This is a genomic window from Pseudomonas sp. S34, assembly GCF_009866745.1.
Lineage (GTDB): Bacteria > Pseudomonadota > Gammaproteobacteria > Pseudomonadales > Pseudomonadaceae > Aquipseudomonas > Aquipseudomonas jessenii.
The window spans coordinates 4,846,197-4,902,929 of the sequence record NZ_CP019398.1 but is presented as its reverse complement, the minus strand read 5'-3'; the positions used below and the strand labels follow the sequence as shown (position 1 = coordinate 4,902,929).

Annotated in this window: 51 protein-coding genes; 30 read left to right on the top strand and 21 right to left on the bottom strand. The window is 59.3% G+C overall.

The features are described 5' to 3' along the window. Nucleotides 1-38: 38 nt before the first annotated feature. Nucleotides 39-1,739, top strand: a complete 1,701-nt coding sequence (fadD1, locus tag PspS34_RS21850; protein WP_090457395.1) for a long-chain-fatty-acid--CoA ligase FadD1 — start codon at nucleotides 39-41, stop codon at nucleotides 1,737-1,739. A 227-nt stretch (nucleotides 1,740-1,966) separates the two neighbouring features. Here fadD1 and PspS34_RS21845 read toward each other — a convergent pair whose 3' ends face one another. Then, a complete protein-coding gene (locus PspS34_RS21845) occupies nucleotides 1,967-2,344 on the bottom strand; it encodes a hypothetical protein (RefSeq protein WP_057713562.1) in 378 nt (125 codons plus the stop codon). A 355-nt stretch (nucleotides 2,345-2,699) separates the two neighbouring features. On the opposite strand from PspS34_RS21845, the gene PspS34_RS21840 reads away from it, so the two are divergent. Next, a complete protein-coding gene (locus tag PspS34_RS21840; protein WP_057713563.1) occupies nucleotides 2,700-3,659 on the top strand; it encodes a YihY/virulence factor BrkB family protein in 960 nt (319 codons plus the stop codon). 2 nt (nucleotides 3,660-3,661) lie between these two features. Then, nucleotides 3,662-4,201, top strand: a complete 540-nt coding sequence (gene def, locus PspS34_RS21835) for a peptide deformylase (protein ID WP_150813272.1) — start codon at nucleotides 3,662-3,664, stop codon at nucleotides 4,199-4,201. A 123-nt stretch (nucleotides 4,202-4,324) separates the two neighbouring features. Here def and PspS34_RS21830 read toward each other — a convergent pair whose 3' ends face one another. Continuing rightward, nucleotides 4,325-4,744, bottom strand: a complete 420-nt coding sequence (locus tag PspS34_RS21830) for a GNAT family N-acetyltransferase (RefSeq protein ID WP_150813271.1) — start codon at nucleotides 4,742-4,744, stop codon at nucleotides 4,325-4,327. A gap of 328 nt (nucleotides 4,745-5,072) precedes the next feature. On the opposite strand from PspS34_RS21830, the gene PspS34_RS21825 reads away from it, so the two are divergent. The 5 genes from PspS34_RS21825 to PspS34_RS21805 all read left to right on the top strand — a co-directional run bounded on the left by PspS34_RS21825 (nucleotide 5,073) and on the right by PspS34_RS21805 (nucleotide 10,593). Next, nucleotides 5,073-6,014, top strand: a complete 942-nt coding sequence (locus tag PspS34_RS21825; protein WP_154860408.1) for a fatty acid desaturase — start codon at nucleotides 5,073-5,075, stop codon at nucleotides 6,012-6,014. 140 nt (nucleotides 6,015-6,154) lie between these two features. After that, nucleotides 6,155-6,946: a PhnD/SsuA/transferrin family substrate-binding protein gene (locus PspS34_RS21820; protein WP_154860407.1), complete on the top strand. Its 792-nt coding sequence runs from the start codon at nucleotides 6,155-6,157 to the stop codon at nucleotides 6,944-6,946. A 139-nt stretch (nucleotides 6,947-7,085) separates the two neighbouring features. Continuing rightward, on the top strand, nucleotides 7,086-7,634 hold the full coding sequence (locus PspS34_RS21815) for a sigma-70 family RNA polymerase sigma factor (RefSeq protein WP_154860406.1): 549 nt from the start codon (nucleotides 7,086-7,088) through the stop codon (nucleotides 7,632-7,634). Further along, nucleotides 7,631-8,644, top strand: a complete 1,014-nt coding sequence (locus PspS34_RS21810; RefSeq protein WP_154860405.1) for an ABC transporter substrate-binding protein — start codon at nucleotides 7,631-7,633, stop codon at nucleotides 8,642-8,644. The genes PspS34_RS21815 and PspS34_RS21810 overlap by 4 nt, the downstream gene beginning before the upstream one ends. A 629-nt stretch (nucleotides 8,645-9,273) precedes the next feature. After that, a complete protein-coding gene (locus PspS34_RS21805) occupies nucleotides 9,274-10,593 on the top strand; it encodes a PAS domain-containing methyl-accepting chemotaxis protein (protein WP_154860404.1) in 1,320 nt (439 codons plus the stop codon). Nucleotides 10,594-10,822: 229 nt separating this feature from the next. On the opposite strand, the gene PspS34_RS21800 is transcribed toward PspS34_RS21805, so the two are convergent. After that, nucleotides 10,823-11,461, bottom strand: coding sequence for a glutathione S-transferase (locus PspS34_RS21800; protein ID WP_154860402.1), 639 nt, complete (start codon nucleotides 11,459-11,461; stop codon nucleotides 10,823-10,825). 440 nt (nucleotides 11,462-11,901) lie between these two features. On the opposite strand from PspS34_RS21800, the gene PspS34_RS21795 reads away from it, so the two are divergent. Continuing rightward, entirely contained in the window at nucleotides 11,902-12,150 is a 249-nt protein-coding gene (locus PspS34_RS21795; protein ID WP_057713571.1) for a DUF6124 family protein, read from the top strand. Nucleotides 12,151-12,340: 190 nt separating this feature from the next. Here PspS34_RS21795 and PspS34_RS21790 read toward each other — a convergent pair whose 3' ends face one another. Continuing rightward, on the bottom strand, nucleotides 12,341-13,372 hold the full coding sequence (locus tag PspS34_RS21790) for a LacI family DNA-binding transcriptional regulator (RefSeq protein ID WP_154860401.1): 1,032 nt from the start codon (nucleotides 13,370-13,372) through the stop codon (nucleotides 12,341-12,343). 215 nt (nucleotides 13,373-13,587) lie between these two features. Between PspS34_RS21790 and PspS34_RS21785 the strand changes: the two genes are divergently transcribed. Together PspS34_RS21785 and PspS34_RS21780 are read left to right on the top strand one after the other, a co-directional pair. After that, the gene (locus PspS34_RS21785; RefSeq protein ID WP_090457379.1) at nucleotides 13,588-14,121 is read left to right on the top strand and encodes a gluconokinase; all 534 of its coding nucleotides are present in this window, start codon (nucleotides 13,588-13,590) and stop codon (nucleotides 14,119-14,121) included. 81 nt (nucleotides 14,122-14,202) lie between these two features. After that, the gene (locus PspS34_RS21780) at nucleotides 14,203-15,555 is read left to right on the top strand and encodes a GntP family permease (RefSeq protein WP_015096544.1); all 1,353 of its coding nucleotides are present in this window, start codon (nucleotides 14,203-14,205) and stop codon (nucleotides 15,553-15,555) included. Between the two features lie 180 nt (nucleotides 15,556-15,735). Here the strand turns inward: PspS34_RS21780 and alaC are convergent, their stop codons facing one another. Beyond that, a complete protein-coding gene (gene alaC / locus PspS34_RS21775) occupies nucleotides 15,736-16,953 on the bottom strand; it encodes an alanine transaminase (protein ID WP_057713575.1) in 1,218 nt (405 codons plus the stop codon). A gap of 139 nt (nucleotides 16,954-17,092) precedes the next feature. On the opposite strand from alaC, the gene PspS34_RS21770 reads away from it, so the two are divergent. The 3 genes from PspS34_RS21770 (at nucleotide 17,093) to PspS34_RS21760 (ending at nucleotide 18,893) form a co-directional block, all read left to right on the top strand. Then, on the top strand, nucleotides 17,093-17,755 hold the full coding sequence (locus PspS34_RS21770) for a LysE family transporter (protein WP_057713576.1): 663 nt from the start codon (nucleotides 17,093-17,095) through the stop codon (nucleotides 17,753-17,755). A gap of 66 nt (nucleotides 17,756-17,821) precedes the next feature. Further along, nucleotides 17,822-18,307 carry a GyrI-like domain-containing protein gene (locus PspS34_RS21765; RefSeq protein ID WP_090457378.1) on the top strand — a complete coding sequence of 162 codons (486 nt, stop codon included), beginning with the start codon at nucleotides 17,822-17,824 and terminating at the stop codon, nucleotides 18,305-18,307. Between the two features lie 97 nt (nucleotides 18,308-18,404). Further along, the gene (locus PspS34_RS21760; RefSeq protein ID WP_154860400.1) at nucleotides 18,405-18,893 is read left to right on the top strand and encodes an N-acetyltransferase; all 489 of its coding nucleotides are present in this window, start codon (nucleotides 18,405-18,407) and stop codon (nucleotides 18,891-18,893) included. A 153-nt stretch (nucleotides 18,894-19,046) separates the two neighbouring features. Here PspS34_RS21760 and PspS34_RS21755 read toward each other — a convergent pair whose 3' ends face one another. Then, the gene (locus tag PspS34_RS21755) at nucleotides 19,047-19,532 is read right to left on the bottom strand and encodes a GNAT family N-acetyltransferase (protein ID WP_090457375.1); all 486 of its coding nucleotides are present in this window, start codon (nucleotides 19,530-19,532) and stop codon (nucleotides 19,047-19,049) included. 141 nt (nucleotides 19,533-19,673) lie between these two features. On the opposite strand from PspS34_RS21755, the gene PspS34_RS21750 reads away from it, so the two are divergent. From PspS34_RS21750 to PspS34_RS21740, 3 genes are all read left to right on the top strand, one after another. Continuing rightward, a complete protein-coding gene (locus PspS34_RS21750; protein WP_154860398.1) occupies nucleotides 19,674-20,099 on the top strand; it encodes a nuclear transport factor 2 family protein in 426 nt (141 codons plus the stop codon). A gap of 66 nt (nucleotides 20,100-20,165) precedes the next feature. Continuing rightward, complete coding sequence (locus PspS34_RS21745; RefSeq protein ID WP_057713581.1) at nucleotides 20,166-20,510, top strand: YciI family protein; 345 nt, start codon at nucleotides 20,166-20,168, stop codon at nucleotides 20,508-20,510. Nucleotide 20,511: 1 nt separating this feature from the next. Beyond that, on the top strand, nucleotides 20,512-21,747 hold the full coding sequence (locus tag PspS34_RS21740) for an RNA polymerase sigma factor (protein ID WP_154860397.1): 1,236 nt from the start codon (nucleotides 20,512-20,514) through the stop codon (nucleotides 21,745-21,747). A gap of 204 nt (nucleotides 21,748-21,951) precedes the next feature. On the opposite strand, the gene PspS34_RS21735 is transcribed toward PspS34_RS21740, so the two are convergent. After that, nucleotides 21,952-22,806, bottom strand: a complete 855-nt coding sequence (locus tag PspS34_RS21735) for a LysR family transcriptional regulator (RefSeq protein ID WP_154860396.1) — start codon at nucleotides 22,804-22,806, stop codon at nucleotides 21,952-21,954. A 90-nt stretch (nucleotides 22,807-22,896) separates the two neighbouring features. Between PspS34_RS21735 and PspS34_RS21730 the strand changes: the two genes are divergently transcribed. Beyond that, nucleotides 22,897-23,331: a multidrug/biocide efflux PACE transporter gene (locus PspS34_RS21730; protein ID WP_154860395.1), complete on the top strand. Its 435-nt coding sequence runs from the start codon at nucleotides 22,897-22,899 to the stop codon at nucleotides 23,329-23,331. Nucleotides 23,332-23,402: 71 nt separating this feature from the next. Here the strand turns inward: PspS34_RS21730 and PspS34_RS21725 are convergent, their stop codons facing one another. Then, nucleotides 23,403-24,425, bottom strand: coding sequence for a transporter (locus PspS34_RS21725; RefSeq protein ID WP_154860394.1), 1,023 nt, complete (start codon nucleotides 24,423-24,425; stop codon nucleotides 23,403-23,405). A 271-nt stretch (nucleotides 24,426-24,696) separates the two neighbouring features. Between PspS34_RS21725 and PspS34_RS21720 the strand changes: the two genes are divergently transcribed. Beyond that, nucleotides 24,697-26,322 (top strand): methyl-accepting chemotaxis protein, encoded by a 1,626-nt coding sequence (locus PspS34_RS21720; protein ID WP_154860393.1) that lies wholly within the window; start codon nucleotides 24,697-24,699, stop codon nucleotides 26,320-26,322. 60 nt (nucleotides 26,323-26,382) lie between these two features. On the opposite strand, the gene PspS34_RS21715 is transcribed toward PspS34_RS21720, so the two are convergent. Both PspS34_RS21715 and PspS34_RS21710 read right to left on the bottom strand, forming a co-directional pair. Then, nucleotides 26,383-26,688 (bottom strand): PepSY domain-containing protein, encoded by a 306-nt coding sequence (locus PspS34_RS21715; RefSeq protein WP_154860392.1) that lies wholly within the window; start codon nucleotides 26,686-26,688, stop codon nucleotides 26,383-26,385. A 253-nt stretch (nucleotides 26,689-26,941) separates the two neighbouring features. Continuing rightward, a complete protein-coding gene (locus PspS34_RS21710) occupies nucleotides 26,942-28,066 on the bottom strand; it encodes a glycerophosphodiester phosphodiesterase (RefSeq protein ID WP_154860391.1) in 1,125 nt (374 codons plus the stop codon). A 211-nt stretch (nucleotides 28,067-28,277) separates the two neighbouring features. Here PspS34_RS21710 and PspS34_RS21705 point away from each other — a divergent pair, with 211 nt between their 5' ends. Further along, entirely contained in the window at nucleotides 28,278-28,604 is a 327-nt protein-coding gene (locus tag PspS34_RS21705) for a DUF2025 family protein (RefSeq protein ID WP_154860390.1), read from the top strand. Nucleotides 28,605-28,746: 142 nt separating this feature from the next. Here PspS34_RS21705 and PspS34_RS21700 read toward each other — a convergent pair whose 3' ends face one another. Further along, complete coding sequence (locus PspS34_RS21700) at nucleotides 28,747-29,070, bottom strand: antibiotic biosynthesis monooxygenase (RefSeq protein WP_154860389.1); 324 nt, start codon at nucleotides 29,068-29,070, stop codon at nucleotides 28,747-28,749. Continuing rightward, nucleotides 29,070-29,774 carry a CTP synthase gene (locus tag PspS34_RS21695; RefSeq protein WP_154860388.1) on the bottom strand — a complete coding sequence of 235 codons (705 nt, stop codon included), beginning with the start codon at nucleotides 29,772-29,774 and terminating at the stop codon, nucleotides 29,070-29,072. The genes PspS34_RS21700 and PspS34_RS21695 overlap by 1 nt, the downstream gene beginning before the upstream one ends. Before the next feature lie 15 nt (nucleotides 29,775-29,789). Between PspS34_RS21695 and PspS34_RS21690 the strand changes: the two genes are divergently transcribed. Beyond that, entirely contained in the window at nucleotides 29,790-30,731 is a 942-nt protein-coding gene (locus PspS34_RS21690; RefSeq protein WP_057716571.1) for a LysR family transcriptional regulator, read from the top strand. 119 nt (nucleotides 30,732-30,850) lie between these two features. On the opposite strand, the gene PspS34_RS21685 is transcribed toward PspS34_RS21690, so the two are convergent. Continuing rightward, a complete protein-coding gene (locus tag PspS34_RS21685) occupies nucleotides 30,851-31,462 on the bottom strand; it encodes a TetR/AcrR family transcriptional regulator (protein ID WP_154860387.1) in 612 nt (203 codons plus the stop codon). Nucleotides 31,463-31,677: 215 nt separating this feature from the next. Between PspS34_RS21685 and PspS34_RS21680 the strand changes: the two genes are divergently transcribed. After that, nucleotides 31,678-32,736 (top strand): MBL fold metallo-hydrolase, encoded by a 1,059-nt coding sequence (locus tag PspS34_RS21680; RefSeq protein ID WP_154860386.1) that lies wholly within the window; start codon nucleotides 31,678-31,680, stop codon nucleotides 32,734-32,736. A gap of 144 nt (nucleotides 32,737-32,880) precedes the next feature. On the opposite strand, the gene PspS34_RS21675 is transcribed toward PspS34_RS21680, so the two are convergent. Together PspS34_RS21675 and PspS34_RS21670 are read right to left on the bottom strand one after the other, a co-directional pair. Continuing rightward, on the bottom strand, nucleotides 32,881-33,198 hold the full coding sequence (locus PspS34_RS21675) for a helix-turn-helix transcriptional regulator (protein ID WP_007998876.1): 318 nt from the start codon (nucleotides 33,196-33,198) through the stop codon (nucleotides 32,881-32,883). Between the two features lie 120 nt (nucleotides 33,199-33,318). Then, entirely contained in the window at nucleotides 33,319-34,284 is a 966-nt protein-coding gene (locus PspS34_RS21670; RefSeq protein WP_154860385.1) for a hypothetical protein, read from the bottom strand. A gap of 119 nt (nucleotides 34,285-34,403) precedes the next feature. On the opposite strand from PspS34_RS21670, the gene PspS34_RS21665 reads away from it, so the two are divergent. Both PspS34_RS21665 and PspS34_RS21660 read left to right on the top strand, forming a co-directional pair. Continuing rightward, a complete protein-coding gene (locus PspS34_RS21665; RefSeq protein WP_154860384.1) occupies nucleotides 34,404-36,194 on the top strand; it encodes a SulP family inorganic anion transporter in 1,791 nt (596 codons plus the stop codon). 44 nt (nucleotides 36,195-36,238) lie between these two features. Next, complete coding sequence (locus PspS34_RS21660; RefSeq protein ID WP_154860383.1) at nucleotides 36,239-39,742, top strand: alkaline phosphatase family protein; 3,504 nt, start codon at nucleotides 36,239-36,241, stop codon at nucleotides 39,740-39,742. A 174-nt stretch (nucleotides 39,743-39,916) separates the two neighbouring features. Here PspS34_RS21660 and PspS34_RS21655 read toward each other — a convergent pair whose 3' ends face one another. From PspS34_RS21655 to PspS34_RS21635, 5 genes are all read right to left on the bottom strand, one after another. Further along, the gene (locus PspS34_RS21655; protein ID WP_154860382.1) at nucleotides 39,917-40,615 is read right to left on the bottom strand and encodes an HNH endonuclease; all 699 of its coding nucleotides are present in this window, start codon (nucleotides 40,613-40,615) and stop codon (nucleotides 39,917-39,919) included. A gap of 116 nt (nucleotides 40,616-40,731) precedes the next feature. Beyond that, the gene (locus PspS34_RS21650; protein ID WP_154860542.1) at nucleotides 40,732-41,265 is read right to left on the bottom strand and encodes a Bro-N domain-containing protein; all 534 of its coding nucleotides are present in this window, start codon (nucleotides 41,263-41,265) and stop codon (nucleotides 40,732-40,734) included. Between the two features lie 407 nt (nucleotides 41,266-41,672). Further along, the gene (locus tag PspS34_RS21645; protein ID WP_007978181.1) at nucleotides 41,673-42,920 is read right to left on the bottom strand and encodes a ribonucleotide-diphosphate reductase subunit beta; all 1,248 of its coding nucleotides are present in this window, start codon (nucleotides 42,918-42,920) and stop codon (nucleotides 41,673-41,675) included. A gap of 527 nt (nucleotides 42,921-43,447) precedes the next feature. Then, nucleotides 43,448-43,801 (bottom strand): hypothetical protein, encoded by a 354-nt coding sequence (locus tag PspS34_RS21640; protein ID WP_154860381.1) that lies wholly within the window; start codon nucleotides 43,799-43,801, stop codon nucleotides 43,448-43,450. A gap of 189 nt (nucleotides 43,802-43,990) precedes the next feature. After that, complete coding sequence (locus PspS34_RS21635) at nucleotides 43,991-44,254, bottom strand: DUF2790 domain-containing protein (protein WP_057713604.1); 264 nt, start codon at nucleotides 44,252-44,254, stop codon at nucleotides 43,991-43,993. 468 nt (nucleotides 44,255-44,722) lie between these two features. Between PspS34_RS21635 and acs the strand changes: the two genes are divergently transcribed. From acs to argR, 6 genes are all read left to right on the top strand, one after another. Then, nucleotides 44,723-46,678: an acetate--CoA ligase gene (gene acs, locus PspS34_RS21630; protein WP_154860380.1), complete on the top strand. Its 1,956-nt coding sequence runs from the start codon at nucleotides 44,723-44,725 to the stop codon at nucleotides 46,676-46,678. A gap of 702 nt (nucleotides 46,679-47,380) precedes the next feature. Next, nucleotides 47,381-48,157, top strand: a complete 777-nt coding sequence (locus PspS34_RS21625) for an ABC transporter substrate-binding protein (protein ID WP_056724133.1) — start codon at nucleotides 47,381-47,383, stop codon at nucleotides 48,155-48,157. 91 nt (nucleotides 48,158-48,248) lie between these two features. Continuing rightward, entirely contained in the window at nucleotides 48,249-48,938 is a 690-nt protein-coding gene (locus tag PspS34_RS21620; protein WP_015096506.1) for an ABC transporter permease, read from the top strand. After that, nucleotides 48,935-49,633: an ABC transporter permease gene (locus PspS34_RS21615; protein ID WP_056724135.1), complete on the top strand. Its 699-nt coding sequence runs from the start codon at nucleotides 48,935-48,937 to the stop codon at nucleotides 49,631-49,633. Before PspS34_RS21620 ends, PspS34_RS21615 begins: the two co-directional genes overlap by 4 nt. Nucleotides 49,634-49,669: 36 nt before the next feature. Next, nucleotides 49,670-50,434, top strand: a complete 765-nt coding sequence (locus PspS34_RS21610) for an ATP-binding cassette domain-containing protein (protein ID WP_057713607.1) — start codon at nucleotides 49,670-49,672, stop codon at nucleotides 50,432-50,434. Nucleotides 50,435-50,682: 248 nt separating this feature from the next. Then, nucleotides 50,683-51,663, top strand: a complete 981-nt coding sequence (gene argR, locus PspS34_RS21605; protein WP_150812124.1) for a transcriptional regulator ArgR — start codon at nucleotides 50,683-50,685, stop codon at nucleotides 51,661-51,663. Nucleotides 51,664-51,680: 17 nt separating this feature from the next. On the opposite strand, the gene PspS34_RS21600 is transcribed toward argR, so the two are convergent. Continuing rightward, nucleotides 51,681-56,708, bottom strand: a complete 5,028-nt coding sequence (locus PspS34_RS21600) for a DUF6543 domain-containing protein (protein ID WP_154860379.1) — start codon at nucleotides 56,706-56,708, stop codon at nucleotides 51,681-51,683. Between the last annotated feature and the right edge of the window lie 25 nt (nucleotides 56,709-56,733).

The following is a 56,733-nucleotide window of genomic DNA, read 5'->3' as shown; positions in this document are numbered from 1 at the left end:
TGCGGTGCTGAATTCGCGTTGCTGAGGAGTGGGCTTCCATGATCGAAGACTTTTGGAAGGATAAGTACCCAGCTGGGATTGCTGCCGACATCAATCCCGACGAGTATCCGAATATTCAGGCAGTGTTGAAGCAATCCTGCCAACGCTTCGCCAACAAGCCGGCATTCAGCAACCTGGGCAAGACACTCACCTACGGTGAGCTGTACGAATTGTCCGGTGCGTTTGCCGCTTACCTGCAACAGCATACCGATTTGCAACCCGGCGATCGAATCGCCGTGCAACTGCCCAACGTGTTGCAGTACCCGGTAGCCGTCTTCGGTGCAATCCGCGCCGGGCTGATCGTGGTCAACACCAACCCGCTCTACACTGCGCGGGAAATGGAACACCAATTCAACGACTCCGGTGCCAAGGCCCTGGTCTGCCTGGCCAATATGGCGCACCTGGCGGAAACCGTGGTGCCGAAAACCGGCGTCAAGCACGTGATCGTCACCGAAGTCGCCGACCTGCTGCCGCCACTCAAGCGTCTGCTGATCAACAGCGTCATCAAGTACGTGAAGAAGATGGTGCCGGCCTATCACTTGCCCAAGGCCGTCAAGTTCAACGACGTGCTGAGCAAAGGCCTGGGCCAGCCAGTGGCGGAAGCCAACCCGGCCAGTGGTGACGTCGCGGTACTGCAATACACCGGCGGCACCACCGGCGTGGCCAAGGGCGCGATGCTGACCCACCGCAACCTGGTGGCGAACATGCTGCAGTGCAAGGCGCTGATGGGCTCCAACCTCAATGAAGGTTGCGAGATCCTGATCACGCCGCTGCCGCTGTACCACATCTATGCGTTCACCTTTCACTGCATGGCAATGATGCTGGCGGGCAACCACAACATCCTGATCAGCAACCCGCGCGATCTGCCGGCGATGGTCAAGGAACTGTCGAAGTGGAAGTTCAGCGGCTTCGTTGGCCTGAACACGCTGTTCGTGGCCCTGTGCAACAACGAAGGCTTCCGCAAGCTGGACTTCTCCGCGCTGAAAGTCACCTTGTCGGGGGGCATGGCCCTGCAACTGGCCGCGGCCGAACGCTGGAAAGCGGTGACCGGTTGCGCCATCTGCGAAGGCTACGGCATGACCGAAACCAGCCCGGTGGCGACGGTGAACCCGATCCAGCACATCCAGGTCGGCACCATTGGCATTCCGGTACCGTCGACCCTGTGCAAAATCATCAATGATGCCGGTGTCGAGCAGCCGCTGGGCGAAATCGGCGAGCTGTGCGTGAAGGGGCCGCAGGTCATGAAAGGCTACTGGCAGCGCCAGGAAGCCACGGATGAAATCCTCGACAGCGAAGGCTGGTTGAAGACCGGCGACATCGCACTGATCCAGCCCGATGGCTTCATGCGCATTGTCGATCGCAAGAAAGACATGATCCTGGTGTCCGGTTTCAACGTGTACCCGAACGAGCTCGAAGACGTGCTGGCCACTCTGCCGGGCGTGCTGCAATGCGCGGCCATCGGTGTGCCGGACGAAAAGTCGGGCGAGGCGATCAAGATTTTCATCGTTGCCAAGCCGGGCGTGACCCTGACCAAGGAACAGGTGATGGAGCACATGCGCGCCAACGTCACCGGCTACAAGGTCCCGCGCTCCGTGGAGTTTCGCGATGCACTGCCGACCACCAACGTCGGCAAGATCCTGCGTCGTGAATTGCGCGATGAAGAGCTGAAGAAGATCAACGCGAAGAAAGCCACCGCGTAATCAACAAAAAGCCCCGCAAATGCGGGGCTTTTTTGTTATTGACAGGTAAATCTTCTTTGGCTGTCAGGGCGTCTTCGCGAGCAAGCCCGCTCCCACATTTGATCCGGTTCTTCCAGGAGGAATGCGGTCAAATGTGGGAGCGGGCTTGCTCGCGAAAAAGGTACAGACAACGCGGGCATCCAGGCACCCCGCGTTATCGTTTACGTCCATCGCGAGCAGGCTCGCTCCTACAAGCGAAACGGCGCGAAGTTGACGTTGGTGCCTGCCGGGCGCATGTCCTGCAGGAAGGAGTCCTTGTCGGCGCTCAGTTCCAGGCTCAATGCCGCCTTGCGCTTGCCTTCATTGCGCACCACCAGGCCTTCGAGCTTCTCACGCAGGAACACGGTCGGCACTTTCAGGTGCAGCAGTTCGTCGGTGTCCGGTGTGTGCATCAGCAGGTGAATCCACTCGTACTGACCCACGGCCAGGCGCGATACCGGGATGTCGAACCACCAGATATTGCGGTTGCGGTTCAATTCGGTGAAGTGGCAGTTGTTGACGCCAAGCACAGCACCGCCGAGTTCCTGGTTTCTGCGGGCAATGGCCTGCTTTTTATCGAGTTTCATAACGTTCCTACGGGATTGGATCTTCAGCGCCAAGGCCTGAATGTGTTGCGCATTCTCAAGGGTTGGCCCGCAAACATAAAGCGCAACCTGCACTGAACGATGAAATGTCGTGGTGAAAATAAATGAAACTCCCTGCAAAAGCCCCCGGTCAACCTTGTGTAACGACTTTCCTGCATTGAAATGTCTTTAATGAAAAGAAGACGCGGCCATCTTCAGATGGCCGTTTTTGTGTCAGCCTGAACTTGCACGCCGAATTTGTTTCAAAGTCGCCAACTGGGCTACCTTGATGAAAGAAAACAGCCCCTGAGTCGCCACGACTTCACCCCAAATCCGTATGCGGCGAATGGAGACGCTAATGATTTTCCCGGACATGAGAGGCTTGCCCCTGCACCGTGTGATGATGCGCACGGTCACCGAGTTCATCGCCGACGAGATGTCGACCTATGCCTCGGCGTTGGCCTATCAAATGCTCTTTTCGCTGTTTCCGTTCATTCTGTTTCTGATCGCCCTGATCGGCTTCCTGCATCTGCCCGACTTTTTCTCCTGGCTGCGCCTGCAATCGGAACTCGTATTGCCGCCACAGGCGCTGGAGCAGGTCAACCCGGTGATCGACCAGCTTCAGCAGTCCAAGGGGGGGCTGCTGTCAGTGGGTATCGTGATTGCGCTGTATACCGCCTCCGCCGGTGTGCGGCTGATGATGAGCGCGATGAACGCAGCTTACGACGTGGTTGAAGGGCGCCCGCTGTGGAAACGCTTTCCGTTGTCGATCATCTACACCGTCGGCATTGCCGGCATGCTGCTGATCGCCGCAGCGCTGATGGTGCTCGGACCGCAGGTGATGAGCTGGATCGCTGCGCAAGTCGGCCTTGAGTACTTCATCGTCACCCTCTGGACCATCGCGCGCTGGCCGGTGATCGTGATTCTGCTGATGGTCGCGGTGGCGTTGATCTACTACGTCATGCCCGACGTCAAACAGGAATTCCGCTTCATCACCCCAGGCTCGGTGCTGGCGGTGGTGGTATGGATCATCGCGTCCCTGGGATTCGGTTTGTACGTCAAGGAGTTCGCCAACTACAACGCCATGTATGGCAGTATCGGTGCGATTATCGTGCTGTTGCTGTACTTCTACATTTCCGCCGCGGTGCTGCTGCTGGGCGCGGAGATGAATGCCGTGATCGAGCACATGTCACGAGAGGGCAAGGACCCTGGCGAAAAAGTGGCTGGCGAGCATGGTCCCGTCCATGAGGAAAAGCACCACGTGTCGGGGCTGGGCCGCGATCACTCACAACCGAAACCGACCATTGACGAAACCTGATCATGATTCGTGAAATTCTGAAAATGGGCGATGAGCGCCTGCTGCGCATTGCCCCGCCAGTGCCGGCCGAAATGTTTGACAGCCCCGAGCTGTGGCAGCTGATCGATGACATGTTCCAGACCATGGAAAGCGTGGGGGGCGTTGGCCTGGCTGCTCCGCAGATCGGCGTCGACCTGCAACTGGTGATCTTCGGTTTCGAGCACAGCGAGCGTTATCCGGATGCCGAGGCCGTGCCGCAGACGATCCTGATCAACCCGTTGATCACACCGCTGAGCCCGATCCTGGAAGAGGGCTTCGAAGGCTGTTTGTCCGTGCCTGGCCTGCGTGGCGCGGTGCAGCGTTACCAACAGATTCGCTACGAAGGCGTAGACCCCAAGGGGGAGCCCATCGTGCGTTTTGCCTCGGGCTTCCACGCACGGGTGGTACAGCATGAATGCGATCACCTGATCGGCCGCCTATACCCGTCGCGCATCACCGACTTCAGCAAGTTTGGCTTCACCGAGGTGATGTTCCCGGACCTGGACCCCAACGCGGACGACTGACCCAAATCCACCACAAAACCAATGTGGGAGCGGGCTTGCTCGCGAAGACGGCTTGATATTCAACACCTGAATTGACTGACCCACCGCCTTCGCGAGCAAGCCCGCTCCCACATTTGACCTTCATCAGGCTTGAGCAGGCGCCAAACCCATCGCAATCATCGGCTTGCTACGCGCGTATCGGCTCAACCGTTCAACCATCGCGTAAGGCATCGGCGGATCGAAAGTAAACCCGCGCCGCTCATAAAACCCCCGCAAATCCGGATGACAGAACAACCACACCGGCTGTTCGCAATCCTTCACCGCTGCCGCAATCAACCCGGCGGCAAGTCCTTGTTCGCGACAGGCCGGATCGACAAACAACCCGGTCAGCCAATGCCCGCCGGACACCGGACGCAAACACAGCGCGGCAACTATCTGGTCACGTCGGGCCACCCACAACTGCGCGTCGCGCACGGCTTTCATCGACGATTGGTGAGCGCGGTAGAACTTGTTCATCAATGGCCATAAAGGCTCGTCGAGCAGGGTGTATCGGGTCTCGGGCATGGTTTTGGACTGTCGGTAGGCAAAGCGGGCGATTATAAAAGAACGCGCGCGCCGGGATAGGTGTATACCTGATCTCACATCCCCATGAGTGGAGTACGCATCATGTCCAAAGGTATGGATTCAAAGAAATCGACGAAAAAGAAACCGGTGAAAACCGCCATTGAAAAGCGCGCGGACAAGAAGGCCAAAAAAGTTGGCGTATTCGGTCACTGATCCGCGTTGATTGATCGCTCCCATGCAACATGGGAGCGATCCTCCTGAAAATAATCTGCAAGATTTCCCAAGGCCATTGCACAGAAGGGGACTGGTCCCCGATCTGAGCAACGCCATGCCCCATTACTTTGATAGCGCCCACCAAGAAGAAATCGAAACCCTGCGCCGACGTTTCACCGCGCGCAGCGAATGGCCGACCTGGTTGCTGTTGATCGGTGTGTATGGCGGCTGGTTTGGCATCGCGTTGAACAGCCATCGATTGGGTTTATGGTGGAGCACGCTGTTGCTGACTCCATTGCTGGTGCTGTGGTTATCCGTGCAACACGAACTGCTGCACGGTCATCCCACGCGCTGGCCAACCCTGAACAAAATCCTTGGCTACGCGCCGTTTGCCGTCTGGTATCCGTACACCCTGTATCGCGACAGCCATTTGCAGCATCACCGCGACGAGGACCTGACGATCCCCGGTCGCGATCCGGAAAGCCGTTACTTGAGCGCCGGGCAGTGGCAGGGCAGTTCACCGCTGGTGCGCAGCCTGCACTGGCTGAACAAAACCGTGCTCGGTCGTTTTTCCCTGGGGGCACCGCTGGCCTTGCTGGCATTGGCCCGTGAAGAGCTGCAACGCCTCAGGGCAGGCGAGCGCCAGGCTTGGCTGATGTGGTTGAGTCACGGCTTGCTGACCGGGTTGATGCTGCTGTTCATCGCGAACTTCAGCCTGTTGCCGGTTTGGCATTACCTGTTTTTGATCAGTGTGCCGGCGCTGTCGATCGCCATGATTCGCTCCTACTATGAACATCGACCTCATGCCGCGCCGGAGCAGCGCACGGTGCTCAATGAAGCGGCGTGGCCGTGGCGCTGGCTGTTCCTGAACCTCAATTTTCATCTGGTGCACCACGAGTTGCCGGGGTTGCCCTGGTACGACTTGCCCCGCGCCTACAGGGCCCGCCGCGAGCAATGGCTGGCGCGTAGCGGCGGGTTTCTGGTGCGGGGTTATGGGCAGTTGTGGCGTGAACATGGAGTCAAAGCCATCGACAGCCCGAGGCATCCGTTTTACTGATTTGCTAACAACACCATCCCCTGTGGGAGCGGGCTTGCTCGCGAATGCGATTGGACATCCGACATCTGAGTCGACTGACACGCCGCATTCGCGAGCAAGCCCGCTCCCACATTGGAAATTTGCCGCATGGGACTGTTTCGATGACCCAACACTTCGCCGAACTGCTGATGTACACCGCCCCCGAACCCATCCACCAGGCCAACGAACGCTGGCTGGCGCGAATCCTCGAGCACCTGGGCGACACCCGCCGGGATGCCGAAGGCCTGTCACTGCTGGACTTGTGGTTGTCGCCGCAATTGTTGCTCACCCAAACCTGCGGCTATCCGCTGATGACAGCATTGCGCGGCAAGGTCCGGGTGCTGGGGCGGCCTCGTTATGAACTGCCGGACAGCAGTGGCGGCAATCATTGCAGCCTGATTCTGGGACGCATCGAAGATGCACGGCGAACCCTGCCGGAGTTTCGCGACAGCCGAGGCGTGATCAATGGCCAGGACTCCAACAGCGGCATGAATCTGCTGCGCCACCAGTTGGCGTCGTTGCAACGTGACGGGCGGTTTTTCTCTCAGGTCGGGATCAGCGGTAGCCATCGCGAAAGCCTGCGCTGGTTACGCGAAAACCTTGCCGATCTGGCGGCCATCGACAGCGTGACCTTTGCCTATCTGGCACGCCACGCCGCAGAAGAAGTGGCCGGTTTGCGCGTTATTGCCCGCAGCGCGCTCAGTCCTGCCTTACCGTTCATTACTGCCGCGACGGTCACGGATGAGCGGGCTGAGGAGCTCCTGCAGGTGATGAACCTGGCGTTGCGCGAGCTGCCGGAGGTTGCCCAAACCCTCGGTTTGCCAGAGGTACTGCCCACCAACGAAAGCGACTATCAGATTGTGCTCGACTACCAGCGTGAGGCCGAGGTGCTGGGGTATGGGGATTTGCGATAGCGGCCTGTCAGGTGTTCCTTTTAATTCCATTAGAGAATATAAAAATAAGCTTTAAATATTATTAATGAATAAGGCTCCTTGCTAGGATTCGCCTCACCGGACCACCGGACATTCAGCGACCCCTAACCCAGGAGCCCCTATGTCCGGCGCCGATATTCTTCATCGCAAACAGGTGGACGGATTGTTCCGCGCCCACTACCTCTGGCTCTGCACACGCCTGCGTCAGTCCCTGAACGATGCCGCCGCTGTCGAAGACATTGCCTGCGAAACCTTCGTGCAACTGCTGCAGGCCCCTGGCCTGACGGCAATCCGTGAACCCCGTGCGTTGCTCACCACCATCGCCCAGCGCCTGCTCTATCAGCGTTGGCGTCGAGGTGACCTGGAGCGCCAGTACCTTCAACAACTGCAACAGACCGAGTCGATCCACGCCCAATCGCCGGAAGAACTGGCCCAGGTGTCCCAGACCCTGACCCGTGTGGATCGCACTCTTCAGCGGCTACCCGGCAAAGTCCGCTCGACCTTCCTGTTGTCACGGATCGACGGCCTGACCTATCCGCAAATTGCCGCTGCGCTGGGCATCTCCCTGCGTTCCGTCAGCGACTACATGACCCGCTCCCAGGCCCTGTGCGACCGGCACAGCGCCAACCAATCCCTGAACCGTCCCCTCCAGAACAAGAGGTCCGCATGAGATCGATCAAAACCCTGCTCGGCAGTTCGTTGCTGGTCCTGAGCCTGTTGTCCCACCCGGCATCGGCCACGGAAAAAGCGGCACCTATTCACTTTGGTGACATCACTTGGGAAAGTGGCAGCCTTATCACCGAAATCCTGCGCCTGATCGTTGAAAAAGGTTACGGCTATCCGACCGACACGCTGCCGGGCAGCACCGTCAGCCTTGAAGCAGCGCTGGCCAAAAACGACATCCAGGTCATCGGTGAAGAGTGGGCCGGACGCAGCCCTGCCTGGGTCAAGGCGGCGGCGGAGGGCAAGGTGTTCGGCCTTGGCGATACGGTCAAAGGCGCCACCGAAGGCTGGTGGGTGCCGGAGTACGTGATCAAGGGTGATCCGGAGCGCGGCATCAAGCCCTTGGCCCCGGAGCTGAAATCCGTTGCCGACCTGGCGAAGTACAAGGACGTGTTCCGTGACCCCGAAGACCCGAGCCGCGGACGCTTCCTCAACAGCCCGACCGGCTGGACTTCGGAAATCGTCAACAGCCAGAAACTCAAGGCCTATGACCTGACCGCCAGCTACGTCAACTTCCGCACGGGGTCTGGTGCCGCACTGGATGCCGAGGTGGCGTCGTCGATCCGCCGTGGCAAACCGGTGCTGTTCTACTACTGGTCGCCGACACCGCTGTTGGGGCGGTTCAAACTGGTCAAACTCGATGAACCACCATTCGATGCCGAAGCCTGGAAAACCCTGGCCGATGCCAACAACCCGAACCCCAAAGGCACGCGCTCGATGCCAGCCAGCCTGGCCATTGGCGTATCGGCACCGTTCAAGGCGCAATACCCGGACCTGGTGACGTTCTTTGAAAAGGTCGATTTGCCGATTGATCTGTTGAACCAGACCTTGGGCCAGATGAGTGAAAAACGGCAAAAACCGCGGGAAGTCGCCGAAGCGTTTTTGCGTGAGCAGCCGCAGGTATGGAAGGGGTGGGTGCCGGGAGAGGTGGCCACCAAGGTAAGTGCCAGCTTGTAGTTTGTTCTGAAAGTTCTGCAGTGTTTGAGCTGCAACCATTCGCGAGCAAGCCCGCTCCCACATTGAATCTGTGATTTCCACAAAACCTGTGGTCACCGCCGATCCCCTGTGGGAGCGGGCTTGCTCGCGAATGGTCTACAGCCTTAAGCCAATTCGGCAGCCAGCGCCGCGCTCACTACCGACCGCTGATCTGTCTTGTTCTCCGAGTATTTCCCCCCTCGACAAGCCGCTGAACCGATTTTGTCCTCAATAGTGGCAGACTAGTGGCCTTGCAAGCCCGAGGTTGCTGTCTATGATCAGGTGTAACTAACTATATCGACCCTCATGAGGTGGTCGATGTCTGGTCGCAAGAGTGCGCAATCGAAGGCACCAACACTTGATGGCAAGGAGCTGTCCGCTAAATGGAATTTGTTGTGAATCTGTTAGGGCTGGCCCGCATGCGGGCTATCAAGAGAAGGATGTCTTGATGAGCGTGTCGCTGTAAGGACCCTCCGATTGAACATCATTTATCACCTGACTAGTCCTTCTTTTTGGAGGGATGCGTGTGCCTGTTCCACGGAGCGTAGTGGTGGATTTGAAAAACCTGCAACGTTCATCAATCAAAAAACCGCGCGGAAGGTGATACGACAATGTTCAACCTACATCACAAGGCCGACCTGCTGGAAATTGAACGGTTCAGCTGCGCGCTGACTGAGGCTAATGCCAAGTTGGCGGCGATCAGTCATTCGATGGCGATGATTGAATTCACTCCGGACGGCATCGTCATCGATGCCAACGAAAACTTTTGCAATGCCGTGGGCTACAGCGCTGACGAAGTGCGCGGCAAACATCACCGGGTCTTTTGTGAAGAACAGTATTACCGCAGCGATGAGTACGCCAAGTTATGGCGTGACCTGGCGCGGGGCGAGCCGCTGAGCGGGACCTTTTTGCGCTTGCACAAGAGTGGCCGGGAGATCTGGCTCGAAGCCAGTTACATGCCGGTGTTGGGCCCCGACCGGCAGGTGAAAAGTGTGATCAAGGTGGCCACCGACATCACCGCACGGATCAACAAGGAACACGAAAACGAAAGCAGGCTCGCCGCGATCGGCCGCTCGATGGCCGTGATCGAATTCACACCCGAAGGCAAGGTCATCACCGCCAACGAGAACTTCCTGAAAACCATGCAGTACTCGCTCAACGAAGTGGTGGGGCAGCATCACAGCCTGTTCTGCCACCGTGCCGAAGCCGAGTCCCAGGGTTACCGGAATTTCTGGGCTTCGCTCAACCGCGGCGAATATCACTCCCATCGTTTCGAGCGCAGGAACAAGCAAGGTCAGACGGTATTCCTGGAAGCCTCCTACAACCCGTTGTTCGACGCCAAGGGGCGGTTGTACAAGGTGGTCAAGTTCGCCAGCGATATCACCCACCAGATGACCACCCTGCAAACCGCCGCAGAATCGGCCCACAGCACTTCGGTACAAAACGACGTCTGCGCGCGCAAGGGGTCCGAGGTGGTGCAGCAGACGGTGCAGATCATCCAGGACATTTCCCGGGACTTGAACGAGGCGGCTCTGAGCATCGACGCCGTGAGCAAACAGTCCGACATCATCGGCACCATCGTGCAGACCATTCGCGGCATTGCCGATCAGACCAACCTGCTGGCGCTCAACGCGGCGATCGAAGCGGCCCGTGCCGGAGAGCACGGGCGCGGGTTTGCGGTGGTAGCCGATGAAGTGCGTAGCCTTGCGGCGCGCACCAGTCAGGCGACGCTGGAGATTGTCGAGGTGGTGCGCAAGAACCACGATTTGTCGCTCAGCGCGGTGTCGAGCATGCAATCGAGTCTGAGTCGAACCGGCCTCGGAGTTGAATTGGCGAACGAGGCAGGGGAGGTGATTCTGGAAATCCAGCAGGGCTCGCGGCATGTGGTGGATGCGATCAGTCAGTTCAACTCGACATTGCAATTGAACTAGTCGCGGTAACTGCGATGGTCGATAACGCGTGTTTTCTGGATATACGCGGCGCTCTTGCATCCATCGCGAGCGAGCTCGCTCCTACAAAAAACGCCGACCCACTGTAGGAGCGAGCCTGCTCGCGATGGACGTCAACGATAACGCGTGAAAGCTGGTTGAACGCGGTGTTCTCAGGTCCTTCGCGAGCAAGCTCGCTCCTACAAAAAACAGCGCGGCATTTTGCGGCTCCTCAAGGCAAGCCGTTGCAGCCGTGCTTGAGGAAACCCGGACGCTGCGCCAGGCGCTGGAAATATTCATCGACGGTGGGGTAGTCAGGCCGGTCGATCGGCGTCATCAGCCAGCGATTGACCGACAAACCGATGACAACGTCGGCCAAGGTAAAGTGTGGTCCGGCGACATACGCCTTGGTGGTTGCGAGTTGATGTTCGAGGATGCCCATTTTCTGGTTCCAGCTACGGATGCCGACTTCAAGGCTATGCGGGTCCTGGAATTCAGGGTCCTTGCGCACCAGTGCCATGAACGGGTATCTCCAGGACGGATTGAGCTCGGTGGCTTGCCAGTCCATCCACTGCTCCACCCGAGCGCGGGCGGCCGGTTCGATGGGCAGCAACTCGCTGTGATGGTGGTGGTGTTTGCCAGCCAGATAGCGGCAGATGGTATTGGATTCCCACAACACGCCGGCTTCATCGATGATCACCGGAACCTGTGCGTTGGGATTGAAGCGCAGGAACTCGGGGCTGTGGGTGGACGCGAAACCACTGCCCCAGTCCTCGCGTTCGTAGGCAATACCCAGCTCCTCGCAAGTCCACAGCACTTTTCGGACGTTGATGGACGAGGCTTTGCCGAGAATCTTCAGTGCATGTTCCATTTTGCTACTCCGTCAGCGAATCATGGCGTCGGGAATTCATAGTGTGCCTGCCGACGGCTGACATCAAGTCTGCAGGATCCGCAGGACCAGACGTAAACCTGTAGGAATGGTCCGTAGGCAAGGGGTATCAGAGGATTTCCGCAGTCAGTGATTTCTTGCGGAATTACCTACGACTACGCCAGAATCCGCCGACTTGTGCGCCTGGTATCCGGACTCGTATTGTTCCGTGTCGCTGCAAATTCAGCGATCGGGTTTCGCAGCCCGGGTATCTCTAGACGCATAGCGTCCACCGTTCGTGATCGAATCACGTTATGGCGGCTGTGCGTGGGAGACCTTCGGGTCTACCGGGTTCTAGAGTCCCGGTCTGCGACCCGCGTACAGCTGCCACCCCTTCGTATCGCAGCGAATCGTGGCAGCTCCATCACTCTAGGAGCATTGCCATGTTCAAACCCACGCCCAACCCCCCACGCAATCCCAGCCCCATGTTCTCCATCTCGCCTGGCATCAACAACGAAACGCTGTTGGCGCACGCCTGTGAATCACTGGCCTCGGCGAGTGTCATGACCAATGACTTCGCTGCTTTTCTGGAAGGCAGCCATCGCAACACGGCGCTGGCGATTGCACAGATCATCATGCTGGCCGAGCTGGCGGTGAATCGGGTACTGGATAACCTCGATCCGCAGGATTGAACACTGAGCGGGGGCGAGAGGCTTTCCCTGTGGCGAGGGGGCTTGCCCCCGTTCGGCTGCGGAGCAGTCGTAACCCAGTTCACGGGTTTTACCTGTATGACTGCGGCGTCTGTTTTTGGGGCTGCTTCGCAACCCAACGGGGGCAAGCCCCCTCGCCACAAAATCTGACTTCACTGCGGGTGTGTCGTGCTTACGTGCTTTCGCGCACCTTCAACTCAAACCCCATGTCCTGCACCGGTTTGGCCACGGTATTGCCGGCCATCAGCGTGAGCATCTGCTCCGCCGCGCGACGGCCGATGGCTTCGCGGGGGGTGTTGATGCTGCTCAGGCGCGGGACCATGTGTTCGGACATGGGCAAGTCGTTGAAGCCGAGGATCGCCACCTGTTCGGGAATCTTGATCTTGTTGCGCATGGCTTCGAGCAGGGCGCCCTGGGCCAGGTCGTCGTTGCCGAAGAAGATCGCATCGACGTCCGGATGACTGGCCAGCAGTTGCAGGAACAACTCACCACCGAGGCCGACGGAGGAGGAGCGGGGCGTCAGCACTTCCAGGTCCGGGTCATACCGACCGGCCTTTTGCAGGGCTTTGCGGAAGCCTTCGCCGCGCAACAAGGTGCGCTGGTCCAGCTGCGCGCCGATGTAGGCCAGGCGCTTGCGGCCGCGGGACAGCAAGTGTTCGGCAGCCGTTTCGCCGGCCGCCAGTTGCGAAAAGCCAACGCAATTGAGCCCGGCGGCGCTGTCCAGTTCCATCATGTACACGCAAGGAATATTGCTGGCTTCGATCATCCGCCGCGAACTTTCGGTGCGGTCGAAACCCGTCAGCAATAGGCCGCGCGGTTGATAGGCCATGTAGTTGCGCAGCAGGTTTTCTTCTTCATCGCGCGAATAATGGAAGTTGCCGATCAGCACTTCGAAGCCCTTGGGGCGCAAAACCCGATGAATGGCTTCCAGGGTGTCAATGAACAGCAGGTTGGACAGCGACGGCACCAGCACCACGACTGACTGGCTCTGGGCCGAGGCCAAGGCGCGGGCAGCAGGGTTGACCACATAGTTGAGTTCCAGCGCCGCTTTCTGCACCTTTTCCACAAGTTCAGTGGCCACGGTGCTGACGCCACGCAAGGCGCGGGAGGCGGTGATCGGGCTGACGCCGGCCAGTCGGGCAACTTCGTTCAGGGTAGGGCGGCCAGTGGTGCGAGTATTTTTATCGTTCTTGGTTGTGTTCATCGACGGCTTGCCAAACAAAATTCAAGGTACTAAGGTAGCGCTGTCTCGATGCAGCTGCAAATGCGTGAGCGAGGGTTCGCCTGATCCTTGCTTTTTGGTGTTGGGACCTAACCTGCTGCAACCCATAAAATGACAAGAAAGGCGTCGGCAACTTCTGCTTTTGGTCTAGTGTCATAACTGGCAAAGGTAGCGCTGTCTGCGCGCTGAGGTGTTACATGAATCATCCCATCACCGCCCTGGTCATCATGGGCGTTGCCGGTTGCGGCAAGACGTGCGTCAGCGAGGCCCTGTGCCATTTGAGCGGCGCCACTGCCATTGAAGGCGACTCTTTTCACCCTGCCGCCAATATCGAAAAGATGAGCGCGGGGATTCCCCTGAACGATGAAGACCGTGCCGGCTGGCTCGACAGCCTGTGCGATGAACTGCGCCGTGTCGACGCCAAGGGCCAGCGCCCGGTGCTGACCTGTTCGGCTCTCAAGCACGTCTATCGTGAACGTCTGCGCAGTGCCTTGCCGGGCCTGGGCTTTGTGTTCCTTGAGTTGACCCCCGAAGTCGCCGCCGACCGTGTCTCCCATCGGCCGGGCCACTTCATGCCGTCGACCCTGATCGACAGCCAGTTCGCGACCCTCGAATCGCCCGTCGGCGAGCCATTGACCCTGGCGCTGGATGCTTCGACCTATAGCGTCGAGCAACTGGCGGCGCAGGCTCATGCCTGGTGGCAGGCGAACGGCCTGAAACAGGCGGTATGACTGTGCTCGCAAAGACAGCGCTGTCCTCACGACTTCTGATCAACCCGCTTTAATAACAACAACAACCAGGAGACACCCCTAATGTTTGGCATGTCCCACGAGACGTTCCTGCTGCTCGATGCAGTGGTCACGGTGATCGGGCTTATCGTCCTGATCACCAAGTTCAAGTTGCACCCATTCCTCGCACTGATCATCGCCGCCGCCTTCCTCGGGCTGACCTCCGGCATGCCGATCGGCACCATCATCAAGGCGTTCCAGGACGGCTTCGGTGGCGTGCTTGGTTTCGTCGGCATCATCCTGGCGCTGGGTACGATGCTCGGCAAAATGATGGCCGAATCAGGCGGTGCGGATCAGATTGCGCAGACGTTGATCCGCGCCTTCGGCAAGGACAAGGTGCAGTGGGCGATGATGTTCGCCGCGTTCCTGGTCGGCATTCCGCTGTTCTTCGAAATCGGCTTCGTGCTGCTGATTCCGCTGGTGTTCATCGTGGCCCGTCGCACCGGCGTGTCGATCATCAAGATCGGTATCCCGCTGCTGGCCGGTCTGTCCGCCGTACACGGCCTGGTGCCGCCGCACCCGGGTCCGCTGCTGGCCATTGGCGTGTTCGGTGCCGACATCGGTAAAACCATTCTGTACGGCCTGATCGTTGCGTTGCCAACCGCCATCATCGCTGGCCCGATCTTCGGTACGTTCATTGCCAAGCACATTCCCGGTCATCCGAACCAGGAGCTCGTGGATCAACTGGCGCGGGAATCGGATTCGGCCGATCTGCCGAGCTTTGGCATCACGCTGGTGACCGTGCTGCTGCCGGTGTTCCTGATGCTGCTCAAGACGTTTGCCGACGTGGTGCTGCCCGATGGCAACATCTTCCGCGCTTTCATGGACCTGATCGGTCACCCGATTTCGGCGTTGCTGCTGGCGTTGCTGCTGTCGCTGTATACCTTCGGCTACAAGCAGGGCATCGGTTCCAGCCAAATGATGAAATGGCTGGATGCCAGCCTCGCGCCGACCGCCGCGATCATCCTGATCATCGGTGCCGGTGGTGGCTTCAAGCAGATGCTGGTGACCAGCGGCGTGGGTGACGTGATCGGCCACATGGCGGTGAACGCACAGATCTCGCCGATCCTGCTGGCCTGGCTGGTGGCGGCGGTGATTCGTATCGCGACCGGTTCAGCGACCGTGGCGACCATCACTGGCGCCGGCATCGTGGTGCCGGTGGTGGGGATGATTCCGGGTGTGAACCGTGAGCTGCTGGTGCTGGCCACCGGTGCAGGCTCCCTGATCCTGTCCCACGTCAACGACGCCGGTTTCTGGTTGGTGAAGCAGTACTTCAACATGACCGTGGCCGAAACCTTCAAGACCTGGACCGCGATGGAAACCATCCTCTCCGTGGTTGGCCTGGGCTTTATCCTGTTGTTGTCGCTGTTCGTCTAAGCGATTCGACAGACACAAAAAAACCGCAGCGATGCGGTTTTTTTGTGGGTGATCGATTTCAAGGTGAACATAGAACAAATGTGGGAGCGGGCTTGCTCGCGAAAGCGTCGTATCAGTAAACGAAGATGTTGTTTGATACACCGCATTCGCGAGCAAGCCCGCTCCCACAGGGGATATGTGTCAGGCGTTGGTTTTCGGTGCCAGCCCATCCGCCCTGAACATCCCGCGAATCCCGCGTACGGCCTGACGAATCCGGTCCTGGTTTTCGATCAGCGCGAAGCGCACGTGATCATCACCGTACTCGCCAAACCCGACGCCCGGCGAGACACACACCTTGGCTTCGGCCAGCAGTTTCTTGGCGAACTCCAGCGAGCCCAGGTGCGCATAGGCCTCGGGAATCTTGGCCCAGACATACATCGACGCTTTCGGGTTTTCCACCATCCAGCCCAGTTCATGCAGACCCTTGACCAGCACATTGCGCCGCTGCCGATACTGCTCGGCGATGTCGCGCACGCATTGCTGATCGCCTTCAAGCGCAGCGATGGCCGCCACTTGCAGCGGAGTGAAGGTGCCGTAGTCGTGGTAGCTCTTGATCCGCGCCAGGGCATTGACCAGTTCCGGGTTGCCGACCATGAAGCCAATGCGCCAGCCGGCCATGTTGTAGCTCTTGGACAGGGTGAAAAACTCCACCGCAATGTCCTTGGCCCCGGGCACTTGCATGATCGACGGGGCTTTCCAGCCGTCGTAGACGATGTCGGCGTAGGCCAGGTCGTGTACCACAAGCACGTCGTACTGCTTGGCGAGGGCGATCACTCGTTCGAAGAAATCCAGCTCCACGCACTGGGCGGTCGGGTTGGACGGGAAACCGAGGATCATCATCTTCGGCTTCGGGATCGAACCGCGAATGGCCCGCTCCAGTTCAGCGAAGAAATCCACGCCCGGCACCAGCGGCACCGACCGCACCTGGGCGCCGGCAATCACGGCACCGTAGATGTGAATCGGGTAGCTCGGGTTGGGCACGAGCACGGTGTCGCCCTGATCCAGGGTGGCCAGCATCAGATGCGCCAGGCCTTCCTTGGAACCGATGGTGACAATGGCCTCGCTTTCCGGGTCGATGTCGACCTCGTAGCGGTCCTTGTACCAGTTGGAAATCGCCCGGCGCAGGCGCGGAATGCCCTTGGACGTCGAGTAGCCGTGGGTGTCTTCGCGCTGGGCCACCGTGACGAGTTTTTCGACGATGTGCGGCGGCGTGGCGCCGTCGGGGTTGCCCATGCTCAAGTCGATGATGTCTTCGCCACGACGACGGGCGGCCATCTTCAGCTCGGCAGTGATGTTGAAAACGTAAGGGGGGAGTCGATCTATGCGCGCAAAGCGGCGCGGCGAACCTTGTTCGGCCATTGTTGCCTCGGATAACGTAAGCGCCCGGAACCGTCCGAGCGACGCTGGTCACTACGGTGACCTGTGGCGGAATGTAAGGGCAGCTGTGGCAGACTGTCCAGCCTCAATGTAAACAAATTTTTCCGAAGGATAGGGTTCGATGGAATTTACCAGCGGCTTCTTGCTGAGCCTCTCGCTGTGCCTGGATATCGGCGTGGCCAACATCGCGATGATCACCCTGGCCATGCAGCGCGGCTATTTCCAGGGGTTTGCGCTGGGGCTGGGGACTTGTGTCGGCGACCTGATCTACGCGGTACTGGCACTGGCTGGCATGACCGTGTTGCTGCAATACGAAACCGTGCGCTGGGTGTTGTGGATCGGTGGCTCGGCGCTGCTTGTGTACTTCGCGGCGAAGATGATCTATTCGGCGATTCACCACGAAGCGGTGCTGGCGCAATCGGCCGAGGTGGGGCACAACTCCCATCGCAAGGAGTTCTTTCGCGGGATCTTCCTGGCCATGTCGTCGCCCAGCGCGATTCTCTGGTTCGCTGCGGTGGGTGGCACGCTGATCGCCCGTTCCGGCGGCGGTGGCGCCCTCAGTTCGGCGCTGTTTCTCGGCGGTTTTCTCTGCGCAGGGATTCTCTGGTGTGTCGGGCTGTGCTTTGCTGCGAGCCACGGCGGCAAGTTGCTCGGCGACAAGTTACTGCGTTACTCCTACATGGCATCGGCAGCGATCTTCTGCTATTTCGCGGTCTACGTGATTCTATCTGGCTATAACGAGTTTGTCGGTTCAGGCGCCGTCGAGCAATTGCACGCCCTGTAATTGGGCGAATCGGGTTTGGCTTCTATACTCCCAGCCGAACCCACTTTTTGCTCCAGGAGTTGAGCCATGGATGAGCAAACACGCGTCGAACTGGCGGAGCCACGCTTCGAACACGGACACTTCCTGCTGATTGCAGGGCTTGGCGGAACATTTACCCAACAATCCGTTCAAGGCATTCCCGAACTCTGGGAGAAACTCATCCCGCATCTGGGCCATATTCCGGGCCAAAAAGGCGAAGTCACCTACGGTGTCTGCTGCAATTTCGACGGCAAGGGCGGCTTCGATTACATCGCCGGGGTCGAGATCAGCAAGCTCGACGACTTGCCCGAAACCTACCGCTGGGTAGAAGTTCAGCCGCAGCAGTACGTGGTGTTCGAACACAAAGGACCGCTGGACACCCTGCCGCAAACCTTTCAGTACATCCATGGCACGTGGCTGCCGCAGTCCGGCCACGAGCTATTGGCGGCTCCGGAGTTCGAGCGCTACAGCGAAGACTTCAACCCCAAACTCAACACCGGCAAGCTGGAAATCTGGCTGCCGATCAAGGCATGACACCTGCACGAGAGGCGGATCAGCCGATTCGTCTCTCGATGTCCCACAGCAGCTGATTTATCATCCCCAGCCTTTCCCATGCTGATCCCGAGCTGCCATGAACACCGTCATCCGCAACGTCACCCCCGCCGATCTGGACCGCTGCTTTGCCATCGAAACCCTTGCCTATGAAGGTGACGAAGCCGCGACCCGCGAGAAAATCGCCACCCGCATCGCCACCTGGCCCGAGGGTTTTATCGTCGCTGAAGTGGACGGGGCAGTGGCCGGTTTCATCAATTCCGGGGCGGCGTTTCAGGTGGAAATGTCGGACGAGGCGTTCAAGGAACTGATCGGCCACGACCCGGCCGGGCCGCATGTGGTGATCATGTCGGTGGTGGTGCACCCGGATTATCAGGGCCAAGGCCTGGCCAAACTGCTGATGGGCGAGTTCATCGAGCGTATGCGTGGGATGGGCAAGGTCACCATCAACTTGATGTGCAAGGAACGGCATATTCCGTTGTATGCCGGGTTCGGCTTTGCCTACGTAAAACCCTCGGCCTCGGACCATGGCGGTATGGCGTGGCATGAGATGGTGCTGGCGTTGTAAGCCACACTCAGGATCCCCTGTGGGAGCGGGCTTGCTCGCGAAGAGGCCGGTACACTCGACATCTCTATTGACTGACACACCGCTTTCGCGAGCAAGCCCGCTCCCACAGGGTCGGTGTTGTGTCAGTAATGTCTGCAAAAAACTAACGCGCAGTCAAAACACCAACCCCATCCGCCGCTCATAGCCGATCCGGCCCTTGTACGCCTCGCCGCTGTCGACAAAGCCAAACCTGGCGTACAGGGCGATGGCGGCTTCGTTGTCGGCATCCACTGACAGCTCCAGCCCCCTGATTTCCGGCCAGGCCAGGCGCGCCGCCTCGGGCAGCGCTTGCAGGCAGGCCTTGCCGTAGCCCTTGCCCTGGACGCGTTGATCGACTTGCAACGCATGCAGCGTGGCGCTGTGCTCATCGGCCCAGGCCGGCAACACCGGCGGGCGCTTGAGCAGCAGGAACGCGACGGGCACATCCTCGGCCAGCAGGGCGAAGCCCTTGACGCCGGGGCCGGGCTTGGACAACAGCGTGTGCAAGGCGCCGTGGATGTCACCCGAGAATCTGATCTGTTCCGAATGCACTTCAATGGCCTCGACCTGTTGGCGCTGCAGCGCATTCAGGCTTTCATAAGGCACGAGTCGGGCTGTCACGGGAGTGTCCTTTTTCCATCACAAATGAGCCTCGGATTCTAGCGAGTTTGCTTTCCCGGATTATTTTTATTTCACCTGTCGATTCACCGGATCGCCAGACGACTAAGGGTGTCTTCACTATAAAAAACACGGAGAACCACCATGAACTCGCAAACCCAGATCCAGAACCTCATCGAGAACTATCGTCAGGCGGTCAAGGCCAAGGACATTGAAAAAGTCATGGCCCTGTATGCCGATGACATCGTCTCCTTCGACGCGGTCAAGGCCCTGCAATTCAAAGGCAAGCCGGCGTATCGCGCGCATTGGCAGGCCTGCATGGAAATGTGCCCCGGCCCGCACATCTTCGAATTCCACGAAATCACCATCGAGCCGTCCCAGGAAATTGCCTTCGCTCACTGGCTGGCACATTGCGGTGGCACCAACGACAAGGGCGAAACCCAGTCCTGCTGGATGCGCGCCACCGCTTGCTATCGGCAGGAAGCCGGGCTGTGGCAGATTGTCCACGAACATTGGTCGGCGCCGTTCGACATGACCAGCGGCGCGACGCTATTCGACCTCAAGCCCTGATCGTCGGGAAGCCGAGCCAGAATGCCAATCAGCGGCCATAGTTGATCGTTCGATAAGGAGAGCGTGATGAAGTATTTATGCCTGGTCTACAGCGATGAGCGGTTGCTGCATTCGCTGCCGGAAAGCCCGAAGGACGAAGAGTGCATGGCCTATGCCGAGTCGATCCAGGGCAGTGGCCGGATGGTCGCCGCCGAGGCGCTGGAGTCGGTGCAGACCGCCACCACGGTACGCATGCGCAACGGCAAGATGTCGATCACCGACGGGCCATTCGCTGAAACCAAGGAGCAACTGGCCGGGTTTTATCTGATCGATGCCAAGGACCTCAACGAAGCCATCCAGGTCGCCGGGAACATTCCGGCGGCCCGGGTCGGCAGTGTCGAAGTGCGCCCCGTTCGGCAGTTGAATCCTTAAGATGCCGGGGCTGCCGGTTCAGGCGCAGGTCGAGCGGGTTTATCGCGAAGAGTCGCGGCGGATTCTTGCGACCCTGATTCGCTTGCTGGGGGATTTCGACCTCGCCGAAGAGGCCTTGCACGAGGCGTTTTTCATCGCGGTCGAACGCTGGCAGCGTGACGGCGTGCCGGACAATCCGCGGGCCTGGCTGGTGTCCACCGGGCGCTTCAAGGCAATCGATGCCCTGCGCCGGCGCGCACGCTTTGCCGCGTCGCAGCCCTTGCTGATCGCGCAACTGGAGGAACTGGAGCAGGCCGACTGGAGTGATGAAGACGTGGAAGACGATCGCCTGCGGCTGATCTTCACTTGCTGCCACCCGGCCCTGGCGGCCGACGCACAAGTGCCGCTGACGCTGCGGGAAGTCTGCGACCTGACCACGGAAGAAATCGCCCGGGCCTTTCTCTCGGCCCCGGCCACCATCGCCCAGCGCATCGTGCGCGCCAAGGCGAAGATCCGCGATGCGAAAATCCCTTATCAAGTGCCGACACTCGCTGAGCTACCCGAGCGCCTGGACAGTGTATTGCGGGTGATTTACCTGGTGTTCAACGAGGGGTACTCGGCGTCCATCGGGGCAGAACTGATCCGCGAGGATTTGACCCGCGAAGCGATCCGCCTCGGCCGGTTGCTGGTGGAGTTGTTGCCGGAGCCGGAGGTGATGGGCTTGCTGGCGTTGATGCTGCTGCACGAGTCGCGCCGCCCGGCCAGGACCTCGGCGAGCGGCGAGCTGATTGTGCTGGACGAACAGGACCGTTCGCTGTGGGACGCCGGGTTGATCCGCGAAGGCTGCACGCTGGTCGAGCGGGCGCTGACCATGGGACGATTCGGACCTTATTGCCTGCAAGCGGCGATCGCGGCGGTGCACGCCGAAGCCCCGACGGCGGGGGAAACCGATTGGCCGCAGATTGTCGGTCTGTATGACGTCCTGCTGCGGGCGGTGCCGTCGCCGGTGATCGAGTTGAATCGTGCGGCGGCGATTTCGCAACGCGATGGTCCACTGGCGGGGCTGACGTTGGTCGACGCCATTCTGGAGCGGGGAGAACTGCTCGACTACCACCTGGCGCATTCGGCGCGGGCGCAATTCTGTTGGCAACTGGGTCGCAAGCAGGAGGCACGGGCGGCATGGGAACGGGCGCTGGCGTTGACCCGACAGGAGCCGGAGCGGCGGTTTATCGAAGAGCGGCTCAAGGCGTTGGAGTGATGCGACCGTTCTGACCTCATCGCGAGCAAGCTCGCTCCCACAGGGATTGATGGTGTACTCGATACTGTGGGAGCGAGCTTGCTCGCGATAAGGGCCGAAGGACCTTCACTCCAGCATTTTGCCCAGCAACCAGCTCCCACAGGGATTGATGGTGTGCTCGATACTGTGGGAGCGAGCTTGCTCGCGATAAGGGCCGAAGGACCTTCACTCCAGCATTTTGCCCAGCAACCAGCTCCCCGCCGGCCCCGGCGGATTCAGCCGCGACCACAACGCATCCACCGACACCGTTTTCGGCCAGCCGCGCACCACCAGTTCCTGCAACGTACCGGGCCCGAACCGTTCGACCAGCCAGCGGGGCAACGGCGCCCAGCCGAATCCGCCCTGGGCCATTTCCAGCAGCATCAGATAACTCGGCGCCGACCATACGCGGCCCTTCGCCCGGCTCTCATAGGGATTGATGATGGTGGCCAGGCGCAGCTCACGGTGCTGTTGCAGTACGTCCCGGTCGATGTGGTCCAACGTCGCCAAAGGATGCGTCGAGGACACGAACAAGGCGATTTCCGTGCGTTCGTCCACCGTCGAACTGACCAGGTCCGGCGGGTAGCTGTCCTGCATTTCGGCGAAGGCAATCTGCGCCCGGCCGCTTTGCACCAGGGACATCAGGTCGTCGCATTCGGCGATCAGACACTCGAGCTCCAGGTCCGGGTAACGCTGCTCGAAGGCACTGAGGGCGGCTTCGAAGCGGTCCGACTGATAGGTATCGGACAGCGCCACCGTCAGCTTCGCTTCCACCCCTTGGGACAGTTGGCTGGCGGCTATTTCCAGGCGACTGGTGGCGGCCAGGATGTCTTCGGCCCGTTGCAGCATGACGTGTCCGGCCGGGGTCAGGCCGGGCTTGCGGCTGCTGCGGTCGAACAGCGTCAGGTTCAGGTCGATTTCCAGGCTGGCCACCGCCGCACTGATGGTCGATTGACTGCGGCCCAATTTGCGCGCCGCGGCGGAAAACGAGCCTTGGGTCGCGGCTTCGACAAACGCCAGTAACACTTCGTGAGAGGCCACGAACTATCGCCTTGATCGATGGTTATTGGTTATGAAGTATCGGTGTGCTGATGGATCATGGCAACCACAGTCACTCAAGGGAGTTCGGCCATGAGCGCCAACAAATCCATCACTGAACGTATTTTTCAAGCCATCGGCTTCGAACTGCTGGCCATCCTGATCTGTACCCCATTGCTGGCCTGGATCATGAAGAAACCGATGCTGGAAATGGGCATGGTCACCGTCCTCATCGCCGGCCTGGCCCTGGCCTGGAACGTGGTCTTCAACGGTATGTTCGATCGGCTGCTCAAGCGCCTCGCCATCGCACACAACGCCTGGGTCCGCGTGGTGCATGCGCTGTTGTTCGAAGGCGGACTGGTCGCCCTCGGCGTGCCGCTGATCGCCTGGTGGCTGAATGTCAGCCTGTGGCAGGCGTTCTTGCTGGATATCGGTGTGCTGCTGTTCTTCTTGCCGTACACCTACGTCTACCACTGGGTGTATGACGTGGTTCGGGAGCGGATGCTGGTGACTCGCGAGGTTTGCTGAGTGCCGTTTTTGAGGCGAGGGGGCTTGCCCCCTCGCCACAGTTGATCAGTGTGTCAGGTGATGACGGGGACTCAATAATCCTGCTGCTTGCGAAACGCCCAGCGCCCGGCGATCACGGTAAAGGTCGCGACCAGCGCCACCAGGATCCAGAAGCCCTCCGGGTCATCCGCCAGCGGAATGCCGCCGACGTTCATGCCGAAGAAACCGGCGATGATGTTGATCGGCAGCGCCAGCACCGTCACCACCGTCAGGGTGAACAGCGTGCGGTTGGTCTGTTCGTTGATGTTGGCGGCGATCTCCTCCTGCAACAGCTTGATCCGCTCACCCAGCGCCGTGAGGTCGTTGATGATCAGCGCAAACTCCTCAGTGGATTTGCGCAGCTCCTTCACGTCTTCCTTTTGCAGCCATTGCGGCGGCCGGTTGAGCAGGCGCAGCAATGAGCCTGGCTCCAGCGCCAGCAGCCGTTGCAATCGCACCAGCACCCGGCGATTGGCGCCCAGTTCCGCGCGGTTGGTCGACAGGCGCGAGGACAGCAATTGGTCTTCGATCTGGTCCACGCTCTGACTGGTCTTGCGCACGATCTGGGTCAGCACTTCACCCTGGTCGCGCAGCAAATGCACCAGCAGCTCCAGCGGGGAGCGAAAGCACTCCCGGGCCTTCACCGACGAGCGCAATTTGTCCACCGAGTGCAGCGGTTGCAGGCGGGCGCTGATGATCAATTGACTGCGGGCACACACCCACAGGGTCGAGACATCCGACGAGACCATGTTGCTGAGGTTGAACACCACGTCGTTGACCACTGCCAGCAACGCGGAGTCGACATGCTCGATGCGTGTCGAACGCGAGCCTTCATGCAGCGCTTCGAAAAACTCCTCGGGCAACTCCAAATGGCTTTTCATCCAGCGCTCGCACGCGGCGTGGGCGAGGTTCAGGTGAAGCCAGAGAAATTGCTCATCGCTTTGCGGCTGTTGCAGGTACTGCAAGGCCTCGGCGGAATTGATTTCCCGACCGGCCTCACCGGGGCGAAAACTGAAACCGTAAAGCAGGCCGAACAGATCCGTGTCGCGATGGCTTTGATCGATGCTGTGGTTCATGAGGACTCGCAAGGGGAGGCGCCTGTCACGTGTTTTACAGGTTCACTTGAGCGGCATCATCGCAAGCGGGAATGACGTTTTTGTGACAGGAAAACAACGCAAAAAATTGTTCTACCGGCGGTCGGGATTTTCTCAAGAACCGCTCTGGCTAGCCGATCACGCTTGGGTTAAGTTGCGTGCCGCAGGCCTCGGCCGGGACCGCAGACAGGGATGTCCAGACACTTTTCACGCCTTAACGGGCGTGCCTCATTCCTGTCATGAGTACCCTGCGATGCTTTTGCAAAAGTCCCTGAGAGCACAAATTCTCGCCCTGCTGAGCGGCAGCCTGCTGGCGATGCTGTTGATCGCCCTGGCGTGCTTTCACTTCCTGTCCAGCGGCGTGCAGAACTACGCCAATCTGATCGAAGGCCCGCTGCACACCTCGCAATTGATCGATGAAGCCAACCTGCAATTCAAGGTGCAGGTGCAGGAATGGAAAAACGTCCTGCTGCGCGGCAAACAACCGGCTGACCTGAGCAAGTACTGGGGGCAATTCGAGGGGCGTCAGCGCGATGTGCAAAACATCCTCGGTGAGTTGGCCGCGCAGAAGGGTATCGAGCCGCAACTCAAGAGCCGCATCGAGCGCTTGCGTGACGAACATCGCCAGTTGGGCGCGGCCTATCAGAAGGGGCGGGACGCGTTCGTGGCCGCCGGTGGTGACCCTGCGGCGGGCGACGGGGCGGTCAAGGGTGTAGACCGCGCAACCAGCGATCAGATGAGTGAACTGGTCAGCGAGTTGCGCAAGCAGGGCGCCGAGCAATCGACACTGATCAGCGCCAGTGCCGAGCGCACGGTGTTGCTGGGGCTGGTCGTGATGCTGGTTTCGGGGGTACTGATCGGCCTGCTGAGCTTGTGGCTGGTCAACCGCAACCTGGTCGAGCCGATCCGCAAACTGATCGAATACGTGGCGCAACTCAGCCAGGGGCGTATTGCCGAGCGCGTGGCCAGCATCCGTCAGGACGAGTTGGGCAAACTGGCTATGGCCGCCAACACCCTGCGCGATTTCCTCGCCGAAACCTTCAGCCGTTTGCAGCGCAGTGCGTCGGACCTGGACAGCGCCAGCGGTGAGTTGAACTCGATCGCCACCGTGATGGCCGGCGGCACCAACGAGCAGTTCAACCGCACCGATCAGGTGGCCACGGCGATGAACGAAATGTCCGCCACCGCACAGGAAGTGGCCCGGCATGCCGCCGAAGCCGCCCGGGCCGCCGACGATGCCGACCAGTCCGCCCAGCAGGGCGAAAAAGTCATGCAGGGCACCATCCACACCATCACCCAGATGCGCGGCGAAATCGCCAACACCGCCACGGTCATCCGCCAACTGGAAACCGACAGCGGACGCATCGGCAAGGTTCTGGAGGTGATTCGCGGGATCGCCGAACAGACCAACCTGCTGGCACTCAACGCGGCCATCGAAGCGGCCCGCGCCGGTGAGGCCGGGCGCGGATTCGCTGTGGTGGCCGACGAAGTGCGAAGCCTGGCCCAGCGCACGGCGGCGTCGATCATCGAGATCAACCAGATCATCCAGACCGTGCAGACCGGTGCAATCGAAGCGGCCCAGGCGATTGAAAGCGGTCAGTCGCGCAGCGAACAAAGCGTGCAGCAAGTGACGGAGGCCGGCGCCATGCTCGAACGCATCACCCTGGCCGTGGAAGCCATCCGCGACATGAACCGCCAGATCGCCACTGCCGCCGAAGAGCAGACCTCGGTGGCCGAAGACATCTCGCGCAACCTCACCGAAATCACCAGCATCGCCAGCACCAACCTGGACAACGTGCAGCGCACTGAAGCGGCCAGTACCAACCTGCACGGCTTGTCGGGGCAGTTGAACGAGGTGACGGCGCGCCTGAGCGCTTGAATCCCGAAAACGCAAAAGCCGCACGATGTTCCCATCGTGCGGCTTTTGTCTGTTTGGGGATTACGTGTCCTGTTTGTTTTCCAGGACCTTGCCGTTGGAGGCATCGATGTCCACGTCCCACTCGATGTTCTTGGCGTCACGCAGTTCAACTTCGTACTCGTAACCGTTGAAGTGGTTGTCCAACTCGGTCTTGGTAATCGTTGCACCCGGATGCAGATCCAGCGCGATCTTGTTCAAGTCTTCCAGTGGCTTGATCTTGCCTTCCTTGACCAGTTGCGGGATCTGATCGACTCGCACATCGGCCTGGGCCAGGCCGGCGGTGAGGGTCAGGGCTGCAGCGGTAAACAAAGCAGTCAGGGTCTTCATGGGGTTCTTTCCTTGGGTGATCTGTTTAAGTGAGATCAGGTTAGCCTGTGTAACTTAATCCACCCTTAAATCCCTCTACATGTCCTGCATCAATCCCTGTGGGAATGTGTGTTCGCCGCAAATTTTGCTGGCACACGCATAACCTGTGGGAGCGGGCTTGCCCGCGAAAGCGGAGTGTCAGTCAACGTGGATTTTGAAACTGATGGCCCCTTCGCGGGCAAGCCCGCTCCCACAGGTTTTGCGCAATTCTGGATCAATACCCGTTGTTCTGTAGCACCTGCGCAACACTCGCCGCCGGGCGTTTATAGAACTTCAACAACTCACTGGCGCGATTGGTGAAAATGCCGTCGACACCGGCGTCCATGACTTTCCGGTAGTCCACCGCATCGTCGATGGTGTAGACGTGCACCAGCAGGCCCTGGTCGTGGGTGTACTGGTTCATCCAGGGTTGCACCAGATCCGAGTAGCTCTGGTCGCCACCCTGGGTCAGTGCGGCGGACGGGCCGGTGCCGATGGCGCCCTGGGCCTTGGCGTAGTCGACCCAGTGCTGGAACTCGGCTTTGTCCTTCGGTTGCTGTTTGGCGTAGTAAGCGGCTTTATCCTTTTCGCCGGACTCGGCAAATGTCACCTTGGACTGGGGTTCAATACTGCCTTCACCGACCCACAACAGCAGGATCTTCGGCACCGTCGGCATCTCTTTTTGCAGCAGTTCGAGGCTGCTCTTCTCGAAAGTCTGCAGGACCACCTTGCCTTTGCCTTGGCCGACCGCCAGCTCGTTTTTTGCCAGTTTCGAAGCGGTCGGGCTCAGCCAGCCCCGGTCCTGAAGTTTTTCCTTGAGGTCGCGTTCGATGCCGGGGAACTGCTTGGGCTCCTTGGTCTCGATGTACAGGCCGGGCTTGTGCAGGCTGTTGCCCTCGGCGATGTCGATGATTTCATCAAGGGTCAGAATCTTCAGGCCCGCGAAGGCGGGACGTGCCCGATCCGGGTACGCGGCATTGAACCAGCTGCCCGCGTCCAGGGTTTTCAGTTCGGCCATGGTGAACGCATTGGCGGGGCTGTCCTTGCGCTCGGGGAATTTGCTGGCGACGTCGGTGGTGCGTTGCAGATTGTTGTCGTGCAGGGCAAACAGCACGCCATCCTTGCTGCGCTGCAGATCCAGTTCCAGGTAGTCGGCGCCCAGGTCGCGGGCAGTCTTGTAGGCGGCGGCGGTGGATTCCGGGGCATCGAACGATGCGCCACGGTGGGCGATCACCGCTGGATGCGGAATGTCCAAGCGGGTCGCCAGTGCCGCGGGACCGGGTTCGCTGGCGGCCTGTGCGTGGCCGAGGGCGAGCAACAGGCTCAGTAACAGGGCGCTTTTAGTAAAGGTTGTGGGCATGGTCGAGATCCTTTCGCAATAAGTGAGCGGTCCCTTTTAACAACTCATCGTTGCAGACGCTATCACCAGACCGACACAAACCTGTCGAAAGCTGATTTTCGTCAGCGCTTTTGTGCGCCCGTATGCAGTACGCTGAGGCCCTGCAATTTCCCCGGCAGAGGGAAACGCAGGCCCTGCGTGCAAACCAACGATCACCATTGCGGGGTTTACCATGCGCATCACTTCCCAGCTCATCTGCCAGGCTGCCGACCAACTCAAAGGCTTCGTCGGCCTCAACCGCAAGACCGGGCACTACATTGTGCGCTTCAGCGAAGACTCGTTTGGCATGGACGTGGCGGACGACGGCATCATCCCTGTCAGCGAATTCGTCTGGGCCGCGGGGCCCGGGCAGGTCATGACGCTCAAGCGTGAATTGATCCAGCTGCTGCTGGACCAGAACATCGATGACCGGATCAACATCACCGAGCCGTTGCGGGTGTATATGAACCGGCGGGAAGTGCCGGAGATTTCGGCGGTTCGCAGTCTGGTTCGGGGGTGAGTTTTTGCGGTGACTGTTCTGGCCTCTTCGCGGGCAAGCCCGCTCCCACAGGGATCTTGGGTGTACACAAGAAATGTACCCGACACAGAACACTGTGGGAGCGGGCTTGCCCGCGAAGGCGACCACAAGCACACCACATCATTTACAGACTGAACTCGTAGGCCCGCTCAACCCTGCACACCCGCGTATGACACCGCGCATACCAAGTCGAGCGCCCACGCTCGCGAATCGCACTGTGCTCAGGATGATGCTTCCACGCCAGGACTGCCGCCTCACTGGCCCAGTACGATACGGTAATCCCAAGTCCATCCTCGCCCCGCGCCGATTCCACGCCGAGAAACCCCGGCTGTTCGCGGGCCAGTTCCAGCATCCGTTCGGCCGCTTCGGCGTAACCCTGGTCACCCTCGGTGCGCAGTGAAGTGAAGATCACCGCGTAATAAGGCGCAGCTGGCGTATCGGCCATCATTACGAGCGCCCCGCACAGGCTTCGACAAAGGCGCCAACCAACGGCGGCAATACGCCGTTGAGCGCCGCCCGCTCGGGCTGGAACAAGGTCGCGACAAAGAACGGATGACCGCTGAGTTCGACCGCCCGCAGTTCGTGTTCCGAATCGTGGCCGACGGCATGTAGTTCGCGCTTGAGCAACTCCCCTTCGAACTGAGGATTCACACCAAAACGACAGCGATAGCCTTCACGAATCTCGGTGTTTTCGTACGCCTTGGCAAGCAACGAACCCTCAAGCAAATCAATCGTATCGACCGCTTCCACCAGCGCACACGACAGTGGCGTCAGCAGCGCCCGCGCGGCATCGGGATTTGTCTCGCCGTGTTCGGCATCCGACCAGCCCAGTACGTTGCGCGCATATTCCAGCACCGCGTGTTGAAAACCACCGCAGGTGCCGAGGAAAGGTCGCCGTTGTTCGCGGGCAAAGCGAATCGCCAGCAATGCACCGTCCATGCTCCGGTAAGGGCTGGCCGGCACACACCAGAACCCGTCGAATGTGTGCAGCGGTGTCTCGACGTGGATGTCATCGGTGGCCAGCCATTGCCATTGCACGTTCGGGCCACTGTGTTCAGCGGCCATTTCGAGGGCGACGGGAATGGCCTGGTGGGCGGTGACTTGCGGGTCGTAGTCGCCGATCAGGGCGATGCGAATCGGGCGGGTTTCCATGTGGGGCCTCTGCACTTGTTGATTGCTGGTGCCCACTATAGATTGGCGCTCACGCACTCAATATTGGCATTTTCCCAAGTGATCAATGCAGCGACGCACTATCGACTGGACTACCCGGACCTGGCCCTGATCCTCGCGCTGGTACGCGGCGGCTCTCTGGCCCGGGCAGCGCAACTGTTGAAGGTGGATGTTTCGACGGTGTTTCGAGCGGTGCGCCGGCTGGAGGGTGCACTGGGTCAGCAACTGTTCGAAAAAAGCCGCGCCGGTTACCTGCCCACCACCCTGGCGCAGTCCCTGGCTGAACAGGCCGAGCGCGCTGAACAGGCTCTGGAGGCGGCGCGCATCGGTGTGGAGCAGGGCGGAGAAGTGATCAGCGGCATCGTGCGCCTGACCTGTACCGATTCGGTCCTGCAAGGTTTGCTGTTGCCGGCGCTGGCGCAGTTCATGCCGAACTATCCGGCGCTGACGCTCGAGCTCAGCACATCCAATGATTTTGCCAACCTCAGCCGTCGGGATGCCGATATCGCCCTGCGCCTGACCCGCACGCCACCGGAGCATCTGGTGGGACGGCGGCTGGCGGATATTTCCTATCGCGTGTGTGCCAGCGAGCGATACCTGCAATCGGTCAATACCCCTGACCTGGCCTCATTGACCTGGATAGCCCCGGATGACTTCCTGCCTGATCACCCGACCGTTACCTGGCGTCGCCAGGCCTTGCCGGGGGTAACGCCGGGCTATCGCTGCAACAGCATGCTGTCGGTGACCGAGCTGGTCAGGGCCGGCCTGGGTGTAGCGGCGTTGCCGGACTTTTTGATCGGCGACGGATTACAGCCGCTGAGCGAACCCCTGCACGGATACGACACCGCGCTGTGGCTGCTGACCCGTCCCGACTGCCGTGCCTTGCGCTCAGTGGTTACCTTGTTCGATGAGTTGGGGCGGGCGCTGAAACTGCCGTGAAACCGTTCAGGTTCCTGGCTGAAGCTCACTAAAGCCTCAGTGCCGGTTTCATTCTGAAACACATCGCGTCATTCAAATCAGAGCCATCGATCCTTCGACGCCGCCGTCGAACTTGTCATTTATTGCAACTGATAGCAGGCCAGAAACATGTCCAGCGCGGAGTCTGCCACCTGGTGTTGTTCTTCGGGTGACAAGCCTGGTTTGCCCATGGAAATCTGCGGCCAGAAGGCAAACGACTTGAGCAGCCCCTGCACCTGTTGTGCGGCAAAATCAGGGGCAATAACTTTCAACCGACCATCGGCCTGAGCGGCACGAATCCAGACCGTCAGCCCTTCTTCGCGTTCGCCCATTCGCGCCACCATATCCTGCGCCCGCTCCGGCGAATGAATCGTCGCCGCTATCGCCACCCGCGCCAGGTCGAGAAAATTGTCATCGCCCAACATTTGCAGCTTGGCCATCAGCAATCCGCGCAATTGCTCACGCAACGGCAGGTCGGGACGGTAGGCCGTTTCCTGTTCGGCCGTCACCCGGGTCCATAATTGATTGAGGATCTCGGCGAACAACTCTTCCTTGCTGGGGAAGTGGTTGTACACCGTGCGCTTCGACACACCGGCAGTGGCAGCAATCTTGTCCATGCTGGTGATCTCGAAACCGTTGTCACGGAATTCATTGATCGCAGCTTGAATGATCGCTTGGCGTTTTCGGTCGGTCAGGCGCTGTGGAGCTGTCATAAGTACGCTTCGGCAGGAAAAAGGGGAGAATTACACTCGGTAGTTTACTTGTCGTCGACTTTGATGCAACCTAGAAACTACACTGTGCAGTGTAATGTTTTGTTAACCCTGCCCAGCAAAAATAGAAAGTCCGGCTGATGCGTGCGTGCTTTGGCCATTTATCGTCCCAAAACGGAAAGTCGCGTGATGCGCGGTTTTTCTGGAGTCATTCAGTCATGGCCAATTCAAACTCCCCGGCGGACAACGCCTCCACACCTGAAGCATCCCGACAGGCTCAAGGGCAGTATCAAAACTTTACGCCGGTTCAACGTTTAAGCTTTGGCAAAACCATGGGTGTCCTATGGAACGTGCTGTTCCACAAACCGCAAAACACCCGCCCGAGCGCGCCCGTCCCGGTGCAAGCCCTGACTCAAGCCGCGCTGATCGCAGCGCCGAACCACAGCGTCTATCGCCTGGGCCACTCCACGGTGTTGCTCAAGTTGCGCGATAAATTCTGGATCACCGACCCGGTCTTCGCCGAGCGTGCCTCGCCCGTACAATGGGCTGGCCCCAAGCGTTTCCACCAGCCACCGATCAGCCTGGAAGAATTGCCACCGATCGAAGCGGTGATCCTGTCCCACGACCACTACGATCACCTGGATCATCAGGCCGTGCTCAAGCTCGCGGACAAGACCAAACACTTCCTTACCCCGCTGGGCGTAGGCGACACCCTGATCAAGTGGGGCATCGACGCGAGCAAAGTCCGCCAGCTGGATTGGTGGCAAGGCACGGAAGTCGATGGCATCCAGTTCATCGCTACCCCGTCGCAGCACTTTTCCGGCCGTGGCCTGTTCGACAGCAACAGCACCCTCTGGGCCTCGTGGGTGATGATCGACGGCGACACACGCCTCTTCTTCAGCGGCGACAGTGGCTACTTCGACGGCTTCAAACGCATCGGCGAACAGTACGGTCCATTCGACCTGACCCTGATGGAAACCGGTGCCTACAACGTCGACTGGCCACACGTGCACATGCAACCCGAACAAACCCTGCAAGCCCACCTCGACCTCAAGGGCCGCTGGCTACTGCCAATCCACAACGGTACGTTCGACCTGTCGATGCACGCCTGGTACGAACCCTTCGACCGCATCCTGGCCCTGGCCTGGGAACGCAACGTATCGATCACCACGCCGCAGATGGGCGAGGCGTTCAACCTGATGCATCCGCAGCGTGGTAGGGCGTGGTGGTTGGCGGTGGAAGGGGAGAGTGATCGGGTGGTCGCTCATAACGCGTAGAGTGATGGGCCCTGTAGGAGCGAGCTTGCTCGCGATGGACGTTAACGATAACGCGTGCTGTCTGAATGATCGCGTTGTCCAGGTGTTTTTCGCGAGCAAGCTCGCTCCTACAGGGGGCCATTTATCGTCAGTCAGTGAGTTGGCTCACTCCACCATCGCAAAATCCGCTCGCCCAACCGGATTCGGCGTCGACCCCTTCACATTCATCCCTCGACCCGGCGCAAACCCAGGGAAGAACACCAACCCCTCCGATTCGAACCGATAGGCCAGCGCCAGGCGCGTGACATCCAGCACCTCCTGGCGTGCCTCGAAGCGTTGAATGGCATCCACCGAAACCCGGGATTCCCGCGACAGCTCTTCCACACTCCAGCCCAGCATCGCTCGGGCCTGGGCGCAGTGGGCCGGGGTGAATTGGAAGAGGGCGATACGTTCCAGGGTGATTTTCATCGCTTGAGAGGCCATGGTGTTCTCCGGGCTCGAGAGTGTTGGTTCAAAATATACTGTGTTTTTGTACAGTTGTTTTGAGCCCGGATCAAACGCATTTTTTGATTTGTCTTTTCAGACAGACGAACGGTGCTGCGCTTACTTGCCCGCCAACCCCGGCGCTTCCCGCACGATAAAGTGATCCAGATTCTCGATGTTGGCGCTGAACACCCCGAACGTCTGCTCGGGGTTTTTCTTGCTCGGCACCTGCTTCAGCTCGGGCGTCACCCCATAAAAGAAGCAATACAACTCCCGCCCGCTCTCGATGGCGTGCTTGATCTCTTCCAGGAACGCCTTGCGCTTGCGATAGCTGTCGATCAGCTTCTTGCTCAGGTAGACATTGACCGAGTAAGGCTTTTTCTCGAACCAGACCTTCTTCTCGAAATCGATGCGAAAGCTCTGGGTGTAGTCCTTGATCTCCTTGACCTTGCCCCAGTAAATCAGCCCCTTGTTGTCCTGCAGGTATTCGATTTTCTTGAAAAACGACCCGTAGGGCGCGGTGTTCTCGCCAATCTTCAGCGGCACGCGCTTGAGCAAATCCTTGTCGTCGAAGTTCGACACGAAACACTCCACCGGATGGGCGAAGACGCTGGTCTTGTCCGGGGCCGATTCTCTGCCCGGTTGCTCGACATTGCTTGCCACCGAAGGCGTCAGCGACTCATCCCGCACCCCGTCCACCGCGACCTTCGGGCTGGACGGCTTACGCACATATTCACGCCGAGTCAGTAACAATTCCGACGGGAAATTTTCCTCGCGGCTGTCATCCGTTTCCGTCTCATCCACACCCGACGCAGGCGTCTTCAAGCTGACATAAGGGCAGCCCTCGACATGCCGCGTACTCGGCAGGTTCTTGAAGTGCGGCGTGCGCACGTAATTCACATTCTTCGCGTTGAACGTACCCAGCTCATTGGTCGCATCGAACGCCAAACGGCAGGCATCGTTGGGGCACTGGAAGTGTTCCTTGGCCGAATCGAACGCCATCGTCTCGTCGAAATTCAGATCCCGAACGTCATAGATCGACAACTTGTCGTTGAGGCTGAGGCAGTAGGCGAGGTCGAATTTCATGACGGGTTCCAAATCCTTTAGATGAACAGCTTCCAGTGATGGCGCATTCGAAGCAATAGCTACACTGAGATCACTTCAATATCGCCGGGTCTGCACAGTCCATCAAAGAGAGCGGTTTCATGAGCCATTCAGATGCTTCGCCGCCCCTCCCGGAGCAGGGCCGGATAGCACGTCGGGATGAACAGAGCGGTTGGCGCCGCTGGCTACCGGGCTTGGGCATGCTGCGCGAATACCAATCGGCATGGTTGCGTTACGACATCGTGGCCGGCCTGGTGCTGACCACGATGCTGGTGCCCGTCGGTATCGCCTATGCGGTCGCTTCAGGCGTGCCCGGCATTTATGGCCTCTACGCGACCATCGTTCCGCTGCTGTTCTATGCCTTGTTCGGCCCCAGCCGAATTCTGGTGATGGGGCCGGATTCCTCCCTGGTGGCCGTCATCCTTGCCGTCATCATTCCACTCTCCGGCGGCGAACCGCAGCGAGCCGTCGCCCTGGCGGGCATGATGGCGGTCGTCTCAGGCGCGGTGTGCATCCTGGCCGGTATCGCGCGCCTGGGTTTCATCACCGAACTGCTGTCAAAACCGATCCGCTACGGCTACATGAACGGCATCGCACTGACCGTTTTGATCAGCCAGTTGCCCAAGCTGTTCGGTTTTTCGATTGAATCCGACGGCCCATTGAGCAACATAGGGGCCATCGCCTCAGCGGTGATGGAGGGGAAGGTCAACTGGACCACCTTCACGGTGGGCGGGCTCACCCTGGCGGTGATCCTGCTACTAAAAAGGTGGCCGCGACTACCGGGCATCCTGATCGCCGTGGTTGGCGCGACAGTCGCCGTGGGCGTACTCGACCTTGCGACACGCGCCGGTGTGTCGGTTCTCGGTTCGCTCCCCCAGGGCTTGCCCGGTTTTGCCATCCCCTGGATCACCAGCGCCGACATCGTCCCTGTGTTGATCGGCGGTTGCGCCGTCGCACTCGTCTCGTTCGCCGACACCAGCGTGCTCTCCCGTGTCTATGCGGCGCGGACTCGAACCTACGTCAACCCGAACCAGGAAATGGTGGGCCTCGGCATCGCCAACCTGGCGGCCGGTTTTTTCCAGGGCTTCCCGATCAGCAGCAGCTCGTCACGTACGCCCGTGGCCGAAGCCGCCGGAGCCAAAACCCAACTGACCGGCGTCGTCGGCGCACTGGCGGTTGCCTTGCTGCTGGTGGTGGCGCCGGACCTGCTGCAACATCTACCGTCCAGCGCCCTGGCTGCAGTCGTGATCGCCTCGGCCATCGGCCTGATCGAAATCACCGACCTGCGCCGGATCTATCGCATCCAGCGCTGGGAATGCTGGCTGTCGATCGTCTGCACCGTCGGCGTGGCCGTGTTCGGCGCGATCGAGGGCATCGGCCTGGCCATCGTGATTGCCGTCATAGAATTCCTCTGGGACGGCTGGCGCCCGTACTCCGCAGTATTGGGCCGCGCCGATGGGGTCAAGGGCTACCACGACATCAAACGCTACCCCGACGCACGCCTGATCCCCGGCCTGGTCCTGTTTCGCTGGGATGCGCCCTTGTTTTTCGCCAACGCCGAACTGTTCAACGACCGAGTATTGGACGCCGTGGCGGCATCGCCCACGCCCGTGCGCTGGCTGGTGGTCGCCGCAGAGCCCGTCACCAGTGTCGATGTGACGTCTGCCGACATGCTGGCCGAACTGGACGACACCTTGCATGCGGCGGGTATTGAGTTGTGCATTGCCGAGATGAAGGATCCGGTGAAGGACAAGCTGAAGCGGTTCGGGTTGTTTGCGCGGTTGGGAGAGACGGCGTTTTTTCCTACGATTGGGACGGCTGTGGATAGTTATGTGGCGAATTATCGGGTGGATTACAGGGAGCGGGAAGATGAAGGGAACGGATTGCCGTGAAACCCGCGAGATCGAAATAGAGACTTCACATCAAGGAGCGAACCATGCCGAACAACTGGCCCGCAGGGATTGAGCACGTCGTCGTGCTGATGATGGAAAATCGTTCGTTCGACCATTTGCTGGGGGATTACACAAGCATCAATGCCGCGTGTGACGGTATCAACCGCAAGGCGCCCAGCACCAACCCGTTGAAGCTGGCCAACGGTAATTCGACGGTGATCACTCAAGCGTCGGAGTTCCCGGAAAACTATAGCCTGTGGGCACCGCCGCCCCCTCTGCCTCCGGCGCTGCCGCCGGGCAACAGCGAGGGTTTCGACCTTGGCCACGAATTCGTCAACGTAGAAAAACAACTGGGCGTCTCCTTCAAGACCAGCCCGGCCAACCCTACGCTCGCCGGTTTTGCCCAGGACGCCTACGACAAGGCCCGCAGCGACCTGAAGGTGTACAAAACCTGGTCGCAATCCATGGCCCAACGGGCGATGAACTACATCCCGTTCGGCGCCACGCCAGCGAAGGATACGCTGCCGGCCATCCACGGATTGGCGCGTAACTTCACCGTATGCGACCGCTGGTTTTCCTCGGTGCCGGGCCCCACCTGGCCGAACCGTTTTTTTGCCATGCTCGGCAGTTGCAATGGTCACTTGCTGATGCCCTCCACGGGCACGGTGCTGGCCGGCATCAAAAGCCTGATCGCACAGTTCGGCGGCGAGAGTATTTTTTCGCTGCTGCGCAACAACGGCCACGACGCGCGGATTTATTCCGATGGCGCGATCCCGCTGGCAGCGTTGGTCAAGGGTGGTTTGCAGCACCTGAGCATCGACGACTTCAAGTCGGACGTCGCCGGTAACAGGCTCCCCGAACTGTCCTGGATCGAACCGAGCTATGGCCTGCTCAACGGCAAACTCGGGCCCAATGTGTCGCATCATCCACCCGAAGATTTGCGCTTCGGCGATCAGTTTGTCGGTGAGGTGTTCAATGCCTTGTCGGCCAACACCGCTGTCTGGAACAAAACCCTGTTCGTGCTGCTGTACGACGAACATGGCGGCTTCCATGACCACGTGGTGCCGCCGACTTGCGTGGCGACCGGTTCAACGGCCGATGTCCCATGGAAAAATCCCTTCACTCGCCTCGGCGTTCGGGTGCCGGCGATCCTGGCTTCGCCGTGGCTCAAGCCAGGCTTGATTCCCTGGACGGGCAATGTCCAGGCCCAACATTACGATCACACCAGCCTGCTGGCGTTTCTTTGCGATCACTTCAAATTGCCGCGCAGTGCACTCGGCCCACGGGTGGTCGCCGCGCAGCACTTCGGCAATGCAGCCATCTGGCGCGCTGCACCGGGCGTAACGGCTGCGCCAAAACTGGCGGCCACCGTGGTGCCCAGTCGCGTCGGGTTGCCATTGATCGAGTCGGAACTGGCGACCCAGAGTCGGCAAGTGGTGGACAGCGCCACCGGTTACCTTGACGGCCTCGATCCAGAGCAGATCTGGAAGAGCAGCGCCCAATGGGTCAGCGGTTTTCTCGGCAACCGCAGCCGCGCCCTGGCTGATCCGGCTCAGGCCGCGCTCACGCCTGCCGCGCCCAGTGCCGACAGCCTGGAGGCGAAACTGCGACGCTTGCAGGATTTGATGGTGACCGCCCAAGGGCAAGCTGTTCGCCCCGTTGCAGTGCCTGCCAGCAAAGCCTTGGCAGAACCGGGAGCGGAAGTCGCGCCAACGCGGCTGCGCGTCCTGTGCCTGCCGGGTGTCGGGTTCACGCCAGCCGGCCAGGGGCAGGGCGGCATCGATGCGAACTGGCAGGATCAATGGCGCACCTTGATCCGTACTCAACTGGCACAGAACGGTCGCCTCATCGATGACCAGGACATCGACTTCCTGTCCTTCGATGAGCAACTCAAGGAGGGGCCGGACTTCGCGCAGATCACCCGAGGCCTGGCGATGCTGAGCGCCGACGCCAGGGGCAAGGCCGACGACAACTTCGGCAGTTGGGGCCTGCCGGTCAATCAGATGTTGCGCACCACCGTTGGCGCCATCGTGCAATGGATCGAGGACGCCGAGTTGCGCACGGCGTTGACTCAACATCTGTTGGCGAAGATCGAGGCATTCAATCCACAGATCATCTTCGCCCAAGGGCTGGGCAGCCTGATCGGCTACGACGCCCTGCGCCGGTCGGTGGCAAAAAAAGGTACGGCACTCAAGCGCATCGATGGCCGAGTGTTCGTCAGCTTCGGCTCGCCGATCGCACTGCCGCTGGTGATGCGCGAAGTGTGGGGCGGGCGGGTGCTGCGCCTGAGCGACAACGGCCGAGGCATCCGCCGCTGGTTCCACCTCCACAACCCCAACGACGGCTTGCTGACCCGGCCTATTACCTCGCCGGATTCAGCGCGGGTCGACCTGCAAACCGAATTCAGCGTGCAGCTGCGCGATGACCTGCTCGACCTCAATCATGCCGCCCAGGCCTACTTGTCCTCACCCACCAGCCAGACCGGCCTGTGGCCGCAACTCGCCCGCGATGTGGTGGCGGCGCGAGCGCTGGAAGTGCCGGCGTTCCTGTCCCGCAGTGGCCAACGCAAACGTCGCGCCCTGGTGGTCGGCATCAACGATTACCTCGACCCGAGCGCACGCCTCGAGGGCTGCATCAACGACACCTACCTGATCAGCCGCATGCTTCAGGAAAGCGGCTACGATGCCGGCGACATCCGCTTGCTGCACGACGCCCGGGCGACCCGGGCCAACTTCGTCGAACGCCTCGAATGGCTGGTGGAAGGCGCCCGTGCCGGCGACGAGCGCGTATTGTTCTACTCCGGCCACGGCACCCAACTGCCGGTCTACAGCAGCAGCGGCGAAGCCGACTGCATGGACGAAACCCTGGTACTCCACGACTTCGACTGGGACGACGAAAGCACCCACTTCACCGACAAACTGTTCCGCCAGTTCTACAGCCACCTGCCATTCGACCCGGACGGTCACGGCGCCAAACTCACCGTCCTGTTCGACTGCTGCTACGCCGGTGGCATGACTCGCGGCAACGGCCGCGTGCGCGGCATCACCCCACCCAGCGACATCCGCCACCGCATGCTGCGCTGGGACCCCTACGCCGGCGACTGGGACCGCCGCGTCTACGCCACCGACGCCGACCGCCGCGACTTCAGCGAACAAGACAACAAAACCCGCGGCCTCACCCGCACCCGCACCACCCAAGGCGCCGCCACCGGCCTGCGCCCCGAGAAAAAAGCCCAACTGCTGCGCCAAACCAAACTCTACGGCCACCACGGGCCCTACATGCCCCTGATGCTCTACGCGGCGCGGGAGAACGAAAAAGCCAATGAGTATGAGGTGGGGTCGAACAGCTACGGCGCGTTTACCTATGCCCTGGTTGAACAACTGCGCAAGTTGCATCAGGAGGATGCGACGTTGGGGTTTGATCAGTTGATTGAACGGGTGGGGAGTGTGCTGAGCGCGAGGTCGTTGGGGCAGACGCCGGAGATTGTTGGGCCTAGTGGGGTTAGGGCGGCGGTGTGTCCTTGGCGGATTAGTGGGTTGGGGAAATGAGGCTTTAGCGTTATCACAGCCAAAGAAAAGGGCCACAGGATAATCCTGCGGCCCTGATAACACCGACATTCCCAAGCCAGCCGCTGAACCCCTGTGGGAGCAAGCTTGCTCGCGATGGCGCCATCCCTGCCATCCACAATCTCAACTGACGGAATGAGGTCTAGCAATTGACATCTATTTCTCACGCTTCAGCCGTTTTACTTTCGAATACAACAGCAAGGTGAACGCATCTTTATCACCCGAATGATGACAACGCCGATGGCAATTCGGGCACAACGCAACGGCGTTGCTCGTCCGATCCGAACCTTTCTGCGCCAAATGTTTAACGTGGTGAACCTCAAGAAACGGCGAGTCGTCCTTTTCAAACGGAGCAGGCTGATCACAGCCTTCGCAGATGCCCTTGGCATTCTGCCGAACCCAGGCTCTGACCTCAGGATCACGAATGTAAGTGATGCTACTGGTAGAGGCTCGCTTGGGTTTCAAGATCCCTTTCGGTTCTTTATCGAGCGGTTTCTGTTCAAGGGCAATTGCGCGACGTTCAAGCGTTTCTTCATCGGCGGATGGTTCAAAGTCGTCAGCGGCAAGTGCTTCACGAATACCGTGTTCAACATTGGCACCGACATTTTCCGCTGGTCTGTATCCCTTGATGCGAGCGCGCCCCAACTGTTCCAGGACGGTAGAGATGTTCCGCATCCGGAACTCAACGGAGCTTTCGGAGCGGTCTGCCAAGGCACCCTGACGCAGCAAGCGATTCGCTTGGGCTTTATTGAATTTCTGTCCTTTCAGTTCAAGTGCAAGCATCGTGAGATAGGCCCCTACAGCGGCCTTAATTTCCGACTTGCTCCAATCTTCGCTCTTCTTTTCAGTATCCATACAATCGCCGAGGGTTAAATACCTTCGGACGATACTGAGTGGCCACTACGACTGTCTACGAAAATTCCTACACAAAACGGAGACGAATCTCGCAAGCGATCCTACAAGCACGTCACCTAACCCAACGATTGCTTCGACAACTGAAACACCTGCACTACCTTCCGCCACCAAGGCTTAACCACCGGCATCCGCCGTTGCGTGTGATCGAGCAACAGGTAGGGCATGTCCCGCAATCGAATCCACCCTTCATCCTGCCAATGCAGTAGGCTCAGCGACATCTCCGGCCAATCCAACAAACTCAGCATCGGTCGATCCGAATTGTCCGACTGCTCCGCGTCACGTAAGGCCGGCACCACTTGATGGGTGATCCACTCACGCAGTAACCGATTTCCGGGCGCGTAGTGATACACCAACAGTGCATATACGCCGGATTCACTGAGCATCAACTGCTTTTCCGGTTGCCGGTGATATTCAATCCACAATGTTCGGTGCTGGTCCTTGTCTAGCTTGTTGACCATGCGTTCACTTAGATGGAAACCCATCAAGCGGCCGATATCGCGGGCACAGAACCATGGTTGGTTTTCAAGGAGAAGGGCGTGTAGAGGTAGGTTGTGGCGAGTGAAAGTTGTCGAAATGTACGGATCAGATATGAGTGATCTTTGAGGTGCCGCAGAGCGGTTGTGCGTGTCGACTGGCATTTCCATTACCCCTACGTATGAAGTTGATGAGGGCCGAACCCGACGTAGAGGATCTAAGAAATCCCAACAAGCTATTTCTTTCAGGCACAGGATTACGCATTTATAGCTGATAACAGCGTGCGGTCTGTGCGGCGAAATTTGCTTCTACGTTGGGCGTTTCTTAGGCACCTGCAATAGAGCTTAGAGCTGCTTGGAGTGGCCCTCAATACAGACGGTGCTGGAATACATGTGGGAGATTTAGCTACTACTGATATTGCGAGTAAGAGTTTTCCTACCCCATAAAAAAGCCCCGATCAGATCGGGGCTTTTTGGTTTTCGATTTGTCGATTCAAGTCGTCAAATCGCGGCTAGCTCAGGAATCAATCCCAGCTCAAAGCCCCACCAGTCTGATACTCAATAACCCGAGTCTCAAAGAAATTCTTCTCTTTCTTCAAGTCCATGATCTCGCTCATCCATGGGAACGGGTTAGTCGTCCCTGGATACTCTTCCTTCAGACCAATCTGCGACAGACGACGGTTAGCGATGAACTTCAGGTAGTCCTCCATCATCGCAGCGTTCATGCCCAATACCCCACGAGGCATGGTGTCACGAGCGTATTCGATCTCCAGCTGAGTACCTTGCAGAATCATCTGCGAAGCTTCTTCCTTCATTTCAGCATCCCACAAATGCGGGTTTTCGATTTTGATCTGGTTGATCACGTCGATGCCGAAGTTCAGGTGCATGGATTCGTCGCGCAGGATGTACTGGAACTGCTCGGCGACGCCGGTCATTTTGTTGCGGCGGCCCATGGAGAGGATCTGGGTGAAGCCGCAGTAGAAGAAGATGCCTTCCAGAACGCAGTAGTAGGCGATCAGGTTGCGCAGCAGCTCCTTGTCGGTTTCGACGGTGCCGGTTTCGAACTTCGGATCGGAGATCGAGCGGGTGTATTTCAGGCCCCAGGTGGCTTTTTTCGCGACCGATGGGATCTCGTGGTACATGTTGAAGATTTCGCCTTCATCCATGGCCAGCGATTCGATGCAGTACTGGTAGGCGTGGGTGTGGATCGCCTCTTCGAAGGCCTGGCGCAGGATGTACTGGCGGCATTCCGGGTTGGTGATCAGGCGGTACACGGCCAGGACCAGGTTGTTGGCAACCAGGGAGTCGGCGGTGGAGAAGAAGCCGAGGTTGCGCATCACGATGCGGCGCTCGTCGTCGGTCAGGCCTTCCGGGTTTTTCCAGAGGGCGATGTCGGCGGTCATGTTGACTTCTTGCGGCATCCAGTGGTTTGCGCAGCCGTCCAGGTACTTCTGCCAGGCCCAGTCGTACTTGAAGGGTACGAGTTGGTTGAGGTCGGCGCGGCAGTTGATCATGCGCTTTTCGTCAACGGCGACACGGGCGGAGGCGCCTTCGAGTTCGGCGAGGCCTTCGGCGACGTCGAGGGAATCCAGGGCAGCTTTGGCGCGGGCAACGGCGGCGGAGTCAGCGGCGGTCACGGCACGGGCTTCCAGGGCGGCGGCACCGCCGGCGCTGTCGAGACGGTCCATGTTGGCTTCGGTGGCGTGGCCAGCGTTGGCGCTCTTGACTGCTACTTCCGTGTCTTCTTTGTCGAATTCGTCCCAGCTCAGCATGACGTGTCGTCTCCTGCGTGAGGGCCAGTGTGCCCGTGTGAAATTGGATAGGTCGGTTTTTCACACGGCCTTACTGGCCGCGTTGGATCTAAAGGAATCGTTTTTTGCGGCAGCTATACGCAGGCATCAAACAGAATTTTGTACGGGGTTCCGAGAGCCACTGATGGGCGCAGCAAGCGTTGATCGCTTGTGCGGGGCTTCAGACTGGCTTTTCGTCCCTGTAAGGGAATATTGCAGGCCCGTTTAAGGCCGCATTATAGGGAAGTTTTGCGTGCTGTGGTGCGGCGAAATGGCTCACGGAACGGTCGACGGGGGCCGTTTTTCGGTCGGAGTGAGGGTTTACAGGGCTTTGAACGATGTTGGCGGGGGAAGATTTTTTTTCTTAATTTTTTGCCCCGGATTATTTTTGTTCAAGAAATGAACAAAAAAGGCTTTTTTCACTACATCTTGTGTTTCGGTGGGTGTTTCTCAGGCTCCAGACACAACTAAGCCCGACCGAAGTCGGGCTGTGAAGTCACGCTGGCGGATCAGCTCAGGCGAGCGGCACCGACGTGATCGGCACCATCGGCGGCTAGACGGGCTGCGCCGGTGTGGTCGGAGCCATCGGAGGCCAGTTTGCCTGCACCGACGTGATCGGCACCATCGGCGGCGAGGCGGGCGGCACCGGTGTGGTCAGAGCCGTCGGAAGCCAATTTGCCTGCGCCAACGTGATCGGCACCATCGGCAGCGAGGCGGGCGGCGCCGGTGTGGTCGGAACCGTCGGAAGCGACAGCGGCTTCACTGGTGTAAACGGCAGAGCCGGTGCGGTCGTAACCATCGGCGGCGAAGGTGTTGGCTGCCAGGACGGAGAGGGTCAGGGCGAGGATCAGTTGGGTTTTCATGGTTGTTGCTCCAGATTCGTGGGTGTTGTTTGTCTTGGGTTGCAGTTGATTCTACGCCTGCTATTTCGATTAAAAAGCGCAAATAAATGCTTAAAATAATCGAATTAATCGATCATTAGGGTTCGGCGCTTCATCTGCCTGATTGCGGCGGGTGGGTCGAACCTTTTGGGGGAGGGGTGAAGTAGGGGATCAGCCGTTGGAGCATCCATTGCCCATCATGCTGTAGCGCAGGATATGTCGTTGGCCGTGAGAGTCTTCGTATTCCATTTTCATCGGCACAACTTCACACACGTTCGGGGCTTCGCTCATGGAGATCACTTTGGCGATGTCCAGGTGGGTGGAGTAGGTGTATTCCTCTATTGCTGGTTGTTGCTGTGCGACATCAGTCGGGACCTCGTTTGCCATGGCGGTTGCGCACAGACTGCTGAGGGCCAGAACCAATAAAGCTTTCATTTGAAATTTACCTTTTAGAGGTCGAAAGGGGGCACGCAATCTTTTTGGGATTGCGTGTGGAGCTTCGGTGTCAGGGGTTTGATTAACTGCCTTCGTGGGGGCTGCAACTTGGTTAATCAGGTTGCCTTGTTGGCGTGGCTGATTTTAGGCGTCGACGCTTCGTCCATATAGGCGTGGTTTTGATAAACACTTTTGACAGATCCTGTAACAATCCCTGAATAACCTCTTCTTTTGTAGGAGCGAGCTTGCTCGCGATGAACCTGAGGGCTCCGCGGGGTGTCAGGCTAGGCGCGTTATCGTTGACGACCATCGCGAGCAGGGCTCGCTCCTACAGGGAACTGTGGGCGGAGTAGGGGTATTCACGACATTTTGTAGGGACTTGTTACTACCATCGTCGAATGGTTCTATAGCCCCGGCCCGGCTAAAACAGGGTCATACAAAAACAACTATTCCACCGAGGTAAGAAAGATGAGTGCGGCTTCCCTGTATCCCGTTCGTCCCGAGGTTCTGGCTAACACGCTGACCGACGAGGCGACCTACAAGGCGATGTACCAGCAGTCGGTCGTCAACCCCGACGGCTTCTGGCGCGAGCAAGCCAAGCGCCTCGACTGGATCAAGCCTTTCACCACGGTGAAGCAGACTTCCTTCGACGATCACCATGTCGACATCAAATGGTTCGCCGACGGTACCCTGAACGTTTCCTACAACTGCCTGGACCGTCATCTGGCCGAGCGCGGCGATCAGGTCGCGATCATCTGGGAGGGCGATGACCCTGCCGAAAGCCGCAACATCACTTACCGCGAACTGCACGAGCAAGTGTGCAAGTTCGCTAACGCCCTGCGTGGCCAGGATGTGCACCGCGGCGACGTGGTGACTATCTATATGCCGATGATCCCCGAAGCCGTGGTCGCCATGCTGGCCTGTACCCGGATCGGCGCGATTCACTCGGTGGTGTTCGGCGGCTTCTCGCCCGAAGCCCTGGCCGGTCGCATCATCGACTGCAAATCCAAAGTGGTGATCACCGCCGACGAAGGCATTCGTGCCGGCAAGAAGATCCCGCTCAAGGCCAACGTCGACGACGCGCTGACCAACCCGGAAACCAGCAGCATCCAGAAAGTCATCGTGTGCAAGCGCACCGGTGGCGACATCAAGTGGAACCAGCATCGCGACATCTGGTTCGAGGACCTGATGAAAGTGGCCGGCACCGTGTGTGCGCCGAAAGAAATGGGCGCCGAAGAAGCGCTGTTCATCCTTTACACCTCCGGCTCCACTGGCAAGCCGAAGGGCGTGCAGCACACCACCGGCGGCTACTTGCTGTACGCGGCCATGACCCACGAGCGCGTGTTCGACTACCGCCCGGGTGAAATCTACTGGTGCACCGCCGACGTCGGCTGGGTCACCGGCCACAGCTATATCGTCTACGGCCCGCTGGCCAATGGCGCGACCACGCTGCTGTTCGAAGGCGTGCCGAACTACCCGGACATCACCCGGGTGGCGAAGATCGTCGACAAGCACAAGGTCAACATCCTCTACACCGCACCGACCGCGATCCGCGCCATGATGGCCTCGGGCACTGCCGCCGTTGAAGGCGCCGATGGCAGCAGCCTGCGCCTGTTGGGTTCGGTGGGCGAGCCGATCAACCCGGAAGCCTGGGACTGGTACTACAAGAATGTCGGCAAGTCCCGTTGCCCGATCGTCGACACCTGGTGGCAGACCGAAACCGGCGGCAACATGATGAGCCCGCTGCCGGGCGCTCATGCGCTCAAGCCAGGCTCTGCGGCGCGTCCGTTCTTCGGCGTGGTACCGGCCCTGGTGGACAACCTGGGCAACATCGTCGAAGGCGAGGCCGAGGGCAACCTGGTGATTCTCGATTCGTGGCCAGGCCAGGCGCGTACGCTGTTTGGCGACCATGACCGCTTCGTCGACACCTACTTCAAGACCTTCCGTGGCATGTATTTCACCGGTGACGGCGCCCGTCGCGATGCCGATGGTTACTACTGGATCACCGGTCGCGTGGACGACGTGCTCAACGTGTCCGGCCACCGCATGGGCACCGCCGAGATCGAAAGCGCGATGGTTGCGCACCCGAAAGTCGCCGAAGCGGCGGTGGTCGGTGTGCCGCACGACATCAAGGGGCAGGGCATTTATGTCTATGTCACCCTTAAGAACGGTGAAGAGCCGAACGAGCAGCTGCGCCTGGAGCTGAAAAACTGGGTGCGCAAGGAGATCGGCCCGATTGCTTCACCGGATGTGATCCAGTGGGCGCCGGGGCTGCCGAAGACTCGTTCGGGCAAGATCATGCGGCGGATTCTGCGCAAGATTGCGACGGCTGAGTATGAGGGGTTGGGCGATATCTCCACCCTGGCTGATCCGAGTGTGGTGCAGCATTTGATTGATACCCACAAGACCATGAATGTCGCGTAAGCGGCGGTTCTGAGTCATCCACAGCCCTGCCTGGTTTTGCCTGGCAGGGCTTTTTCTTGTCTGGGGTTTTTGTGGTGTCAGGCAGGCCGCCTTCGCGAGCAAGCCCGCTCCCACAATGGTTCTGTGTCGACCACCAAATTTGCATCCACTAAAGCCCCCTCTGTGGGAGCGGGCTTGCTCGCGAAGGCGGTCTGCCTGACACCAAATAAACAACGGCCAATAAATATCGGCTTCGGCCGCAGGACAATTCCTACTGTTACCTGTGTTATTTCAGGTTACTGAATGTGTAACCGCATCGCGCCAATACGGGGCATTGGGAAACGCCAGTGCTTAAATCCGGCCCTGAAATGCGCCTCAAAAAAATAAGCCGCTACACTGCGCTTGCCGGATTAGAAGGGTTTGCCAATAATAGGCCCGCAATTTGCAACATAGATCGGTTCACTATCTTTTGCTCTTGCATGATTTTGCAGGGCTGTCAACGTGCTAAAACGGCTTTCTCGGTGCTTCTGTAATTAGTTGTCGCATTGAAGAAATATCGGCCTCGGGCCTGTCGTTAGAATGCCGATCACTCGCTCGTCGTTGCTCGTGTTGAATTTCAACACCCGCTTCCCAGGACGCAGCACTGCTTTCTGGTTCCACTCATTCGCATATTGGGCTGTTGCTCACTCTGCCGTTTTTGCCCTTTACCGATGGAGTCCCAAGATGAAGAAACTCGTGCTGCTTGGCGCCCTGGCACTGTCCGTGCTGTCCTTGCCAACCTTCGCCGATGAAAAACCTCTGAAAATCGGTATCGAGGCGGCTTACCCTCCGTTCGCGTCGAAAGCGCCGGACGGCAGCATCGTGGGTTTCGACTACGACATCGGCAACGCGCTGTGCGAAGAAATGAAGGTCAAGTGCGTGTGGGTCGAGCAAGAGTTCGACGGCCTGATCCCTGCGCTTAAAGTGCGCAAGATCGACGCGATCCTGTCGTCCATGTCGATCACTGAAGATCGCAAGAAGTCCGTGGACTTCACCAACAAGTACTACAACACCCCGGCTCGCCTGGTCATGAAGGCCGGCACTCAGGTCAGCGAAGGCCTGACCGAGCTCAAGGGCAAGAACATCGGCGTGCAGCGTGGTTCGATCCACGAGCGTTTCGCCCGCGAAGTCCTGGCCCCGCTGGGTGCCGAGATCAAGCCTTACGGTTCGCAGAACGAAATTTACCTCGACGTGGCCGCCGGCCGCCTCGACGGCACCGTGGCAGACGCTACGCTTTTGGATGACGGCTTCCTGAAAACCGATGCCGGTAAAGGTTTCGCCTTCGTCGGCCCTGCGTTCACCGACGTCAAATACTTCGGCGACGGCGTAGGCATCGCGGTGCGCAAGGGCGACAAGGAAGATCTGGACAAGCTCAACAACGCCATCGCAGCCATTCGCGCGAACGGCAAGTACAAGCAAATCCAGGACAAGTACTTCGCCTTCGATATCTACGGCAAGTAATACGTCCCAGCGACAAGTCCGAAATGGCGCAAGCAACAGGATCTCTGAGGTTTGCGCCATTTTTTCATCCCAACTTTCGAGGACCTGAATCATGTTGAAAGGCTACGGGGCTGTCATCCTCGATGGCGCTTGGCTGACGCTTCAGCTCGCCTTGTCGTCCATGGCCATGGCCATCGTTCTGGGCTTGATCGGCGTGGCACTGCGTCTGTCGCCGGTGCGCTGGCTGGCCTGGCTGGGCGACCTGTATTCCACGGTGATCCGCGGTATTCCCGACCTGGTGCTGATCCTGCTGATTTTCTACGGCGGCCAGGATCTGCTCAACCGCGTCGCACCGCTGCTCGGCTTTGACGAGTACATCGACCTGAACCCGTTGGCGGCCGGTATCGGCACCCTGGGCTTCATCTTCGGTGCGTACCTGTCGGAAACCTTCCGTGGCGCCTTCATGGCGATCCCCAAGGGTCAGGCCGAAGCCGGCATGGCCTATGGCATGAGCAGTTTTCAGGTGTTCTTCCGGGTGCTGGTGCCACAGATGATTCGCCTGGCGATTCCGGGGTTCACCAACAACTGGCTGGTATTGACCAAGGCTACCGCGCTGATTTCGGTGGTGGGTCTGCAAGACATGATGTTCAAGGCCAAGCAGGCGGCCGATGCCACCCGCGAGCCTTTCACCTTCTTCCTCGCAGTAGCCGCGATGTACCTGGTGATCACCAGTGTGTCGTTGCTGGCATTGCGTCACCTTGAGAAGCGCTACTCGGTAGGCGTAAGGGCGGCTGATCTATGATCTTCGACTACAACGTCATTTGGGAGGCCATGCCGCTGTACCTTGGCGGCCTGGTGACCACCCTCAAACTGCTCGCGCTGTCGCTGTTCTTCGGCTTGCTGTGCGCCTTGCCGCTGGGCCTGATGCGCGTCTCGAAGAACTCGGTCGTCAACATGTCGGCCTGGCTCTACACCTACGTGATTCGCGGCACGCCGATGCTGGTGCAGCTGTTCTTGATCTACTACGGTCTGGCGCAGTTCGAAGCGGTGCGGGAAAGTTTCCTCTGGCCGTGGCTGTCCAGCGCAACGTTCTGTGCGTGCCTGGCCTTCGCGATCAACACCAGCGCCTACACCGCCGAAATCATTGCCGGCAGCCTGCGCGCCACGCCGAACGGCGAGATCGAAGCGGCCAAGGCCATGGGCATGTCGCGGGTCAAGATGTACAAGCGCATCCTGCTGCCGTCGGCCCTGCGTCGCGCGCTGCCGCAGTACAGCAACGAAGTGATCATGATGCTGCAGACCACCAGTCTGGCGTCCATCGTGACCCTGATCGACATCACCGGTGCCGCGCGCACGGTCAACGCCCAGTTCTACCTGCCGTTCGAGGCGTACATCACCGCTGGCGTGTTCTACCTGTGCCTGACCTTCATCCTGGTGAAGCTGTTCAAGATGGCCGAGCGCCGCTGGCTGGGCTACCTGGCCCCGCGCAAGCACTGATATCACTGACTGACTGTTTTTGTGAGAACCGACAGCATGTACAAACTTGAAGTCCAAGACCTGCATAAACGCTATGGCAGTCACGAAGTGCTTAAGGGTGTGTCCCTGAAAGCGGCAGCCGGCGATGTGATCAGCATCATCGGTTCCAGTGGCTCCGGCAAAAGTACTTTCCTGCGCTGCATCAACCTGCTGGAGCAGCCGCACGCGGGCAGGATTCTGCTCAACAACGAAGAGCTGAAGCTGGTGGCGAACAAGGACGGTGCGCTGAAGGCCGCCGATCCGAAGCAGCTGCAACGCATGCGTTCGCGCCTGTCGATGGTGTTCCAGCATTTCAACCTGTGGTCGCACATGACCGCGCTGGAAAACATCATGGAAGCGCCGGTGCATGTGCTGGGCGTGTCCAAGGCTGAAGCACGCGAGAAGGCCGAACACTACCTGAACAAGGTGGGCGTGGCCCATCGCAAGGATGCTTACCCTGGGCACATGTCCGGCGGCGAGCAGCAGCGTGTGGCGATTGCCCGTGCGCTGGCGATGGAACCTGAGGTGATGCTGTTCGACGAACCGACCTCGGCCCTCGACCCGGAGCTGGTCGGCGACGTGTTGAAAGTCATGCAGGCTCTGGCCCAGGAAGGCCGGACCATGGTCGTGGTGACTCACGAAATGGGTTTTGCCCGTGAAGTGTCGAACCAGTTGGTGTTCCTGCACAAAGGTGTGGTTGAAGAAAGCGGTAACCCGCGCGAAGTGCTGGTGAACCCGCAATCCGAGCGTCTGCAGCAATTCCTGTCGGGTAGCCTGAAGTAATCAGAACTGACGTTGTGCACTGCGATAGTGCATGCTTCGCAGTCTAAAGGCTGGCCCGGATCCCCTGTGGGAGCGGGCTTGCTCGCGAAGGCGGTGTGTCAGTCAACATCATGGCTGTCTGAACCACCGCTTTTGCGAGCAAGCCCGCTCCCACATTTGATCTTTGCCGGTTTTGCGATTTGTGTTCATTTACGGGCTAGCATTGGCCCATGCCTTCATCACTGTTCTTCGCTTCGGATCGCTCGCCCATGACTGCCCATCGAATTGGTTTCCTGATTTGGCCCAGCACTAAAGCACTGACGCTTGCGCTGGCTGAGGAGGCCTTGCGTGTTGCCCAGCGTGTGCATCCGGACGTGGTTTACGAACTGTCGTTCCTGCAGGCCGAAGCGCCGAGTGAAAGCGCCTGGCAATTGCCGGGTGAGGCGTGGACCGGCAAGCTCGAAAACTTCCAGAAACTGTTCCTGCTCGCTGACGAACCACCGACCGCACTGGCGCCGGCGCTCAGCAGTGCGCTCAAGCAACTGGTGCGTTCCGGTTGTGTGATCGGCGGTCTGTCGGCCGGTGTTTACCCGCTGGCGCAGTTGGGCTTGCTCGACGGTTATCGCGCGGCTGTGCACTGGCGCTGGCAGGATGATTTCGCCGAGCGCTTTCCGAAGGTCATCGCCACCAGTCACCTGTTCGACTGGGATCGCGATCGCCTGACCGCGTGCGGCGGGATGTCGGTGCTCGACTTGTTGCTGGCCGTGCTGGCCCGCGATCACGGTGCGGAACTGGCCGGTGCGGTGTCTGAAGAACTGGTGGTCGAACGCATCCGCGAGGGCGGCGAGCGCCAGCGCATTCCGTTACAGAACCGCCTCGGTTCCAGCCATCCGAAGCTCACACAAGCCGTGTTGCTCATGGAAGCCAACATCGAAGAGCCGCTGACCACCGACGAAATCGCCCAGCACGTGTGCGTATCCCGTCGGCAGCTGGAGCGGATCTTCAAGCAATACCTCAACCGTGTGCCGAGCCAGTATTACCTGGAACTGCGCCTGAACAAGGCCCGGCAGATGTTGATGCAAACCAGCAAATCGATCATCCAGATCGGCCTGTCCTGTGGCTTCTCCTCGGGGCCGCATTTCTCCAGCGCCTACCGCAATTTCTTCGGTGCCACGCCGCGGGAAGATCGCAACCAGCGGCGCAGCAGCAGCCCGTTCGAATTGTCATCGGTGCCGCCGGAACGCGGCTGAGCAGCTCCTGATCCCGATCAGTCTTCCGGTTCGGACGCCTCGGACGTCGACACTTCCAATTCTGCCCGATCGATCACTTCCTGAACGCCGAAGTCGACACTGGTCAGCCTGAAATACTCGATCAGGATCTGCAGGCTGTCTTCGGAGAACGGATTGCCCCGCAAGTTGATGCTTTCGGCGATCTCCAGCGGCAGTTCGAGGAGGTCGGCGGGTATCCGGCTGATTGCGTTGTCGCTCAGGTCTACGGTTTCCAGGCTCTTGAGCTGCAACAGTCCAGCGGGTAATTCGGTGAGCCCGCAGTTGTCCAGTTGCAGGGTCGCCAGGTCCGCCATCTGGCTGATATCCGGAGCCAGCCCCAGCGGATTGTCTCTCAAGTCGATGAACTCCAGGTGGGCCATCTCGGCCAGGTTCAGGGCAGACTGCGGGGTCAGGGTGATGTTGCAGTCGAGGAGATTGAGCGATCTCAAATCGCTCATCCGGAAGATCGCCCCCGGGAGATCGCCTAGCCTGAAGTCGTTGATAACGAGGGTCTTGAGTTTGGGGAAGCACTCCAGAAATCCGGTGACGCCTGTGGTCAGGCCGCTCTCGCTACCTAGGTAAACCAGAGAAACATGGCTGAAATCTGCGCTCAGTGTCGGCAGGTTACCGGTAATCCGCGTATCCAGGCTCAGGTCATAAGTAGTTGCTTGCAGTGAATCGTCGAAATCATCCAGCTCGGTTTCCCGGCGCCAGCAGCGCAGTACGGACTCTCTGAATGCGTCCCGCGTCGAGTGTTCGATCAGCAGTTGCTGGGCAGTGAAGGGTTGATTGCTGTGGGGGTGGACGGCTGGAATATTGCCGGTCCAGGCGGACAGGTCGTTCTCCAGGGTGGTGAGTTCGACTTCCAGGCGGGTCAGTTCGACTCGCCCCTCATTCAGGGTTCCGGGCAGTTTGTAGACGAATTTGCTGGCATCTTCCTGGTCCATCCAGGGGTACAGTGCCTGCGCGCGGTGGATATCTGCTTCTTCGGCAAAGATACCGAAGTCCTGACGGGTCTGCTGGAAGTGCTGTTTGAGGCGTTCGCGGGCTGCGCTTGAAAGCGGATTGTTGCCCAGGTCGAAACCCTCCTGGGTGCGTTGTTGCAACGTGAAAAGTTCGCCGGGCAACTCTTTGATCTGGTTGTTATTGAGCAGGGCGGTGCGCAGGCGTGGGCGAGTCAATAAATCGCGCGGGAGTTCAGTAATGCCCGTCTGCGATACGTCGATGTAATTCAAATCGGGCATGCTGCCGACATCGGGTGTCAGGCCCAAGGGGTTCTTGTACAGGTCCATTGTGGTCAACCGATGCAGGCCCGCGAGCCCGACCTGGCTTTCGGGGCTGAGGGTGATCGCGCAATTGCTCAGAATGAGTTCTTCGAGTTGCAGCGATGGAAGGGTGTCCGGTAAGTGGCCAAGGTTGAAATCGCGCAGTTTCAGGATGCGTAAACCGGTAAAGCTGCGCAGAAACTCATGCATGCCCCGCGTGGCGCTGCTGCCTTCCAGTGTAAGCATTGTGACGCCGCTGAAGTCGGTGCTCAGGGTTGGCAATTCGCCGATGATCGGTTGGAAGAAGTTGAATTCGACTGTTTCAGGCGCGGTCTCGGAAAGGGTCCATTGCTGTCGCCAGCAGTCCATCAGGTCGATGGTGAACTGTCGACGGACCTGCTTTTGTGCAGCGAATTGCTCGGGAGTGACCCTGATTTGTGTGTCTGGAATAAACAGCGGAATTTCGTCGCGCCAGGAAGAAAGCGTTTCCTGGAGCTGCGTGTGTTGAACCATAAGCCGACTCAGTTCTGCCCGCGGTCCGTTTGGGTGCTGTTGCAAGCGTTCGACGAAGGCGTCGAGCTCTTCGGTGGATAGATGGGGGAACAGTGTCTGAGCCCGAGCTTGCAAGGTAGGTGTGTTGCGTGGCATTTGACGATACCCGTCACTGCCACCGAGCAAGCGCATTACCTTTGGGTCGTAGGTGGGTTTGAGGTCGGGGTGTTGAACCAGCCGCGCGCGCAATGCATCTCGGCTCAAGGCATGCTGGCGAATCAGCTGCTTGAGCCGTTCACCTTCACCGATATTCAGATTCAGGGCGGTGCGTTCGCTGTCCGGCATGGCCTGTAGCAGGCAGGTGTAGAGCGAGCCCATGCCGCTGAGTTCTTCGCCGTCATGATCGAAGGCCTGATAAGAGCCGTCCTCTCTGAGTACCAGCACTTTACGCAGAGGCGCGTCGGCATGGCCAAGGCTCTCGATCAGCAGGCCCTCATGGGCATACTGGCGGATTTCCAACCGTAGCTGTCCCGTCCAGCCTGGCAGTTTTTCCAGGGTGTGCAAGGCCAGCCGGTCGGTGTCGAGGTTGTTCTCGGTCGATGGCAAATCAAGCCCCTCGTAGGCGCGTGTCACGCGCACTTGCAATCCGGCCTCTCGGCTCAGCTCGGCTAATCGAGGGGCAACGGTTGCGTTCTTTAGCTGCTGCAGTTCCTGGTCGCTTGCTGTGTCCACAATTGCTTGAGCTACGCTGCGTGGCAGTCCGGGCTCGGCATCCATAACCACTTGTATGGCCGCGCTAGCGCCACGTTCGAGTCTGCGATAACGCTGATCGAACAGGCCTTGCCGTTTCTGTTCGGCAAGCCGCGCAAGTATCTTGCGCAACCGCTGCGCCCGGTTTTCCAGGCCAGGGGAGGGGTGAGCGAATTCTTCGCCCATCAGCGTTCTGGCTTCGCTGTCCGACAGGGGCAGGAGAAAGGTTTTCAGCAGGTCGCCGTCGGTGAGGCGGGAGGCGTCGACTTCCACCACGGGTACATCGGGCGCCGGGCTTTGCCAAAGGGTTTGCGCATTTTCGTCGATCAGTCGCAGGCCTTTGTTTGCCGGCCAGTAACCGTTTTCATTGAGCAGTTCCAGCTGTGTCACGGGATCCGCCTTGAGGAAGTGCTCCGGCTGGTCGCTGCCGATCTGATCGATAAAGGTTTGTATGTCCTGATCGATCCCGAAGCGTTTGAGTGTGTCGGCCAACAACGGCGGCACCTGCCCGGCATTCACGTGCATCTTGCGCAGGGCATTTTCGTGGCTGCCGCTGATACTGAGGATGCGCTCGCGGGTACTGGCCGAAAATCGCTGCATGTCCGGGCCGATACGGTGCAGCACGGTGGCCTGGTCCCAACGCAACGGCTGGTCGAGTTCGGTTTGCCAGGCGCCGCTGCCGTTGTGCCGCAGTTGTGGTTTGTAGGCGTCAGGGCGGGTGGGGTGGTCGATGCGATGCTCGCCGATGACTGAGTCCTCGCTGACGGCGTAGTTTTTGCCTTCCAGGGGTAACAGGGTTTTACCTTGATGCCTGTGCAGTCCGAGTGAATCCGGTTTTGAGTCTGCTGGGAGTGTGGCGGGGTGCTCGTAGGCGGTCAGGTCGGGTTTCCAATAGCGGGTTTCGCCATTGGGCCGCTTCACCGAATTGAAACGGTCGATGAACTGCACAATTTCCTTGGGCAGGATCGCGCGAAATTCTCCCGCCGCGACCACGCCACCCACCGCAAAGGTGCCCAGTTGTACGGCGGATTCAACAACGCCCATGAAATGCTCGAAGGCCTCGGTGGTGTGGCCCTCGGCCCAGTCAACAATGCTTTCGAAGGTTTCGTCGAGCAACTGGTAGGCCATGTAGGCCAGCATCAACTCGCCAAGGAAAGGTACGAACGGCAGGGCAATAAAGGCTGCGATGTTCAGCAGGGTCGAAGCGATTTCGGTAAAGGAGTCCCATAACGCCCAGCGGGCTCTCTGGTCGACTGTTGCGGTGGATACCGCGATCACCCGCGCATCGTTGAGGATCTTGTTGAGCTTGCTCTGGTAGAGGTGGGTCAAGAGATCGTCTTTCACCGGTGTGGCCGCAATGTGCAAGTCGGGACGTTGGTTGGGGCGCTCTCGCCAGGTCGGGTGCGGATCGCCCGGTGGAACAGGCTGCCAGGTTAAAGGTGATAGCTCGTTGTTCAACTGCGCGAAAAAGTGCCCGCGATCCTCATGATTGATGAATCGACTGAAAAACTGTTGGTATTCGGGGGCACGCAAGCGCTGACCAAGTTCCTCGGCGAATGCGGCGGTTGAACTGTATTCCTTGATCGGGTGTTCGGGGTCGTCAGGAATGTAGGCCACCACTCTGACCACTTCTGTTGCGCGCTCCAGATCCGGTGCAAACAAAACGATGCCGGTCAGGCGAGCGTTCATGATTGTCAGTTCATGGAAGCCCCAGGGCAGACCATGCAAACGTAAAGTAGGCAGGTTGTCGAGCAAGCCAAGAGTCAGTTGGTGGACGTCACTGCCCAGCATTTTTTGCATCTGCGCCATGTGCAGGGCAGCGGTGATTGCGGTTTTCTGGCTGTCGTGAATTTTCGATTTCAGTATTGCCGCGGCCACGGGATTGCTGATGCCAAGATTGTCGTCCAGATACTCTTTATAGCGCTGGCCAATGTCCAGTTCCCGGCAGAGGCGGGTAAAAGCCGTGATGGGCATCTTTTCCAGTATCTGCGGCAATGTATTGAATTGCCCGGTAGCAGAAGGGGGCGTGATGTAAGTCGAGGCGGGCTCGAAGGCGTCTGCATTGGTTTCGGCGCTTTCAAAATTGTGCAATGCGGCATCCAGCAGCGACACCGTCCAGATGCGCGCAGCGCCGGATTTCAGCCGAAGCCATGGAATGTGAGCCGGGATATAAAGGCGAAGGAACGTTTTACGAGCGTCCAGTTCCAGGCCGAATCGGGTCTTGAGCGCCGTTTCGAGTAGTGGTTTGGCGAAGTCGGCGGGGCTCTGCAGATTTGCCATCATTTGATCAACCTGGTTCTGGCTGGTCACATGGCGGGCAATGAGTTTGCCCAGTTCTGCATGCTGATGGGCTGGAGCGTCCTTGAGCCCGGCCGGAATGCCTGGCGCGCTGTTGCGCAGTGCCTCACGCCGTTGAGGCGTTGCTTGGCGGAGCCAGGAGGGGATCACGTTGATCAGGTGCTGATAGTGAGCGTCTGGCCTGAATGCGTCGCGAGCAATGTCGGTATGTTGGGTATTCATGCGGTTAAGGTGACCATCGAAGTTG

Bases quoted from the DNA above. Each gene is read 5' to 3' on its own strand.
- fadD1 (WP_090457395.1), top strand. From the start codon at position 39: ATGATCGAAGACTTTTGGAAGGATAAGTACCCAGCTGGGATTGCTGCC.
- PspS34_RS21845 (WP_057713562.1), bottom strand. From the start codon at position 2,344: ATGAAACTCGATAAAAAGCAGGCCATTGCCCGCAGAAACCAGGAACTC.
- PspS34_RS21840 (WP_057713563.1), top strand. From the start codon at position 2,700: ATGATTTTCCCGGACATGAGAGGCTTGCCCCTGCACCGTGTGATGATG.
- def (WP_150813272.1), top strand. From the start codon at position 3,662: ATGATTCGTGAAATTCTGAAAATGGGCGATGAGCGCCTGCTGCGCATT.
- PspS34_RS21830 (WP_150813271.1), bottom strand. From the start codon at position 4,744: ATGCCCGAGACCCGATACACCCTGCTCGACGAGCCTTTATGGCCATTG.
- PspS34_RS21825 (WP_154860408.1), top strand. From the start codon at position 5,073: ATGCCCCATTACTTTGATAGCGCCCACCAAGAAGAAATCGAAACCCTG.
- PspS34_RS21820 (WP_154860407.1), top strand. From the start codon at position 6,155: ATGACCCAACACTTCGCCGAACTGCTGATGTACACCGCCCCCGAACCC.
- PspS34_RS21815 (WP_154860406.1), top strand. From the start codon at position 7,086: ATGTCCGGCGCCGATATTCTTCATCGCAAACAGGTGGACGGATTGTTC.
- PspS34_RS21810 (WP_154860405.1), top strand. From the start codon at position 7,631: ATGAGATCGATCAAAACCCTGCTCGGCAGTTCGTTGCTGGTCCTGAGC.
- PspS34_RS21805 (WP_154860404.1), top strand. From the start codon at position 9,274: ATGTTCAACCTACATCACAAGGCCGACCTGCTGGAAATTGAACGGTTC.
- PspS34_RS21800 (WP_154860402.1), bottom strand. From the start codon at position 11,461: ATGGAACATGCACTGAAGATTCTCGGCAAAGCCTCGTCCATCAACGTC.
- PspS34_RS21795 (WP_057713571.1), top strand. From the start codon at position 11,902: ATGTTCAAACCCACGCCCAACCCCCCACGCAATCCCAGCCCCATGTTC.
- PspS34_RS21790 (WP_154860401.1), bottom strand. From the start codon at position 13,372: ATGAACACAACCAAGAACGATAAAAATACTCGCACCACTGGCCGCCCT.
- PspS34_RS21785 (WP_090457379.1), top strand. From the start codon at position 13,588: ATGAATCATCCCATCACCGCCCTGGTCATCATGGGCGTTGCCGGTTGC.
- PspS34_RS21780 (WP_015096544.1), top strand. From the start codon at position 14,203: ATGTTTGGCATGTCCCACGAGACGTTCCTGCTGCTCGATGCAGTGGTC.
- alaC (WP_057713575.1), bottom strand. From the start codon at position 16,953: ATGGCCGAACAAGGTTCGCCGCGCCGCTTTGCGCGCATAGATCGACTC.
- PspS34_RS21770 (WP_057713576.1), top strand. From the start codon at position 17,093: ATGGAATTTACCAGCGGCTTCTTGCTGAGCCTCTCGCTGTGCCTGGAT.
- PspS34_RS21765 (WP_090457378.1), top strand. From the start codon at position 17,822: ATGGATGAGCAAACACGCGTCGAACTGGCGGAGCCACGCTTCGAACAC.
- PspS34_RS21760 (WP_154860400.1), top strand. From the start codon at position 18,405: ATGAACACCGTCATCCGCAACGTCACCCCCGCCGATCTGGACCGCTGC.
- PspS34_RS21750 (WP_154860398.1), top strand. From the start codon at position 19,674: ATGAACTCGCAAACCCAGATCCAGAACCTCATCGAGAACTATCGTCAG.
- PspS34_RS21745 (WP_057713581.1), top strand. From the start codon at position 20,166: ATGAAGTATTTATGCCTGGTCTACAGCGATGAGCGGTTGCTGCATTCG.
- PspS34_RS21740 (WP_154860397.1), top strand. From the start codon at position 20,512: ATGCCGGGGCTGCCGGTTCAGGCGCAGGTCGAGCGGGTTTATCGCGAA.
- PspS34_RS21730 (WP_154860395.1), top strand. From the start codon at position 22,897: ATGAGCGCCAACAAATCCATCACTGAACGTATTTTTCAAGCCATCGGC.
- PspS34_RS21725 (WP_154860394.1), bottom strand. From the start codon at position 24,425: ATGAACCACAGCATCGATCAAAGCCATCGCGACACGGATCTGTTCGGC.
- PspS34_RS21720 (WP_154860393.1), top strand. From the start codon at position 24,697: ATGCTTTTGCAAAAGTCCCTGAGAGCACAAATTCTCGCCCTGCTGAGC.
- PspS34_RS21715 (WP_154860392.1), bottom strand. From the start codon at position 26,688: ATGAAGACCCTGACTGCTTTGTTTACCGCTGCAGCCCTGACCCTCACC.
- PspS34_RS21710 (WP_154860391.1), bottom strand. From the start codon at position 28,066: ATGCCCACAACCTTTACTAAAAGCGCCCTGTTACTGAGCCTGTTGCTC.
- PspS34_RS21705 (WP_154860390.1), top strand. From the start codon at position 28,278: ATGCGCATCACTTCCCAGCTCATCTGCCAGGCTGCCGACCAACTCAAA.
- PspS34_RS21700 (WP_154860389.1), bottom strand. From the start codon at position 29,070: ATGATGGCCGATACGCCAGCTGCGCCTTATTACGCGGTGATCTTCACT.
- PspS34_RS21695 (WP_154860388.1), bottom strand. From the start codon at position 29,774: ATGGAAACCCGCCCGATTCGCATCGCCCTGATCGGCGACTACGACCCG.
- PspS34_RS21685 (WP_154860387.1), bottom strand. From the start codon at position 31,462: ATGACAGCTCCACAGCGCCTGACCGACCGAAAACGCCAAGCGATCATT.
- PspS34_RS21680 (WP_154860386.1), top strand. From the start codon at position 31,678: ATGGCCAATTCAAACTCCCCGGCGGACAACGCCTCCACACCTGAAGCA.
- PspS34_RS21675 (WP_007998876.1), bottom strand. From the start codon at position 33,198: ATGGCCTCTCAAGCGATGAAAATCACCCTGGAACGTATCGCCCTCTTC.
- PspS34_RS21670 (WP_154860385.1), bottom strand. From the start codon at position 34,284: ATGAAATTCGACCTCGCCTACTGCCTCAGCCTCAACGACAAGTTGTCG.
- PspS34_RS21665 (WP_154860384.1), top strand. From the start codon at position 34,404: ATGAGCCATTCAGATGCTTCGCCGCCCCTCCCGGAGCAGGGCCGGATA.
- PspS34_RS21660 (WP_154860383.1), top strand. From the start codon at position 36,239: ATGCCGAACAACTGGCCCGCAGGGATTGAGCACGTCGTCGTGCTGATG.
- PspS34_RS21655 (WP_154860382.1), bottom strand. From the start codon at position 40,615: ATGGATACTGAAAAGAAGAGCGAAGATTGGAGCAAGTCGGAAATTAAG.
- PspS34_RS21645 (WP_007978181.1), bottom strand. From the start codon at position 42,920: ATGCTGAGCTGGGACGAATTCGACAAAGAAGACACGGAAGTAGCAGTC.
- PspS34_RS21640 (WP_154860381.1), bottom strand. From the start codon at position 43,801: ATGAAAACCCAACTGATCCTCGCCCTGACCCTCTCCGTCCTGGCAGCC.
- PspS34_RS21635 (WP_057713604.1), bottom strand. From the start codon at position 44,254: ATGAAAGCTTTATTGGTTCTGGCCCTCAGCAGTCTGTGCGCAACCGCC.
- acs (WP_154860380.1), top strand. From the start codon at position 44,723: ATGAGTGCGGCTTCCCTGTATCCCGTTCGTCCCGAGGTTCTGGCTAAC.
- PspS34_RS21625 (WP_056724133.1), top strand. From the start codon at position 47,381: ATGAAGAAACTCGTGCTGCTTGGCGCCCTGGCACTGTCCGTGCTGTCC.
- PspS34_RS21620 (WP_015096506.1), top strand. From the start codon at position 48,249: ATGTTGAAAGGCTACGGGGCTGTCATCCTCGATGGCGCTTGGCTGACG.
- PspS34_RS21615 (WP_056724135.1), top strand. From the start codon at position 48,935: ATGATCTTCGACTACAACGTCATTTGGGAGGCCATGCCGCTGTACCTT.
- PspS34_RS21610 (WP_057713607.1), top strand. From the start codon at position 49,670: ATGTACAAACTTGAAGTCCAAGACCTGCATAAACGCTATGGCAGTCAC.
- argR (WP_150812124.1), top strand. From the start codon at position 50,683: ATGACTGCCCATCGAATTGGTTTCCTGATTTGGCCCAGCACTAAAGCA.
- PspS34_RS21600 (WP_154860379.1), bottom strand. From the start codon at position 56,708: ATGAATACCCAACATACCGACATTGCTCGCGACGCATTCAGGCCAGAC.